54 protein-coding genes (1 of these 54 cut by a window edge) are annotated in these 57397 nt (G+C 68.3%); 13 read left to right on the top strand and 41 right to left on the bottom strand.

All coding sequences use genetic code 11. The features are described 5' to 3' along the window. The 7 genes from E3T28_RS09545 to E3T28_RS09515 all read right to left on the bottom strand — a co-directional run. Window positions 1-638: the 5' portion of an ABC transporter ATP-binding protein gene (locus tag E3T28_RS09545; protein WP_134430214.1), read on the bottom strand. 481 nt of this gene lie to the left of the window's left edge; 638 of the gene's 1119 nt are visible here — the first part of the coding sequence; it begins with the start codon at window positions 636-638; the stop codon falls past the left edge of the window. A 466-nt stretch (window positions 639-1104) separates the two neighbouring features. Beyond that, the gene (locus E3T28_RS09540; RefSeq protein ID WP_134430211.1) at window positions 1105-2223 is read right to left on the bottom strand and encodes a VIT1/CCC1 transporter family protein; all 1119 of its coding nucleotides are present in this window, start codon (window positions 2221-2223) and stop codon (window positions 1105-1107) included. A gap of 5 nt (window positions 2224-2228) precedes the next feature. Next, on the bottom strand, window positions 2229-2537 hold the full coding sequence (locus E3T28_RS09535) for a hypothetical protein (RefSeq protein WP_134430208.1): 309 nt from the start codon (window positions 2535-2537) through the stop codon (window positions 2229-2231). A 5-nt stretch (window positions 2538-2542) separates the two neighbouring features. Beyond that, the gene (gene gatB, locus E3T28_RS09530; RefSeq protein WP_134430205.1) at window positions 2543-4048 is read right to left on the bottom strand and encodes an Asp-tRNA(Asn)/Glu-tRNA(Gln) amidotransferase subunit GatB; all 1506 of its coding nucleotides are present in this window, start codon (window positions 4046-4048) and stop codon (window positions 2543-2545) included. Then, window positions 4048-5610 (bottom strand): Asp-tRNA(Asn)/Glu-tRNA(Gln) amidotransferase subunit GatA, encoded by a 1563-nt coding sequence (gene gatA, locus E3T28_RS09525; protein WP_134430202.1) that lies wholly within the window; start codon window positions 5608-5610, stop codon window positions 4048-4050. Before gatA ends, gatB begins: the two co-directional genes overlap by 1 nt. Window positions 5611-5613: 3 nt before the next feature. After that, window positions 5614-5910: an Asp-tRNA(Asn)/Glu-tRNA(Gln) amidotransferase subunit GatC gene (gatC, locus tag E3T28_RS09520; RefSeq protein WP_166786979.1), complete on the bottom strand. Its 297-nt coding sequence runs from the start codon at window positions 5908-5910 to the stop codon at window positions 5614-5616. Window positions 5911-5948: 38 nt separating this feature from the next. After that, on the bottom strand, window positions 5949-7313 hold the full coding sequence (locus E3T28_RS09515) for an alpha/beta hydrolase (protein ID WP_166786978.1): 1365 nt from the start codon (window positions 7311-7313) through the stop codon (window positions 5949-5951). A 262-nt stretch (window positions 7314-7575) separates the two neighbouring features. Here E3T28_RS09515 and E3T28_RS09510 point away from each other — a divergent pair, with 262 nt between their 5' ends. Both E3T28_RS09510 and E3T28_RS09505 read left to right on the top strand, forming a co-directional pair. Then, a complete protein-coding gene (locus tag E3T28_RS09510; RefSeq protein WP_134430196.1) occupies window positions 7576-8121 on the top strand; it encodes a PadR family transcriptional regulator in 546 nt (181 codons plus the stop codon). Then, window positions 8118-8894: an alpha/beta fold hydrolase gene (locus tag E3T28_RS09505; RefSeq protein WP_134430193.1), complete on the top strand. Its 777-nt coding sequence runs from the start codon at window positions 8118-8120 to the stop codon at window positions 8892-8894. The genes E3T28_RS09510 and E3T28_RS09505 overlap by 4 nt, the downstream gene beginning before the upstream one ends. A 2-nt stretch (window positions 8895-8896) precedes the next feature. Here the strand turns inward: E3T28_RS09505 and ligA are convergent, their stop codons facing one another. From ligA to E3T28_RS09480, 5 genes are all read right to left on the bottom strand, one after another. Next, window positions 8897-11218, bottom strand: a complete 2322-nt coding sequence (ligA, locus tag E3T28_RS09500; protein WP_134430190.1) for an NAD-dependent DNA ligase LigA — start codon at window positions 11216-11218, stop codon at window positions 8897-8899. Next, the gene (gene mnmA, locus E3T28_RS09495; RefSeq protein WP_241979264.1) at window positions 11211-12383 is read right to left on the bottom strand and encodes a tRNA 2-thiouridine(34) synthase MnmA; all 1173 of its coding nucleotides are present in this window, start codon (window positions 12381-12383) and stop codon (window positions 11211-11213) included. Before mnmA ends, ligA begins: the two co-directional genes overlap by 8 nt. Before the next feature lie 137 nt (window positions 12384-12520). Next, window positions 12521-12760, bottom strand: coding sequence for a hypothetical protein (locus tag E3T28_RS09490; RefSeq protein ID WP_134430185.1), 240 nt, complete (start codon window positions 12758-12760; stop codon window positions 12521-12523). Beyond that, window positions 12760-13065 (bottom strand): ArsR/SmtB family transcription factor, encoded by a 306-nt coding sequence (locus E3T28_RS09485; RefSeq protein ID WP_134430182.1) that lies wholly within the window; start codon window positions 13063-13065, stop codon window positions 12760-12762. The genes E3T28_RS09490 and E3T28_RS09485 overlap by 1 nt, the downstream gene beginning before the upstream one ends. A gap of 201 nt (window positions 13066-13266) precedes the next feature. Beyond that, window positions 13267-14451: a cysteine desulfurase family protein gene (locus E3T28_RS09480; RefSeq protein WP_134430179.1), complete on the bottom strand. Its 1185-nt coding sequence runs from the start codon at window positions 14449-14451 to the stop codon at window positions 13267-13269. 94 nt (window positions 14452-14545) lie between these two features. Between E3T28_RS09480 and glgX the strand changes: the two genes are divergently transcribed. Both glgX and ybaK read left to right on the top strand, forming a co-directional pair. After that, on the top strand, window positions 14546-16588 hold the full coding sequence (gene glgX / locus E3T28_RS09475; protein ID WP_134430176.1) for a glycogen debranching protein GlgX: 2043 nt from the start codon (window positions 14546-14548) through the stop codon (window positions 16586-16588). Between the two features lie 31 nt (window positions 16589-16619). Further along, entirely contained in the window at window positions 16620-17114 is a 495-nt protein-coding gene (ybaK, locus tag E3T28_RS09470; protein ID WP_134430173.1) for a Cys-tRNA(Pro) deacylase, read from the top strand. A gap of 78 nt (window positions 17115-17192) precedes the next feature. Here the strand turns inward: ybaK and glgP are convergent, their stop codons facing one another. Then, window positions 17193-19766, bottom strand: coding sequence for an alpha-glucan family phosphorylase (gene glgP / locus E3T28_RS09465; RefSeq protein WP_134430170.1), 2574 nt, complete (start codon window positions 19764-19766; stop codon window positions 17193-17195). Between the two features lie 80 nt (window positions 19767-19846). Between glgP and E3T28_RS09460 the strand changes: the two genes are divergently transcribed. Together E3T28_RS09460 and glgB are read left to right on the top strand one after the other, a co-directional pair. Beyond that, window positions 19847-21922, top strand: a complete 2076-nt coding sequence (locus E3T28_RS09460) for a maltotransferase domain-containing protein (protein WP_174844007.1) — start codon at window positions 19847-19849, stop codon at window positions 21920-21922. Then, entirely contained in the window at window positions 21919-24294 is a 2376-nt protein-coding gene (gene glgB / locus E3T28_RS09455) for a 1,4-alpha-glucan branching protein GlgB (protein WP_134430167.1), read from the top strand. Before E3T28_RS09460 ends, glgB begins: the two co-directional genes overlap by 4 nt. Window positions 24295-24535: 241 nt before the next feature. Here glgB and E3T28_RS09450 read toward each other — a convergent pair whose 3' ends face one another. Beyond that, entirely contained in the window at window positions 24536-25516 is a 981-nt protein-coding gene (locus E3T28_RS09450) for a tetratricopeptide repeat protein (RefSeq protein ID WP_134430164.1), read from the bottom strand. Beyond that, window positions 25513-27291, bottom strand: a complete 1779-nt coding sequence (locus tag E3T28_RS09445) for a DUF8094 domain-containing protein (RefSeq protein ID WP_241979263.1) — start codon at window positions 27289-27291, stop codon at window positions 25513-25515. The genes E3T28_RS09450 and E3T28_RS09445 overlap by 4 nt, the downstream gene beginning before the upstream one ends. Before the next feature lie 251 nt (window positions 27292-27542). Here E3T28_RS09445 and E3T28_RS09440 point away from each other — a divergent pair, with 251 nt between their 5' ends. Both E3T28_RS09440 and E3T28_RS09435 read left to right on the top strand, forming a co-directional pair. Beyond that, on the top strand, window positions 27543-29174 hold the full coding sequence (locus tag E3T28_RS09440) for a DivIVA domain-containing protein (RefSeq protein ID WP_134430158.1): 1632 nt from the start codon (window positions 27543-27545) through the stop codon (window positions 29172-29174). A 20-nt stretch (window positions 29175-29194) separates the two neighbouring features. Continuing rightward, window positions 29195-30244 (top strand): AI-2E family transporter, encoded by a 1050-nt coding sequence (locus tag E3T28_RS09435; protein ID WP_134430155.1) that lies wholly within the window; start codon window positions 29195-29197, stop codon window positions 30242-30244. Here E3T28_RS09435 and E3T28_RS09430 read toward each other — a convergent pair. The 9 genes from E3T28_RS09430 to rpsB form a co-directional block, all read right to left on the bottom strand. Further along, window positions 30241-30969 carry an alpha/beta hydrolase gene (locus E3T28_RS09430; protein ID WP_174776838.1) on the bottom strand — a complete coding sequence of 243 codons (729 nt, stop codon included), beginning with the start codon at window positions 30967-30969 and terminating at the stop codon, window positions 30241-30243. The genes E3T28_RS09435 and E3T28_RS09430 overlap by 4 nt on opposite strands. Before the next feature lie 29 nt (window positions 30970-30998). Beyond that, a complete protein-coding gene (locus E3T28_RS09425) occupies window positions 30999-31295 on the bottom strand; it encodes a hypothetical protein (protein WP_134430152.1) in 297 nt (98 codons plus the stop codon). A 39-nt stretch (window positions 31296-31334) separates the two neighbouring features. Next, window positions 31335-31943: an aggregation-promoting factor C-terminal-like domain-containing protein gene (locus tag E3T28_RS17355; RefSeq protein ID WP_241979262.1), complete on the bottom strand. Its 609-nt coding sequence runs from the start codon at window positions 31941-31943 to the stop codon at window positions 31335-31337. Between the two features lie 141 nt (window positions 31944-32084). Continuing rightward, entirely contained in the window at window positions 32085-32630 is a 546-nt protein-coding gene (locus E3T28_RS09415; protein WP_134430149.1) for a DivIVA domain-containing protein, read from the bottom strand. Between the two features lie 46 nt (window positions 32631-32676). Then, window positions 32677-33672, bottom strand: a complete 996-nt coding sequence (locus E3T28_RS09410; protein ID WP_241979261.1) for a phosphatidate cytidylyltransferase — start codon at window positions 33670-33672, stop codon at window positions 32677-32679. A gap of 15 nt (window positions 33673-33687) precedes the next feature. Continuing rightward, the gene (gene frr, locus E3T28_RS09405; RefSeq protein WP_134430146.1) at window positions 33688-34242 is read right to left on the bottom strand and encodes a ribosome recycling factor; all 555 of its coding nucleotides are present in this window, start codon (window positions 34240-34242) and stop codon (window positions 33688-33690) included. 31 nt (window positions 34243-34273) lie between these two features. After that, a complete protein-coding gene (gene pyrH, locus E3T28_RS09400; protein ID WP_134430143.1) occupies window positions 34274-34990 on the bottom strand; it encodes a UMP kinase in 717 nt (238 codons plus the stop codon). 249 nt (window positions 34991-35239) lie between these two features. Then, complete coding sequence (gene tsf / locus E3T28_RS09395; RefSeq protein WP_134430140.1) at window positions 35240-36067, bottom strand: translation elongation factor Ts; 828 nt, start codon at window positions 36065-36067, stop codon at window positions 35240-35242. 9 nt (window positions 36068-36076) lie between these two features. Continuing rightward, window positions 36077-37000, bottom strand: a complete 924-nt coding sequence (rpsB, locus tag E3T28_RS09390; RefSeq protein WP_134430137.1) for a 30S ribosomal protein S2 — start codon at window positions 36998-37000, stop codon at window positions 36077-36079. 323 nt (window positions 37001-37323) lie between these two features. Here rpsB and E3T28_RS09385 point away from each other — a divergent pair, with 323 nt between their 5' ends. Beyond that, window positions 37324-37965, top strand: a complete 642-nt coding sequence (locus tag E3T28_RS09385; RefSeq protein ID WP_134430134.1) for a M23 family metallopeptidase — start codon at window positions 37324-37326, stop codon at window positions 37963-37965. A 54-nt stretch (window positions 37966-38019) separates the two neighbouring features. On the opposite strand, the gene E3T28_RS09380 is transcribed toward E3T28_RS09385, so the two are convergent. Both E3T28_RS09380 and E3T28_RS09375 read right to left on the bottom strand, forming a co-directional pair. Continuing rightward, window positions 38020-39057: a tyrosine recombinase XerC gene (locus E3T28_RS09380; protein WP_134430131.1), complete on the bottom strand. Its 1038-nt coding sequence runs from the start codon at window positions 39055-39057 to the stop codon at window positions 38020-38022. 5 nt (window positions 39058-39062) lie between these two features. Then, window positions 39063-39962: a phosphodiesterase gene (locus E3T28_RS09375; RefSeq protein WP_134430128.1), complete on the bottom strand. Its 900-nt coding sequence runs from the start codon at window positions 39960-39962 to the stop codon at window positions 39063-39065. A 230-nt stretch (window positions 39963-40192) separates the two neighbouring features. Between E3T28_RS09375 and E3T28_RS09370 the strand changes: the two genes are divergently transcribed. Beyond that, window positions 40193-40699, top strand: coding sequence for a hypothetical protein (locus E3T28_RS09370; RefSeq protein WP_134430125.1), 507 nt, complete (start codon window positions 40193-40195; stop codon window positions 40697-40699). Between the two features lie 111 nt (window positions 40700-40810). Next, window positions 40811-42829, top strand: coding sequence for a hypothetical protein (locus E3T28_RS09365; RefSeq protein ID WP_134430122.1), 2019 nt, complete (start codon window positions 40811-40813; stop codon window positions 42827-42829). Window positions 42830-42908: 79 nt separating this feature from the next. Here E3T28_RS09365 and dprA read toward each other — a convergent pair whose 3' ends face one another. Continuing rightward, entirely contained in the window at window positions 42909-44168 is a 1260-nt protein-coding gene (dprA, locus tag E3T28_RS09360) for a DNA-processing protein DprA (RefSeq protein WP_134430120.1), read from the bottom strand. Window positions 44169-44491: 323 nt separating this feature from the next. Here dprA and E3T28_RS09355 point away from each other — a divergent pair, with 323 nt between their 5' ends. Then, a complete protein-coding gene (locus tag E3T28_RS09355; RefSeq protein WP_134430117.1) occupies window positions 44492-44767 on the top strand; it encodes a hypothetical protein in 276 nt (91 codons plus the stop codon). A gap of 640 nt (window positions 44768-45407) precedes the next feature. Here the strand turns inward: E3T28_RS09355 and E3T28_RS16860 are convergent. From E3T28_RS16860 to E3T28_RS09295, 13 genes are all read right to left on the bottom strand, one after another. Beyond that, on the bottom strand, window positions 45408-45581 hold the full coding sequence (locus E3T28_RS16860) for a hypothetical protein (protein WP_166786977.1): 174 nt from the start codon (window positions 45579-45581) through the stop codon (window positions 45408-45410). A gap of 21 nt (window positions 45582-45602) precedes the next feature. Beyond that, a complete protein-coding gene (locus tag E3T28_RS09350) occupies window positions 45603-46199 on the bottom strand; it encodes a hypothetical protein (protein ID WP_134430114.1) in 597 nt (198 codons plus the stop codon). After that, window positions 46199-46411 (bottom strand): hypothetical protein, encoded by a 213-nt coding sequence (locus E3T28_RS09345; protein ID WP_134430111.1) that lies wholly within the window; start codon window positions 46409-46411, stop codon window positions 46199-46201. The genes E3T28_RS09350 and E3T28_RS09345 overlap by 1 nt, the downstream gene beginning before the upstream one ends. Further along, window positions 46408-46758 carry a hypothetical protein gene (locus E3T28_RS09340; RefSeq protein WP_134430108.1) on the bottom strand — a complete coding sequence of 117 codons (351 nt, stop codon included), beginning with the start codon at window positions 46756-46758 and terminating at the stop codon, window positions 46408-46410. Before E3T28_RS09340 ends, E3T28_RS09345 begins: the two co-directional genes overlap by 4 nt. Further along, window positions 46758-47378 carry a hypothetical protein gene (locus E3T28_RS09335; RefSeq protein ID WP_134430105.1) on the bottom strand — a complete coding sequence of 207 codons (621 nt, stop codon included), beginning with the start codon at window positions 47376-47378 and terminating at the stop codon, window positions 46758-46760. Before E3T28_RS09335 ends, E3T28_RS09340 begins: the two co-directional genes overlap by 1 nt. Window positions 47379-47472: 94 nt before the next feature. Continuing rightward, entirely contained in the window at window positions 47473-49053 is a 1581-nt protein-coding gene (locus E3T28_RS09330; RefSeq protein WP_134430102.1) for an AAA family ATPase, read from the bottom strand. Continuing rightward, a complete protein-coding gene (locus E3T28_RS09325) occupies window positions 49050-49427 on the bottom strand; it encodes a hypothetical protein (protein ID WP_134430100.1) in 378 nt (125 codons plus the stop codon). Before E3T28_RS09325 ends, E3T28_RS09330 begins: the two co-directional genes overlap by 4 nt. Continuing rightward, window positions 49424-49636 carry a hypothetical protein gene (locus E3T28_RS09320; RefSeq protein WP_134430097.1) on the bottom strand — a complete coding sequence of 71 codons (213 nt, stop codon included), beginning with the start codon at window positions 49634-49636 and terminating at the stop codon, window positions 49424-49426. Before E3T28_RS09320 ends, E3T28_RS09325 begins: the two co-directional genes overlap by 4 nt. A gap of 932 nt (window positions 49637-50568) precedes the next feature. After that, a complete protein-coding gene (locus E3T28_RS09315; protein WP_134430094.1) occupies window positions 50569-52095 on the bottom strand; it encodes a recombinase family protein in 1527 nt (508 codons plus the stop codon). 18 nt (window positions 52096-52113) lie between these two features. Beyond that, window positions 52114-53568 carry a YifB family Mg chelatase-like AAA ATPase gene (locus tag E3T28_RS09310; RefSeq protein ID WP_134430091.1) on the bottom strand — a complete coding sequence of 485 codons (1455 nt, stop codon included), beginning with the start codon at window positions 53566-53568 and terminating at the stop codon, window positions 52114-52116. Then, the gene (locus E3T28_RS09305; protein WP_370260162.1) at window positions 53568-53930 is read right to left on the bottom strand and encodes a YraN family protein; all 363 of its coding nucleotides are present in this window, start codon (window positions 53928-53930) and stop codon (window positions 53568-53570) included. The genes E3T28_RS09310 and E3T28_RS09305 overlap by 1 nt, the downstream gene beginning before the upstream one ends. Window positions 53931-54474: 544 nt before the next feature. Next, window positions 54475-55179 (bottom strand): SGNH/GDSL hydrolase family protein, encoded by a 705-nt coding sequence (locus E3T28_RS09300; RefSeq protein ID WP_134430086.1) that lies wholly within the window; start codon window positions 55177-55179, stop codon window positions 54475-54477. 58 nt (window positions 55180-55237) lie between these two features. Then, on the bottom strand, window positions 55238-56392 hold the full coding sequence (locus E3T28_RS09295) for a dipeptidase (RefSeq protein ID WP_241979260.1): 1155 nt from the start codon (window positions 56390-56392) through the stop codon (window positions 55238-55240). Between the two features lie 116 nt (window positions 56393-56508). Between E3T28_RS09295 and E3T28_RS09290 the strand changes: the two genes are divergently transcribed. Continuing rightward, complete coding sequence (locus tag E3T28_RS09290; RefSeq protein ID WP_134430083.1) at window positions 56509-57333, top strand: metal-dependent hydrolase; 825 nt, start codon at window positions 56509-56511, stop codon at window positions 57331-57333. Here E3T28_RS09290 and E3T28_RS09285 read toward each other — a convergent pair. Next, a partial coding sequence (locus tag E3T28_RS09285) for an integrase core domain-containing protein (protein ID WP_166786907.1) occupies window positions 57289-57397 on the bottom strand: 109 nt, incomplete at its 5' end. The genes E3T28_RS09290 and E3T28_RS09285 overlap by 45 nt on opposite strands.

The following is a 57397-nucleotide window of genomic DNA, read 5'->3' as shown; positions in this document are numbered from 1 at the left end:
TTGAAGACCGCGATGCGGTCGCTCAGGGTGAGCGCCTCCTCCTGGTCGTGCGTGACGAAGATGAAGGTGATGCCCAGTTCGCGCTGCAACTCCTTGAGTTCGACCTGCATCTGCTCCCGGAGCTTGAGGTCGAGGGCGCCGAGCGGTTCGTCGAGGAGCAGCACCTTGGGCCGCACGACGGTGGCGCGGGCCAGGGCGACCCGCTGGCGCTGACCGCCGGACAGCTGGCCGGGTTTGCGGTCACCGAAACCTCCGAGGCGCACGGTCTCGAGGGCCTGCCGGGCCTGGGCGTGGCGTTGGCGCCTGGGGACGCCCCGCACGCGCAGCCCGTAGGCCACATTGTCGAGCACGCTCATATGGGGGAAGAGGGCGTAGTCCTGGAACACCGTGTTCACGTCACGGTCGAAGGGGGCGCGGTCGGTGACGTCTTCCCCGAGCAGCGACACCGTGCCGGCCGTGGGCTGCTCGAATCCGGCGATGAGGCGCAGCACGGTGGTCTTGCCGGAACCGGACGGCCCGAGCATAGAAAAGAACTCCCCCTCGGCGATGTCGAGGTCGATGCCGTCGACGGCATTCGCGGTGCCGCCGAAACTCTTCGTCAATCCGGTCAACCGGATCGCGGGGCGGTCAGCGGTCATGACGACTCCTTGCTCGGACAGGGCTGGGCGGCTTTCGGGGCTACGCCGAGACATTATGGACCCGTCGGCCATTTCTCTCAGTTTCGGTCTGGTCTCGGTGGTCGAGCCGCCCCGGTGGTCGAGCCTGTCGAGACCCGGTGCGCCGACGTCCGGATGTTCGCCGGCATCCGTCACGGTCGCAGTCGCTGCCTGCGGTAGATTTTCGCGACACGCCGCTTCGGCGGGCGCCGCGAACGGCGTTTCCGGAAAAGCTCCTCATTTACGTGACGACGGATGCTGCCGGACGGCACATTCACGTGGACCTCACCGACCGGGCGCACGTTCATCAGCGAGGCGGCCACAATCATCCGTGCACCGGGGAGTCGCCGGAATCGAAGCGGATTGTTCGATCGCTGGCCTCGGATGATGCCGCGCCGTTCTGAGCGGTTTCGACCGGCTCAACCACCGGGGCTGCTCGGAAGCCGCGTTAGGCGATCGACGTTCCGAAGAGGAGGCCCAGCAGGTAGGTGACGCCGGCGGCGCCGAACCCGATGATGAGCTGACGGATGGCGCGGCGCCAGGGCGGCCCGCCCGACAGTAGACCGACGATGGCACCGGTGGCCAGCAGGGCGAGCCCCACGAGCGCGGCGGCCACGATGACCGCGGTGATCCCGTCGAGCCCGAACAGGTAGGGCAGCACCGGCAGGATCGCCCCGGACGCGAAGAAGCAGAAACTCGACGTGGCTGCCCCGATACCCGTGCCGATGGCTTCGTGCTCGTCGACCGCCGGCGACAGGCCGCCGGTCTTCTTGACCTCGACGGGACCGGTGGCGATGGCCACCGTGCGCAGAACTTCGCGGGCGTGGATTTCGGCCTTCTCCGGCGACATCCCCTGCGCGCGATAGACCAGGGTCAACTCGTTCGCGGCCAGATCGAGGTGGGACAGTACGCTCCGGGACGCCGGATTCGGCGTCGACGCCTCGAGCAGCTCACGCTGGGACCGCACCGAGACGTACTCGCCGGCACCCATCGAGAGCGCTCCGGCGAGGAGCCCGGCGATACCGGTGAAGAGGATCGTGGCGGCGGGCACTCCCGTGGCGCCGATGCCCAGCACCAGGGCCAGGTTGCTGACGAGACCGTCGTTGATCCCGAAGACAGCGGCCCGGAACGTTCCGGCCAGCCGGTGCCGGCCACGAGCGGCCAGCCCGCGCACGACCTCCTCGTGGATACGCTCGTCGGCGGCCATGGTGTCGGTGGCGTCGGCATCGCCGTCATACGGTGAGCGGGCCTCGGCACGCTGGGCGAGGGCCAACACGAACACCGAACCGAACCGGCGGGCCAGGAACCCCAGAAAGCGGGTGCGGATGGCGCCTCGGAGCGGCGCTCCAACCTGGTCGCCCAGCAGATGCCGCCAGTGTTCCTCGTGCCGCCCCTCGGCATCGGCCAGAGCCAGCAGGATCTCGCGTTCCTCGCCGGAACGGCGCCGGGCCAGATCGCGGTACACGTTCGCTTCGGCCCGTTCGTCCGCAAGATACCGTCGCCAGCGACGAATGTCCCGCGCAGTCGCCGGACGATCCGGCTCCGGCTCCCGCTCCTCCTGTTCCACGGCGGCTACGCCTCGGGGGCCGCTTCGAGCGAGCTCTGCGCCACTCGAGCCGATGCGTGCGGACCGGAACCGTCGAGACCGTAGAAGGGTTCGTCGAACTCCACGACCCACACGGTTTCCCGGCCGGTTACGGGGGCGTACAGAGCCGCGCCCTGGAGTTCGCCGGCAGCCACGATCACGCCGCTCGGGTCCTCGGCGGTGGCATCCGGATACCGCTCCCGGTCCAGGCGCACCACAACCTGCGCCCCCACGCCGAGGGCGCCCGGGTTGGGACCGGACTGCCCGTCGGCGGCAGGCTCACGCTTGTTCCGCAATCCCACTACTCGGCCGCTCCGGCACGCTCGAGCACGAGCTCGCGCACGCGGGCGGCATCCGCCTGTCCGCGCATGGCCTTCATGACGGCACCGATCACGGCGCCGGCCGCCTGGACCTTGCCGTCCCGGATCTTCGCCAGGACGTCGGGCTGGGCAGCCAGAGCCTCGTCGATGGCCGCGATGAGCGCGCCGTCGTCCGATACGACCGCGAGACCGCGGGACTCGACGACCTCGATTGGGGTGCCCTCGCCGCCGATGACGCCCTCGAGCACCTGACGGGCCAGACGGTCGGTCAGCGTGCCGGCCACGACGAGTTCGATCAGCGCGGCGACCTGCACCGGCTGAACGAGCGAGTCCGCGGAGACTCCGGAGACGTTCGCGAGGCGGGCGACCTCACCGGTCCACCACTTGCGGGCGGCCTGGGGCGCTGCACCGGCCGCGATGGTGGCCTCGACGGCGTCCAAGAGGTCGGAGTTGACGACATCCTGGAATTCGAGATCAGCGAAGCCCCAGTCGGCTTGGAGTCGCTTGCGGCGGGCGGCCGGAGGCTCCGGCAGGGTGGCGCGAAGCTCCTCCACCCATTCCCGCGACGGGGCCACGGGAACGAGGTCGGGTTCCGGGAAGTACCGGTAGTCGTCGGCGTCGGACTTGGGCCGGCCGGCCGAGGTGATGCCGGTGTCCTCGTGCCAGTGCCGGGTCTCCTGGGTGATGGTTCCGCCGGCGTGCAACAGGGCCGCCTGACGCTGGATCTCGTAGCGCACGGCGCGTTCGACCGAACGCAGCGAGTTCACATTCTTGGTCTCGGTGCGCGTGCCGAGCACGTTCGAACCGCGCGGGCGAAGCGACACGTTCGCGTCACAACGCACGTTGCCCTCTTCCATCCGGGCGTTGGAGACGCCGAGCGCCTTCACGATCTCGCGGATGGCGGCGACGTAGGTGCGGCCGATCTCGGGCGAGTCGGCCTCGCCGCCCTCGATCATCTGGGTGACGATCTCGACCAGCGGCACGCCACCGCGGTTGTAATCGACCAGCGAGTAGTCGGCACCCTGGATGCGACCGGTCGCCCCACCCACATGGGTGAGCTTGCCGGCGTCATCCTCCATGTGTGCGCGCTCGATGTCGACCGTGACCAGGCGGCCGCTTTCGAGCTCGATCGTGAGCTGACCGTTGAACGCGATCGGCTCGTCATACTGTGAGGTCTGGAAGTTCTTCGCCGTGTCCGGGTAGAAGTAGTTCTTCCGAGCGAATCGCGAGTGCTCCGCGATCTCACAGCCGAGGGCGAGCCCCAAACGGATGCTCGACTCAATGGCCTTCGCATTCACCTGGGGCAGCCCGCCGGGCAGTCCCAGGCAGGTCGGGCAGGTGTTGGTGTTGGCACCCTGGCCGAATTCGTTTGCACAACCGCAGAACATCTTGGTCTTGGTGTTGAGCTCCACGTGCACCTCGAAGCCGAGCACCGGCTCGAACAGCTCCAGGGCCTTGTCGTAATCCATCAGTTCGGCCTTCTTCATCAGACGGCTCCCTCTGTGCTCGTTGACGCTGTGCCGGCAGACATTGCTTTCGGCGCCAGTTCCGGCGCCTGGCTGAGGAGGGTGCGCCCCCAGGAGGCTTCCAGCAGTGCCTCGACGGCGGCTCCGAAGCTGTAGAGGCGGGCGTCCATTTTCGCGGGCGCCATGATCTGTAAGCCGACCGGCAGGCCGTCTTCGGGGGCGAGGCCCATCGGCAGGCTCATGCCGGGAATTCCGGCCAGGTTGGCCGGGATCGTGGTGACGTCGTTGAGGTACATCGCCATCGGGTCGGCCATCTTCTCGCCGAACTTGAAGGCCGTGGTAGGCGCACTCGGCGATACCAGCACGTCGACCTTCGCGAAGGCCGCTTCGAAGTCGCGCTGGATCAGGGTGCGCACCTTCTGCGCGCTGCCGTAGTAGGCGTCGTAGTAGCCGGCGCTGAGGGCGTAGGTGCCGAGGATGATGCGGCGCTTGACCTCGGGACCGAAGCCCGCGTCCCGCGTGGCCGCCATGACCCGTTCGCTGGTCAGCGGGCCGTCTTCCGGGTTGACCCGGATGCCGAAGCGCACCGAGTCGAAGCGCGCCAGGTTGCTCGACGCCTCGGCCGGCAGGATCAGGTAGTAGGCCGCGATCGCATACTCGAAGTTGGGGGCGGAGACCTCGACGATCTCGGCGCCCGCCGCGGCGAGAAGCGCGAGGGTCTCGGTGAAGCGCTGAGAGACGCCGGACTGGAATCCGTCGCCGTTCAGCTCTGTGACCACGCCGACCCGCACTCCCTTGAGTGCCCCGTCGGCGAGGCCGGCGCGGGCGGCGGCGGCCATCGACGGCCAGGTGTCCGTCAGCGACGTCGAGTCGAGCGGGTCGTGCCCGCCGATCACATCGTGCAGCAGGGCGGCGTCGAGCACCGTGCGGGTGACCGGGCCGACCTGGTCGAGAGAGGATGCGAGAGCGATCGACCCGTAGCGGGACACACCGCCGTAGGTGGGCTTGACGCCGACGGAACCGGTGACGGCGGCCGGCTGGCGGATCGAGCCGCCGGTGTCGCTGCCGAGTGCGAGCGGCGCCTCGAAGGAGCTGACCGCGGCCGCAGAGCCGCCGCCCGAGCCGCCGGGGATCCGGTCGAAGTCCCACGGGTTGTGCGTCGGGCCGTAGGCGGAGAACTCGGTCGACGAGCCCATCGCGAACTCGTCCATGTTGGTCTTGCCGAGGGGAATCAGCCCGGCGTCCCGCACGCGCCGGACCACGGTGGCGTCGTACGGGGGGATCCAGCCCTCCAGGATCTTGGAACCGGCGGTCGAGGGCATGTCGATGGTTGCGAGCACGTCCTTGATGGCGATCGGCACCCCGGCGAGCGGCCCGAGCACCTCACCGGCGGCACGCCGGGCGTCGATGCGGGCGGCGGCGGCGAGCGCGGCCTCGCCGGCCACGTGCAGGAACGCGTGCACCCCGGTGTCGATGGCGTCGATGCGGTCCAGGTGGGCCTGGGTCACCTCGACGGAGCTGACGGACCGATCGGACAGCAGACCCGAGAGGTCGGCGGCGGACAGCTTGATCACATTGGCCATGGGTTACTCCTCGTCCAGGATTGCGGGCACGCGGAACTTGTCGCCGTCCCGGTCTGGAGCCCCGGAGAGCGCCTGTTCTACCGTGAGCGAGGGGACAACCGTGTCGGCACGGAAGACATTGGTCAGCGGCATCGGGTGGCTCGTCGCCGGCACATCCGGCGTGGCCACTTCGGCTACCTTCGCGACCGAGTCAACGATCTGGCCGAGTTCGGTCGTGAGGCGGGTGATCTCCTCCGCGCTGAGGTCGATCCGGGCAAGGTTGGCCAAATGGGCAACCTGCTCGGCCGTGATTTCAGACATGTTGCTCCGTACGATCGTCGGGGGTGGATTCCCCAATTCTATTCGGAGCCGTCGGTGACAAGATCCGCGTTGCCGGTTCCGATCAGCGCCATGTTGTGCAGGGACTCACTGCCCACGTCGAAATAGGCGTTATGGCCGACCGATCCATGCAGCCAGGAGCCGGTGACCCGGTCGTGCCCGCCGGACACGCCGAGGGTGTTCGCGCCATAGGACTCCGTACCGGGATCGCTGCCGAAGAACGCGCTGTTCACGGTCGGGTCCCAGTCGGCACTGCCCACATAGACCTTCCCCGGCGCGACGCTCAGGCGGTCGACGGACTGCACCTGGCTGCCCGGTGAACCCACCAGTACCAGGGCGTCCACGCCGAACGTCCCGCGGGCCAGCGCCGTGAGCGCCACAGTCGAGCCGTACGAGTGGGCGAGGACGGAGACGAAGGGCCGACGCGTGCCCCGGTCGGCCTCGATGCCCAGCGCCGACTGCTCCAGGAAGTCGGCGCCGACCTCGGCCAGGCCCGTCCCGCCGACGTTGAACACGTTGGGCGCCTCGTAGCCGATCCAGGCGATCGTGGCGACGCCGGCGGCACGGATGTCGCCGGTCAAGCCCCGCCCGCCGGGCGCCTGCTCGCGCAGCACCGCGGTCTGCTCCGCGTACACGGCATTGGCGGTGTCGGTCCAGTTGGCGATCTGCTGTTCCACCGCGTAGTTCATGCCGGGCACCAGATAGGTGACGAAATCGGCGGTGTCGGGGTTGCCGAGGGCGATCGCGGCCCGCCCGCCGCCGGTGCGGTCCAGGAGGATCAGGGAACGGCGAGGCGCGCCGTCGGGGGTGCGCAGGGCCGCCTTGACCTGGTTCAAAACGGCGAGTTCCCGGGTGAGCAGCGTGCGCTCGTTGTCGTCGGTCGCGCCGGCCAGCCGCTCCGTGACGTCGGCGAGGCTCTGCGTGAGGTAGCGGGCGTTGGCACGGCCCCGCTCCCGGAAGGGGATACCCTCCAGGTTGCCGACGAGCCTGGGTGCGGCCGCCAGCATCGACGACCGCTCGTCGGCGCCGAGTTCGGTCCACAGACCGGCCACCGCGGAGGCTGCGGGCGGACTCGTGAGCAGGGCGTCGACCTGGGCGGGGGCCTGTTCCACGAACGCCGCCATCTCCGCCCCGGAGAGGCTGGACAGTCCGGCCAGCAGGCTCGCTCCGGTCATCCCCCGCACGGATTCAGCGGTCGCGACCGTGGCAGTCCTTGGGACGGATGCGATGGGTTGCGCGGACACGGTCGAGTCGCCGGCTGCGGGAACCCCGACCGAGGTGCCCGTACGCGCCGTCAGGTTCAGCCACAGCGGTTCGGCCGCGGCTGGTTCGGCGCCTCGGTTCGGCACCGGCTGGCCCTGGACGGTGTTGCTGAGAGCGTGCACTCCAATGGTCTCGCTGACCCCATTGAGAGCCAGCGAGAACGTTAGAACCGCCGCTTCTAACAGCAAACCTGGGCACGTCCCCTCACGAACACCGAGCAGCACATCGACACGAGCCTGGAAGACAAGCATCGCGTATCCAGACTACTGAAACGGATGGCGCGGCCGTGCCCCCATAGCGGGTCTGCATGACCCCCCGATCAAGGGCCAAATGCACACATTCTCATACTTGCTAAGTCCTGTATAGGTGTGCTCCTATATAGGTATGTCGCTGAAAATCGCCCTCCTGGGCATTCTGGATCTCGCACCGATGACGGGCTACGACCTCAAGAAGAGCATTGAGGCATCCGTCGCCCACTTCTGGTCGGCCGACCAGTCCCAGATCTACCGCACCCTCGCGGTTCTGGTCTCTGACGGACTTGCCGAGGTCGAGGTCGTTCCGCAGCAGGGACGCCCCGACCGGCGCGAGCACCACATCACCCCGGCCGGCCGTGGGGCCCTGAATGACTGGCTGCGTTCGCCGCTGGAGCCCGAGACGCCGCACGACGCGTTTCTGATGCGACTGTTCTTCGTCGGCACTCTGGGGGTTCCGGCCACTCGGGCGCTGCTGCGGACCCGGCGCAACCAGGCCACGGCATTGCTGGCTGCGCTGCGCGGCGTGGCGGAGCAGGAGCAGTCCCCCCGTGAGCCCGACGACCGCGCCCCGGACGACCTCGGACGCCGGCTGCGCTTCGCGACACTGCGGAACGGAATCCTCCATGCCGAAGCCGAACTGGCGTGGCTGGTCGAGACGAAGGAGGCCCTCGGATGAGCCAGGTCCACTACCCCTTGGAGCACGGTGCGGACGCCACGGGGACCGACACGATCCTGTTCCTGCACGGCGGCAACGTTGCCTCCTGGTCCTGGCAGGCTCAGGTGGAGGGCATGCCCGGCCGGCATCTGCTGACCCCGGATCTGCCCGGATTCGGCGACCGGTCCGGGGAGGACTGGCTCTCCCTCGGGCAGGCCGCCGACGATGTGGCCGGCATCATCGCCGCGCATGCACGCGGCGGCCGGGCACACCTGGTGGGGCTGTCCCTGGGCGGCCTGGTGGCCACGCACGTCATGGCCCGGCACCCAGGGCTGCTGCGCTCGTGCCTGGTGTCCGGCGTTCCACTCACCGGCGTGCACGGTACGGTGCGGTTCCTGAACACACTGCAACTGCCGCTCTGGAACCGCCCCTGGTATTGGCGGGCCCAGGCGAAGGCCTTCGGCCTGCCCGCCGACGCGGTCGACCTGTTCGTGGAGCACGGCCTGAGCCTGCGCGCCGACAATGCCCGGCGCATGTTCGCCGACGTGAATCGCGGCGGCGCCCCGGAAGGCCTCGGCAACTATCACGGCCCTCTACTGGCGGTCGCGGGCGAGCGGGAATCCCGGATCGTGCGAGACAGCTTTCCCCTCCTGGTCACCCATCTGCCACAGACGCGTACCTGGATCGCGCCCGGCATGCACCACGTCTGGAGCATCGAGAATGTGGAGCTGTTCACCCGGATGGTGCTCGGCTGGGTGGACGCGTCGGAGGTCCCGGCCCGGGATCCCGGTTGACGTCAGGCCGGGTCGGTGTCCGTGTCGGTGTCGGCTATTGCTGGTTGCGGTTCGACGACCGCGGCATCGGCATCGTCCGACGACTCGGCTAGTGCATCCGGGCCCTCGGTGACGAGCAGGCGGAACTGGGCGGCGTCGAGGACGCGCAGGCCGAGCGCCTCGGCTTTGGCCAGTTTCGACCCGGCGCCCGGACCGGCGGCGACGAAGTCGGTGTTCTTGGACACGCTCGAGGCGGATTTGCCACCGGCGGAGATGATCGCCTCCTGCGCCTCTTCGCGGGTGTAGCCCTCGATCGAGCCCGTGGCCACGACCGTCAGCCCGGCCAGCACTCCCCCGGCTGCTGCGGCGGCTCCCGGACCGAGGTGCCCCGGGGTCGTGAACTGGACACCGGCACGCATCCACTGCTCGACGATGCCCTGGTGCCAGTCCACCTCGAACCAGCCGATGACGGCGTCGGCGATGATGCCGCCCACCCCGTCGACCTCGGCCAGATCCTCCCGGGAGGCAGCGCGGATCAGGTCGAGGGACCCGAAGTGGCCGGCCAGGGCGCGCGCGGCCACCGGCCCGACGTGACGGATGTTGAGGGCCACCAGAAGCCGCCAGAGCGGCTTGGTCTTCGCCGACTCGATCTCGCGCAGGAGCTTCAGCGCACTCGACGACGGCTGCGGGCCCTGAGTGCCCTGCTTCTTCTCGGCGGCCGTGGGGTTGCGCCGGAACGGCGTGCGCAGCCGCACGGAGCCGTCGTCCTCCTCCTTGGCCAGCCCGGTCTCGGCATCCCGCACGATGACCTCGATCGGCAGCAGGTCGCCGAGCGTGAGGTCGAACAGCCCGGCCTCGGTGGGCAGGGGCGGCTCCGCCGGTCGGGTGGGCTGGGTGAGCGCGGCCGCGGCCACCTCACCGAGCACCTCGATGTCGAGGGCGCCGCGGGAACCGATGTGCTCGACCCGACCGCGCACCTGGGCCGGGCAGCTGCGGGCGTTCGGACAGCGCAGATCGATGTCGCCCTCCTTGGCCGGAGCGAGCGGTGTGCCGCACTCCGGGCAGTTCGCCGGCATGACGAAGACACGTTCGGTGCCGTCGCGCAGCTCGAGCACCGGGCCGAGCACCTCGGGGATGACGTCCCCGGCCTTGCGCAGCACGACGGTGTCGCCGATCAGGATGCCCTTGGCCTTGACGACGTCCTGGTTGTGCAGGGTGGCCTGGCGCACCTCGGAGCCGGCGACCCGCACCTTGTCCATCACGGCGAACGGGGTGGCGCGGCCGGTGCGGCCGACGCTGACGACGATGTCGAGAAGCCGGGTGTTGACCTGCTCCGGTGGGTACTTGTAGGCGATCGCCCAGCGCGGCGCGCGGCTGGTGGCACCGAGTTCGGCGTGCAGGGCCAGCTCGTCGACCTTGATCACGATGCCGTCGATCTCGTGGTCCACGCTCGCCCGGTGCGCCCCGTAGTACGCGATGAACTCCGCTGCCGGGGTCGCGGATGGCTCCACCCGGTAGTAGCTGCTGGTGGGTAGACCCCAGCCCTGCAACAGCTCGTAGACGTCGGATTGGGACGCGACCGGCGGGGTCGCCCACGCGCCGATGCCGTGCACCAGCATCCGGAGGCGGCCGAGCCGGGCGCGCATCAGGCGGAGTGGTTCAGCGGCCTTGCCCTCGGCCTTCTGGCGCAGGGAGCCGGCCGCCGCGTTGCGGGGGTTCGCGAAGACGCGTTCGCCGGCCGCGACCTGGGCGGCGTTGAGGTCGAGGAAGGCGGCAACCGGGAAGAACACCTCGCCGCGCACCTCCATCAGGGCCGGGTGCCCGGTGCCCGCCAGCTGTCTCGGGATACCCGGCACCCAGGCGACGTTCTCGCTGACGTCCTCGCCGACCACCCCGTCGCCACGCGTGGCGGCGCTGACCAGCACCCCGTGCTCGTATCGGAGGTTGATCGCGAGCCCGTCGATCTTGAGCTCGCAGAGGTAGCGCACGGGCCGCCCGGCGTCGCGTTCGACCTTCGCCGCCCAGATCCCGAAGTCCTCGATCGAGAACACGTTGTCGAGGCTGAGCATGCGCTCGGCGTGCTGGACCGGATCGAACAGGCTGGTCTCGGCGCGGCCGCCCACGGTCTGGGTGGGGCTGTCCTGGCTGGCCAGTTCCGGGAATTCCCGCTCGAGCTCGGCCAACCGGCGCACCAGCTCGTCGTACTCCGTGTCGGAGATGACGACCTCGTTGCGGTCGTAGTAGGCGTCACGGGCCTCGAGGATGCGCCGGGTCAGGTCTGCGACCTCGGCCGCGGCGGCGTGCAGGGCCGCGTCTGCCTCGGAATCGGCCGCCGGACTACGCATCGACGGCGCCGGCATCGACGGCGGCGAGGACGCTCTCGACGGCACTGACCGTGCGGTCGATCGTGCACTGGCCGAGCACGCGGGTGCCGACGTAGACGACGGCGGTCTGCCCGGGAGCGACGCCGGTGAGCGGCTCGGACGGGATGATGACGAGTTCAGTGGTGGCGCCGGTCCCGTGGCTCGCGCTGGTCTCGGTGGACGAGGCGGCCCTGAGCGGAACCACCTGGGCAACGGCGGGAACCGGGTCGGCGTGGGCGCGGATCTGCACATCGCAGTCGAAGGCGATCTCCGGGTACGCCGGGGCGACGCCGCACCAGGTGAACGTCGTTCCGGCGATCTCCTTGATCGCCAGCGCCTCCTTCGGCCCGACGACGACCGTGTTGGAGATCGGGCGCACCTCGAGCACGAACCGCGGCTTGCCGTCGGCGGCTGGGGTGCCGATCTGCAGCCCCTTGCGCTGTCCCACGGTGAACGCGGCCGCTCCTTCGTGCGTGCCGAGGGTGTTGCCGTCCCGGTCCAGGATGGCGCCGGTCGCCGGCGGCACGCGCTCGGCCAGCCAGCCGCGGGTGTCACCGTCGGGGATGAAGCAGATGTCGTAGGAGTCGGGCTTGTTCGCGACCGAGAAGCCGCGCTCGGCGGCCTCGGCGCGCACCTCGGCCTTGGAGGGCGTCGCGCCGAGCGGGAACATCGAGTGGGCCAGCTGCTCCTGGGTGAGCACGCCCAGCACATAGGACTGGTCCTTGGCCCAGGCGCTGGCGCGGTGCAGTTCGCGGTTGCCGTCGGCATCCGTCTCGATCGTGGCGTAGTGGCCGGTGGCGACGGCGTCGAAGCCTAGGTCGAGGGCCTTTTCAAGCAGGGCTGCGAACTTGATCCGCTCGTTGCAGCGCATGCAGGGGTTCGGGGTGCGGCCGGCGGCGTATTCGGCGATGAAGTCGTCGACCACGTCGAGCTTGAAACGCTCGGAGAAGTCCCAGACGTAATACGGGATGCCGATGATGTTGGCGGCCCGCTGGGCATCCATCGAATCTTCGACGGTGCAGCAGCCGCGGCTGCCGGTGCGCAGGGTGCCGGGCATCCGGCTCAGGGCCAGGTGCACCCCGACCACCTCGTGCCCCGCCTCGACCATGCGGGCTGCGGCGACGGCGGAGTCCACCCCACCGCTCATTGCTGCCAAAACCTTCACCTGACGAGTGTNGCCCCCGCGCAGCCCCCGCGCAGCCCCCGCGCAACGGAACGATGGGCCGGGACGAGCGACGACGGATGCCCACGGCACCAGCCAAGGCCGGGGTCACGGGATATCGGTCAGGGGATATCGGTCAGGGTTCGCTCGATCGAGGCGAGGCGGAGCTCCAGCAGGGCGAGTCGGTCCAGCACGGCCTGATTGCTCGCGGTGCTCTGCTCGACAAGGCCGCGCAGGTCCGCCGCTCCGGCGAACTCCGTCTGCTTTTCGCGCGAGCGCAGCACGGCCGCCACGATGCTCGATGTGACTCCGGCGATGATGCCGACAATGGCGATCCAGGCGAACCAGGGAATGTTGTCCATCAGTGTGTGCTTTCTGTATCTGCTGCGACCGCCGCAACGATGCGTGCGACGTTGGTGGTGACCTCGAACGGAACGACCTCGAAAAATTTCAGGGCCTTGCCGTCGTCGGAGAGTTCGAGGTGCCCGGTCACGTAACCGGCCGATTCGAGTCGTTGCAGGTGCATGTACAACAGTGCCCGGGACATCCCCAGCCGACGGGCGAGCTCACTCACATGGAGGGACTCTGCCGCCAGCAGGGCGATAATGCGGAACCGGTGCGGGTTGGCGAGGGCGGACAGCCGGGCGATCTCCTCGTCAAGCGTCATCGTGCCCCCGCTCCCCTCGACATCCGTTTACCTGTAAGAAATACTTTACACGTGTAGGTCCATGGCGTCCAGCACCACCACGTCAGCCGCGCGGCAGCTGAGCCGCTGCGCTCGTGGCGTGCCAGGCGCGCAGCGGCGCGGCACCCGCGCCGCGGGTGAGAAACGACAACGTGCAGCAGAGCGCGGATGCCGCGGCGCGGCTCAGCGCCCCGGCACCCGGTCGGCCAGGCCGGCCCGCTCCGCCCGGGCATGGGCGGCCGGGAGAGCTGCGAGCAACGCGTCGACGTCGGCCTCGATGTTGGTGCGGCCGAGGGTGATCCGCAGGGCGCCGCGCGCCTCCACTTCACTGCGGCCCATGGCGCGCAGCACGTGCGAGGGCTCGGGCACACCCGCCTGGCAGGCTGAGCCGGTAGACACCGAGATGCCGGCCACGTCGAGCAGGAATAGGAGCGAGTCGCCCTCGCACCCCGGGAAGCTGAAATGCGCGGTGCCGGGCAGGTGGTTCCGCGGGTCCGGGTCGCCGTTCACCACGACGGACGGCACGGCCGCGCGGGTGCCCGAGACGAGCCGCTCGCGCAGCGCCGTGACCCGCAGGTTCTCCGCCGGCAGGTCGTGCAGGGCGTTCGCGGCGACAGCGAACGCCACGGCCGCCGCGACGTCCTGGGTGCCGCTGCGCACCTGGCGCTGCTGCCCGCCGCCGTGCAGCAGCGGCTCGATCGTGGCCCGGCGCGAGAGCGCGAGCGCCCCGATGCCCACCGGGCCGCCGATCTTGTGCGCCGAGACGCTCAGCGCGGCCACGCCGGCCCGGCTGAGGGCGTGGAAGTCGATCGGCACGTGCCCGTACGCCGCCACCGCGTCGACGTGCACGGGGATACCGTGCTCTGCGGCGAGCGCGGCGACCTCGGCGACCGGCTGCAGGGTGCCCACCTCGTTGTTGGCGCTGAGCAGCGTGACCAGGGCGATGTCGTCGGGGTTCGCGGCGATGGATTGGGCGACCGCGGCGAGGTCGATCCGGCCGAGGGAGTCCAGCGGCAGCCACTCGACCACGGCGCCCTCGTGGCGTTCGAGCCATTCGACGGTGTCCATGGTGGCGTGGTGCTCGCCGCCGGGAACGAGGATACGGGGGCGCGGCTGCCTGGCCCAGAACAGCCCCTTGATGCCGAGATTGATCGCCTCGGTGCCCCCGCCGGTGAAGACCACCTCGATCGGGTCGCAGCCGAGGCTGGCGGCGACGTGCTCGCGGGCCTCCTCGAGCATCCGTTTCGCGTTCTGTCCTTGGCTGTGAACGGATGCGGGGTTGCCCACCACACCCATCATGCGAACGTAGGCGTCGATGGCCTCAGGCAGCATAGGGGTGGTTGCCGCATGGTCCAGATAGATCGCCATCTCGCTCCGTCCGCGCATGCTCGAGCGCCGAGGGTCTCACCGGAGGGTCTCCCGGTGGTAAAACTCAGCTTCTGTACTCATTACTCTAGAACGCATGACCCCGCCTGATCCCCTGCGCAGCCTCGGCGTGCGAGTCACGACCCACGGCGGCGAACTCCGCGTGTGGTCGGAGACCGCCGATGCTATCGACCTGTGCATCTTCGACGCCACCGACCCCAACTGGATCATCAAGACCGTGCCCATGGTCAAGGATGAGCACGGCGTTTGGTCCGGACGTTCCCGCACCCTCTCCCCCGGACGCCGCTACGGCATCCGCGTCTCCGGACCCACCGCGCCCCGCAACTCCTTCCACCCCGAGAAAACACTGATCGAGCCCTATTCGCGCGGACTCGTGCGGGTCGGCCCCGACCAGTGGCAGTCCTCCGTGGTCGACGACGAATTCGACTGGGCCGGATCGGTCAAACCGAAGATCGCCCTGGACCACGCGGTGATCTACGAGGCCCATGTGCGCGGCCTGACCAACCTCAGCCCCTCGGTGCCGGCGAAACTCCGCGGCACCTACGCGGGCCTCGCCCACGAGTCGACCATCGACTATCTGAAAAACCTCGGAGTGACCAGTGTCGAACTACTCCCGGTGCAGGCGTTCGTGTCCGAGCAGCGTCTGATCAAGCAGGGGCTGAGCAATTATTGGGGTTACAACACTTTCAACTTCTTCTCTCCGCACGCCGACTACGCCACCCAGGCGTCGCAGGCCGCCGGGCCCGAGGCCGTGCTGCGGGAGTTCAAGGGCATGGTCAAGCTGCTGCACGAGGCCGGCCTCGAGGTCATCCTCGACGTGGTCTACAACCACACCGCAGAGGAGGGTCCGAACGGCCCGGTCAGCAGCCTGCGCGGCATCGACAACGCCGCCTACTACCGGCAGAACAGCGCCGGCGGGTACATCGACGTCACGGGGTGCGGCAACACGCTGAACGTGTCCCATGACGTTCCCCGCCGCCTGGTGCTCGACTCGCTTCGCTACTGGGCGAACGAGGTGCAGATCGACGGCTTCCGCTTCGACCTGGCGGCCACGCTCGCCCGAGACGAGAACGTCGAGTTCCAGGCGAACAGCCGGCTGCTCGCGGAGATCCAGGCCGACCCGGAACTGTCCCAGGTGAAGTTGATCGCCGAGCCCTGGGACATCGGGATGGGCGGCTGGCAGACCGGCAACTTCCCCTCCGAGTGGACCGAGTGGAACGACCGCTACCGCGACCGCATGCGCTCCTTCTGGCTGACCGACCTGGCGGCGGCCCGCGACGGGCACGCCGGCAGTGGGATCGGGCGCTTCGCTACCCGTCTCGCCGGTTCCGCGAACACCTTCTCCCGGGAGCGCGGGCCCCTCGCCTCGCTCAACTTCATCACGGCCCACGACGGTTTCACCATGGCCGACCTGACCTCGTACAACGTCAAGCACAACGTCGGCAACGGGGAGTCGAACCGGGACGGCACCGACTCCAACAACTCGTTCAACCATGGCGCGGAGGGCCCGACCCGGGACCGAGCCATCCTGACCGCCCGGCGGAAGGCCATGCGCAACCTGCTCGCAACCCTGCTGTTGTCGGCCGGTGTGCCGATGATCACCGCGGGTGACGAATTCGGTCGCAGCCAGCGCGGTAACAACAACGCCTACTGCCACGACAGCGAGCTCACCTGGTTGAACTGGGACCTCGACGACTGGCAGGAGGACCTGCACCGGGTGACCCGGCGCCTCCTTCAACTGCGGCGCGAGAACCCGGCGCTCCGGCCGGTGCGATTCGGACGCCCCGGCGAGAAGACCCTCAGCGCCAGCGAGATGGACTGGTACAACGTGGAGGGCCGGTCCATGTCCGAGGACGACTGGCACTCCTCCAAGGAGCGCACGCTGCAGTATCTGGCGGCGAGCACCCCGGAGCACGAGGAGTTCAACCGCATCCTGCTGATCGTGCAGGGCCGTGAGGAAGAGGTGACGGTTACGCTGCCTGTGCACACGGGCGTCACGTCGTACTCGTTGCTCTGGGATTCCAGCCACGACGACCTGAGCGAAGCGGTCATCGAGCACGCCCCCGGCGACCAGTTCCTGGTTCCGGCCGCGTCGATGCAGCTGCTTCGGGCGAACTGAGCGTGGGCACCCGAATTGTGGGCCGCTGACCGTGGCCAAGCGGGTGGAGGGCAGCGTCGGAACCCCGGCGACGGTGGCGCTGGTGCGTGCCGGCATCCCCTTCACCCCGCACGCCTACGTGCACGATGCGTCATCGTCGAGTTTCGGTCTGGAAGCGGCGGAGAAGCTCGACGTCGATGCCGGCCGGGTGTTCAAGACCCTGTTGACGGATGTCGACGGCCGGCTGGTCGTCGGCGTCGTGCCGGTCACAGGCCAGCTCGACCTTAAGGCGCTGGCCGCCGCCGTCGGCGCGAAGAGGGCCGTGATGGCCGACCCGTCGCTCGCCGAGCGCAAGACCGGCTACGTGGTCGGCGGCATCAGCCCGATCGGGCAGAAGAGCACGCTCACGACCGTGGTCGATGAGACCGCCCTGGCCTTCGACACCGTCTTCGTCTCCGGCGGTCGCCGCGGCTTCGACATCGAACTGACGCCGGCCGACCTGGCCCGGGCGACCCGCGCGGTCTTCGCGGCGATCGCCCGCCCATAACCGCCCGCAACCGCCCGCAACTACACGAAGAAGCACCTCCGTCGAAACGAAGGTGCTTTCTCGTGCTGCCGGGCAGCGCTAACCGGCGACGGCGATCAGCCCCATCTCAGCGGGACTCACCAGGAGTTCGTTGCGCGGCACAACCCGCACCGAGTAGCCGAAGGCGCCGCCACGGTCGAGTTCGATCGTGCCGGTGAAGAGCGTCGGCGCACCGGTATCCGTCACGCCCGCCGCGGCCGGTTCCGTCGCCAGCGGCAAGGTGCTGACATCGGTCAGATCGTCGTTGAGGAGGCTCTTGCCGTAGACCACCTCGACCGTGACGTCCTCGGGCGCCAGACCGTTCAACTGGACGTGGGCGCGCAGGTGCAGCTCATCGCCGACCTGCGGCACCGGGGCGACGCCGCCCGATTCGACGTGGGCCACGGCGACGCCGGGCCACGCCGCGACGATCCGCCCCTTCCAGATGGCCAGTTCCCTGGCGGCCCGGTAATTGTTCGCGGACAGACGGGCCTCGGCCGTGCCGGCGGGCCGGTACAGCTCCTGCACGTACTGACGCACCATCCGACCGGCGTTCAATTCCGGTGAGAGCTTTGCGAGGGTCTGCCGGATCGAGGACACCCAGCGTTCGGGCACTCCGTCGGCATTGCGGTCGTAGAACTTTGGTGCGACCTGGTGCTCGATCAGCTCGTACAGCGCGTCGGCCTCGAGCCGGTCACGTTCGGCCGCGTCACCGGCGGCATCTGCGGTGGGGATCGCCCAGCCGTTGTTGCCGTCGTAGTATTCCGGCCACCAACCGTCGAGGATCGACAGGTTGAGGGCGCCGTTCAGGGCCGCCTTCATGCCGGAGGTGCCGCAGGCCTCGAGCGGGCGCAGCGGGTTGTTCAGCCACACATCCGTGCCTGGGTACATCAGCTGCGCCATTCCGATGTTGTAGTCGGGCAGGAACGCGATCTTGGTGCGCAGCGCCGGGTCGGCCGCGAACTGCACGATGCGCTGGATGAGACGCTTGCCCTCCTCGTCGGCCGGGTGCGACTTGCCCGCGATCACGATCTGGATCGGGTGCTCCGAGTGCAGCAACAGGGCGCGCAGCCGCTCGGGGTCGTGCAGCATCAGCGTCAGGCGCTTGTAGGTCGGCACGCGACGGGCGAACCCGATCGTGAGCACGTTCGGGTCGAAGACCCGCCCGATCCAGGAGGGCACGATGCCGCCCGGGTTCTGGACCTCCCAGGCCGCGGCGATCCGTCGGCGGGCGTCCTCGACGAACTGTAGGCGCATCTGCCCGCGCACCTGCCAGAGGTCCATGTCGGACACGGCAGGCGACGCCCAGTCCGCCTCGGAGGTGTCGCTGGTGCCCAGGCGGCTCTGCGCGAGGGCGAGGAGGGCCGGGTCGGTCCAGGTCGGGGCGTGCACGCCGTTCGTGATCGAGGCGATCGGCACGTCATCGGCGTCGAAGCCCGGCCACAGGCCCTTGAACATCACCCGGCTGACCTGACCGTGCAGCTTCGAGACGCCGTTGGCGCGCTGTCCCAGTCGCAGGCCCATCAGGGCCATGTTGAAGACATCCGGGTTGCCGTCCTCGAAGTTCTCAGCGCCGAGGGCGAGGAGGTCGTCGACGGCCACTCCCGGAAGCAGGTCGGTCTCGAAGTAGCGCCGCACCAGGCTGCGCTCGAACCGGTCGATACCGGCGGCGACCGGCGTGTGGGTCGTGAACACCGTTCCGGCCCGGGCCACCTGCAACGCCTCCGAGAAGCTGAGCCCCTCGCCGATCAGGCTGGAGATGCGCTCGAGACCGAGGAAGCCGGCGTGACCCTCGTTGGTGTGGAACACCTCAGGGTCGGCCTGACCGTTGAGGCTGCTCCACTTCTTCACGGCGCGCGCGCCGCCGATGCCGAGCAGGAGCTCCTGCAACAGGCGGTGCTCGCCACCCCCGCCGTAGAGACGGTCGGTGACCAGGCGCAGGTCGTCCGTGTTCTCCGGGATGTCGGTGTCGAGCAGCAACAGCCGGATGCGACCGACTTTCGCCTGCCAGACCCGCGCGTGCAGGGTGCGGTCGTCGGGAAGTGCGAGGGATACCTGCACGGGCGAGCCGTCTGCCCGGCGGAGCACCGACAGCGGCAGACCGTCCGGGTCGAGCAGGGGGTAGCTCTCCAGCTGCCAGCCGTCGGGCGAGATGGCCTGGCTGAAGTAGCCGGCGCGATAGAACAGACCGACGCCGACCAGAGGCACGCCGAGGTCCGAGGCACTCTTCAGATGGTCTCCGGCGAGGATGCCGAGGCCGCCAGAATACTGCGGAAGCGCGGCGGCGATGCCGAACTCCGGGGAGAAATAGGCGATGGATGCCGGCTTGTCGCCCTCGAGCGCCTGGTACCAGCGGGGCTTCTCGAGGTATTCGCGCAGTTCGTCACGGGTGGCGTTCGCCCACGTCACGAAATCGTCGTCCCGGGAGAGGGCTTCGAGGCGGGCCGTGTCGACGGCTCCCAGCAACGCGACCGGGTCGGTACCGCCCTCTCGCCACAATTCGGGGGCGATGTGCTCGAACAACTGACGAGTCGGCTCATGCCAGGACCAGCGCAGGTTGCCGGCAAGCTCGTCGAGCGCGGCGAGCGACTCGGGCAGCACGGTTCGGACTGTAAATTTGCGGATCGCTTTCACAACTTCAGCCTAGGGCCGTGACGTGTCGCACAGGTTAACTGAGGCAGCATCGCACCCCCAATTCGCGCTACGGTCAGTAGGTGGCTAAGACAGTAATACGCACAGGCGCGGCTCCTGAAACCCCCGGCGCGGTTCAGGAACTCCAGACGACAGTTCCGGCAGAACCCCGGATCGGCCGTATCCCGATCCTTGATCTGTCCCCTCAACTGAACGACAACCTCTGGCCGGCGAAGGCGTTCGTGGGCGAGGCGGTTCCGTTCGCCGCGACCGCGTTCCGGGAGGGTCACGACCTCATCGGCGTCATGCTGCTGCTGACCGCACCGGATGGAACCGAGTCGCAACATCCGATGTCCTTGAAGTCCGCGGGCACCGACCGTTGGGAGACGCTCGTCACCCTCGGCGCCCAGGGCCGCTGGACCTATCGCGTTCGCGCCTATGCCGACGACTGGGCCACCTGGTTGCACAATGCCTCGGTGAAGATCCCGGCGGAGGTCGACGTGGAGCTGATGTTCCTGATCGGCTCGGAGCTCTTGAAGCGCGAGAGCGCCGACACGACCCGGCCACTCCCCGAGCGCCGGGCGTTCACCACGGCCGCGAAGACCCTCGTCGACCCTGCCAAGTCCGTCGCGGCCCGGTTCGCCGTGCTGAGCAGCCCGAAGCTGGCCGCCGCGGCGGCCGTGCGACCGATGGCCGGGCTCGACTCGGTCTCGGAGGCCCGCACCGTGCTGGTCGAGCGCACCCGGGCCGGCGTCGGCTCCTGGTACGAGTTCTTCCCGCGGTCGGAGGGCGCCGTGAAGCGCGGCGACGGCTCCTGGCAGAGCGGCACCTTCCGCACCGCCGTCGACCGGCTTCCCGCGGTGGCCGCGATGGGCTTCAACGTGCTCTACCTTCCGCCGATACACCCGATCGGCCTGGCCTACCGCAAGGGCCCCAACAACACGCTCAACGCCGGACCGAACGACCCGGGCTCACCGTGGGCGATCGGCTCGGCGGACGGCGGCCACGACGCCATCCACCCGGGCCTCGGCACCGTCGCCGACTTCCAGGCCTTCCTTGCGGCCGCTCGCGAGAACGGCATCGAGGTCGCCCTCGACCTGGCCCTGCAGGCGTCGCCCGACCACCCCTGGGTCACCGAGCACCCCGAATGGTTCACCACGCTGCCCGACGGTTCCATCGCCTACGCGGAGAACCCGCCGAAGAAGTACCAGGACATCTACCCGGTCAACTTCGACAACGACCCTCTGGGCATCCGCGCCGAAGTGCTCCGGATCGTGCGGTACTGGATCGGCGTCGGCGTCAACATCTTCCGGGTCGACAACCCGCACACGAAGCCGCTCGATTTCTGGGAATGGCTGATCTTCGAGATCAACGCCGAGTTCCCGGATGTCTTCTTCCTCGCCGAGGCTTTCACCCGCCCGGCCCTGCTGCAGGGTCTGGGCAAGGTGGGGTTCCAGCAGTCCTACACGTACTTCACCTGGCGCAACACGAAGGAGGAGCTGTCCGAATTCTTCGACGGGCTCGCCCACGAGACCGCCGACTTCCTCCGGCCGAATCTGTTCGTGAACACGCCCGACATCCTCTCCGAGTACCTGCAGTTCGGCGGCCCCGCGGCGTTCAAGATCCGGGCGGCCCTCGCGGCCACGGCGGCGCCGACCTGGGGCGTCTACACCGGCTTCGACCTGTTCGAGAGCGTTGCCCGGCCCGGCGCCGAGGAGAACATCGACAACGAGAAATACCAGTACCGGCCACGTGATTTCGCGGCCGCCGAGGCTGCCGGCACGTCCCTGGCGCCCTACCTCACCCTCCTCAACCGCATCCGCGCCGAGCACCCGGCGCTCGGGCAACTGCGCAACCTCCATCTGCACGAGAGCGAGGACGAGGGGATCCTCGTCTACAGCAAGTTCCTCGACGCACCGTTCACGGGCACCGGACGCTCGGACGCACTGATCATCGTCGCCAACGTCGACCCGCATTCCGTGCGCCAGACCCTTGTGCACCTCGACCTGCCCCGGTTCGGTCTCCCCCATGGTTCCTCCTTCGAGGTCGAGGACCTGATCACCGGCGCCATCTGGAACTGGTCGGCCGACAACTTCGTGCGCCTCGACGCATTCACCGAACCGGTGCACATCCTGCACGTGAAGGGACCAGCTCAATGAAGAACGCGCAGGGAAGTTCGGCGGCCAAGAAGTCCGTAGACAAGAAGCCCACCGACAATAAGCCCCTGGACAAGAAGCCCACCGACAATAAGCCCCTGGACAAGAAGGCCGCAGCCAAGGCGGCCGGCTCCAAGAAGGCGTCCGCGTCGGTGCCGGTGGAACCGACGCCCCACGCCGCGAAGTCGGGCCTGCCGGTCATCGCCGACCACGTGCTCCAGGCCGTCTCCACCGGCAGCTACTACAACCCGCACGAGGTCCTGGGCCAGCACCTGATCGAGCAAACCGGCACCGCAGACCCGCTCACCGTCATCCGTGCCCTCCGTCCGTTCGCGACCGAGGTCTTCGCCGTGCTTCCGACCGGCGAGCAGGTGGAGTTGGCGCACCTGGGCCACGGCATCTGGCAGGGTGTGAACACGCTCGGCGTTCAGGACTACGTGCTGGAGGCCCGGTACAGCGACGCTCCCACCTGGATCGTCGACGACCCCTACCGCTACCTGCCCACCCTCGGCGAGCTCGACCTGCACCTCCTCGGCGAGGGCCGCCACGAACGCCTGTGGGATGTCCTCGGCGCCCACTACCGGCCGAACGCGGGCCCGCTCGGCGACCGCGAGGGAACCTCCTTCGCCGTGTGGGCTCCGCACGCCCAGGCCGTCCGCGTGATCGGCGACTTCAACTCCTGGACCGGCACGCTGCACGCCATGCGCAACATGGGCAGCACCGGGGTCTGGGAGCTGTTCGTGCCCGGTCTGACCGCCGGCTCCAACTACAAGTTCGAGCTGCTGACCCAGGCAGGCGAGTTCGTGCGCAAGGCCGACCCGATGGCCCGCTATACCGAGATCCCGCCCAAGACCGCCTCCATCATCGGTGAGACCAACTACGAGTGGGCGGATGCCGGCTGGCTCACCGACCGTTCGGCCACGGACCCTCACAACCGGGCGATGAGCATCTACGAGATGCACGTCGGCTCCTGGCGTCCGGGCCTCAGCTACCGAGACCTCGCCGACCAGCTGATCGACTACCTGGACGAGCTGGCGTACACGCACGTGGAGTTCATGCCGCTCACCGAGCATCCGTTCGGCGGCTCGTGGGGCTACCAGGTAACGGGCTACTACGCGCCGACGAGCCGATTCGGCCACCCCGACGACCTGCGCTACCTGATCGACCGGCTGCACCAGGCCGGCATCGGCGTGCTGATGGACTGGGTGCCGGGGCACTTCCCGAAGGACGACTTCGCTCTGGCCCGTTTCGACGGCGAAGCGCTGTACGAGCACCCGGACCCCCGCCGCGGCGAGCAGATGGACTGGGGCACCTACGTCTTCGACTTCGGCCAGAAGCAGGTGCGCAACTTCCTGGTCGCGAACGCCCTCTACTGGCTCGAGGAGTTCCACATCGACGGGCTGCGGGTCGATGCCGTCGCCTCGATGCTCTACCTGGACTACTCCCGCGAGGACGGCCAGTGGCAGCCGAACGTGCACGGCGGCAACGAGAACCTCGAGGCGATCAGCCTGCTGCAGGAGATCACGGCCACCGCCTACAAGCGCAATCCCGGAGCGGTCATGATCGCCGAGGAATCCACCAACTGGGGTGGGGTGACGGCGCAGACCAGCGTCGGCGGCCTCGGCTTCGGCTTCAAGTGGAACATGGGCTGGATGCACGACACGCTGGAATACATGGCGGTCGACCCGATGTACCGGGCGCACCACCACAACCAGATCACGTTCTCGTTCGTCTATGCGTTCAGCGAGAACTTCCTCCTGCCGATCAGCCACGACGAGGTCGTGCACGGCAAGGGATCGCTGGTCGCGAAGATGCCCGGTGACTCCTGGCAGCAGCTCGCGAACGTGCGCGCCTACCTCGCCTTCATGTGGGCGCACCCCGGCAAGCAGCTCCTGTTCATGGGCCAGGAATTCGGGCAGCGCTCCGAGTGGAGCGAGGCGCGCGGCCTGGACTGGTGGACCCTCGACCAGCCGGCTCACCGCGGCCTGTTCACGCTCGTCGGCCAGCTGAACCGGGTGTACCGATCGAACCCGAGCCTCTGGGCCCAGGACAACGACCCGAGCGGCTTCGAGCTGCTCGACGGCGACGCGGCCGCCGAGAACGTGGTCTCATTCCTCCGTTGGGACACCGACGGCAACCCGATCGCCTGTCTGTTCAACTTCTCCGGGGCACCGCACAACGGCTACCAGGTCGGCCTGCCGTTCGCGGGGGTGTGGGAGGAGATCCTGAACACGGATGCCGAGGACTTCGGAGGCTCCGGAGTCGGAAACCTGGGCGCCGTGACCGCGGTCGACGTGCCGTGGGCCGGACGCCCGGCATCCGCCGTGGTGACACTGCCCCCGCTGGCCGGTCTCTGGCTGCGCCTGCGTCGCTAAGGGCCAGTACCCGCGCTCACGACAGCGCACGAATGGCCCCCTCGACGTTGCCGAGGGGGCCATTCGTGCGTTGGAGACGCGTGGGCGCAAGCGACCGCGCCCGAACGACCGCCACGAAACGACCGCTCCGAAACGACCGCTCCGAACGAATTCGACGGAGATTTTGCCGAAAGTGCCCCTGAATACAACGAAAGAGCGGTCTCAGCCCACAATCTCCGTCGAATTCGTTCGACGTCGCGCGCTAGTAGAGCAGCGCAGTGAGCCGGGATCGGGTGGGTGGCACTCGGGGGTCCTCCTGGCCGATGACCTCGAACATCTCCAGGATGCGTTCGCGGATCAGGTTGCGGCCGGCCGGGTCCTGCGCGGGGAAGAGGCCGAGCAGCCGATCGAAGGCATCCTCGATGTGGCCGCCGGAGAGATCGAGGTCGGCGACCGCGAGCTGCGCCTGCAGATCATCGGGAGCAGCCGCGGCCGCGGAACGGATCTCGGCCATGGTCTTGCCGTGCAACCGGGCCAGGAGGCTCACCTGAGCCAGGCCGGCGACGGCCATCTGGTCCCGAGGGTCTCGGGCCAGTGCGGTCTTGTACAGGGCGATCGCCGCGTCGTAGTCCCCGCGCTCGATGGCGTCGTAGGCCTCCTGGTGCAGCGGCGGGAGCTCGGGTTCGACGGGGACCGTCCCCTCAGCCGCGGCCTCGCCTGCGGCGGCCTCCGCCGGAACAGCCATGGCGGTGACGCCGTGCTGCGCAGCGAGCTCGAAGACGCGGTGCAGGACCTCGCGTACCTGGCCCTCGGGCAGTGCGCCGCTGAACAGCTGCACCGGCTGACCGCCGATGACGGCGGCCACGGTCGGGATCGACTGTGCCTGGAAGGCCTGAGTGAGCTGGGGGTTCGAGTCCACGTCGACCTTGGCCAGCACGAACTGGCCGTCGTACTCCAGGACGAGCTTCTCCAGGATCGGGGTGAGCTGCTTGCACGGCTCACACCATTCGGCCCAGAGGTCGACGATGACCGGAACGCTCATCGAGAGTTCCAGGATCTCGCCGAAATTCGCATCCGTGCCCTCGAGCACGAGGCTGGGCACCGCGACCGGGCCCGCTGCGGGCGCGCCCGGCTCACCGGCCACCACGGGTGCACCCGCGGCCGGCGCCGCCGGTCGGTTCACCAGTGAGGACAGGTCGACGGCTCCGCGCAGGTTCATGCCGGACGGGGGGACAACACTCATGGAAGCTCCGATGATGAGATCAGACCCTGGGAGAAGCCAAGGAGGACTATTTTTTCGTTCGAACCGGCGGCCGGAACGTGGAACAGGAGCTGGTCGCCGTAGGTGCTGGTGATGCCCTTGGCCGTAGCGGTGATGCCGGAGAGTGCCTTGCTGGCCCCCTCGGGACTTACGGTCGCGCCGGCATCCACCGGTTTGACCGTCTCGGTCTCGGTCAGGCTGACGGCGACGATACTGCCGGAGTCGTTGGTCGCCAATGCAACGGTTGGCCCGGTGCCGGCGGCCGCGCCGAATTCGATCGAGGCTGTCGTGGGCAAGCCCTCCTTGCGGGAGTTCTTCAGCTCGGTGACCTGGGTGCGGAAGCTGTCGCCCTCCGCCTCGAACAGGCCGAAGGAGGGACTGGCCTCCCCCAGCTGGAGCACGTCGGCGTAGGCGGCGGCCACCTGGTCGGGCGAGAGCAGCAGGAAAGTCGAGTCGGGCGCGATAATCGGGGCGCCGATGGTCGCCGGCGCCACCTTGGGCACGGTCGCGGCCGCCTCGAGCTGGATCATGTACTCCACCAGGTAGTCCGCCCGCGGGGACTCCTGACGCAACACAAGGGCCGTCGGTGCGGTGGCGGTATCGGCCTCGTCCTGCAGGACCGTCATGACGACCCGAGGCCAGGTGGAGGACTGCTGCGGCAGGGTGAGTCGGAGGGGCGACGTCGGCAGCGGCGGCAGGGCTGCGATCGCCGGGTCGACGCCGCGGATCTTGTAATTCGCGAGCCGCTTCTCCAGCGCGGGGCCGGTGAACCGGGTGGCGAGGGCTTCCGCATTCAGGTTCGCATCGGCATCCACGGTCAGTGTGGCGATCCCGGTCACGATGCGTTCGAGCTGCGGCACCGTGACGGCCGGCGGCGGCACGTCCTGGGCCGGAGCCTCGGTGCCGGTCGGGGTCGGCGTCGCGCTGACGGCAGCCTCGGGAGTGGACGCGGCCGGCCAGAAATCGGCCGAGCAGCCGCTGAGCACGAGGCCGCTGACCAGGATCACGGGCACGGCGACCATGGACCGGGTGACGGATTTGCCCGAACCGTTGATCTGGCTCGCCTTGATCGACTTGGGGCGGGGCACGCGCGGGAGCTGGGGCATCCGGGGCCCGCGCGGCAGGTTACGGCGGGGGCCGCGGGAGCGGCGCAGGTGCAGAAGTGCCAGGAGGTAGATGATCAGGCCGATCAGGCCGACGGCGGCACCGCCGACAATTAACGGGCCTGCCCAGGGCGTCGAGTTGTCGGTGGGCCACGACAGGCTGACCTCTGTGGGGGCAGCGGCCGTTCCGTCGGACGCCACGATCAGGGAGATGCCGTCGGGCACTTTGAGAGTGGTGGTCAGGGTGGTCTCCGCCGTGAACTCCTGAAGCCACAGGTCGGAGCCCGCGGGGTTGGTGACCGTCTCCGGCGCGTCCGCGGGGTCGGCCTCGGCAGCCGATTCGGCCTCGGCAACCGGCTCGACGAGCTTGCTGCTGAGGGCGACCGCATCCTTGGCTTTTCGGATGTCGACGTACGGTTCGTCTCCGAGCCACGCCTTCACATCGTCGGTACGACCGTAGGCCAGGAAAATCGTGTCGGAGCCGCTGACGGTGATCGTCTGGCTTCCCGGCACTGCGTTGAGCGCGCTGGACTCGACCACCGCGAAGCGGGCATCCTCGACGGAGGTGCTGAGGCTCACCGAGGCCGGCTCGAGAAAAATGGTCCGCTGAGCGATGCCGAGCACAATCATCCCGGCAGCTATTACGAATGCCACTATGGCAAGAACAAAACGCACGTCAACCCTCCTGTGTCGCCGGCCGCTCATCGCGCACGCGGACGCACTGGGCCCGGGTACGGGCCCGATCAGCAACAGACAGGACTTCCCACGATACCGGCTGCCCCTGAGAGGCACCTAATAACCCCTCATGTCGGGGCGCGTCAGTGCCTTCACAACAGACTAAAATTGCAGACGCTCCCCTCGGCAGACCGTAACCGGGGGTCAGAGCCCCATTTTGAGGAGACAGCGTGGCGAACGACGAAGCAGACTTCACCCAGGTATTCCGCGGTTACGACCGTGACGAAGTCGACAAGACCATTCAGGGGCTGCGCCGGGACCTGATTCAGGCGAACACCCAAGGCACCGAGGCGAAGAAGGAGATCAAGCGCCTCAACACGCAGATCGACGATCTGAACGCGGAGATCGAAGAGGTGGGCAGTCCCACCTTCTCCGGCCTCGGCACCAAACTCGAGAACACCCTGCGTGTGGCGGAGGAGCAGTCGACAAGGGTGATCGCCCAGGCCGACATCGACGCCGAGCGGCTGCGCGCCTCCGCGGCCAGCGAAGTGCAGACACTGCTGCGCGAGGGCAAGGAGCACGCCGAACGGATGCTGTCCGATGCCACGGTGAAGGCGGGCCGCATCCAGGGCGACGCCGTCGCCGAAGCCGACGACCTGCTCGCCCGGGCCCATGAGGACTCCACCACCCTCACCCAGGACGCCGTGCATGAAGCGGCCGCCATCCGCGGCGCAGTGGCCACCGAGGCCGCCGAGTTGCGCGCCACCGTGAAGCGGGAAGTCGCCGCGATCCGATCGGAAGCGGAGCGCGAGGCCGCCGAGGTACGCGTGGTGGCCCAGCGAGAGGCCACCGAGGCCCGCGAGGTGGCAGCCGGGCTCACCAGCGAGACCGAGCTGACTCGCGCCGAGGTCGCCCATGAACTTGACCAGCAGCGCGCCGACCTGGCCCGGGAAACGGAACAGGCCCGCATCGACCTCGCCGCCGAAACCGAGCAGCACCGCATCGACCTGGCCCGGCAGACCGAACGGGACCGCATCGAACTGGCCCACGAGACCGAGCAGGCGCGCAACCTCCTCGCGATCGAGATCGACCAGGCCCGCACCGACCTCGAACGGGAGATCGAGCAGGGCCAGGCCGACCTGGCCATTGAGAGCGAGCAGGCCCAAACCGACCTGGCCAGGGACCTGGAGCGCCAGCGCGCCGACCTCAGCCGCGAGATCGACAAGGCGCGCGTCGACCTCGCCGCCGAGATCGAGCAGTCGCACGCCGATCACGGTCGCGTCAATGAGCAGACCCGCGCCGACTTCACCGCTGAGAGCGAGCAACTGCGCATCGACCTCGACAACCACCTGACGGCCGCCCGCAAGCGGGGTGAGCACGAGGCCGCCAAGCTCAAGCGCGAGATCGATCAGGCCCGGGCGGACTTCGACGTCGAGTTGAAGGCCCGTCGGGACGAAGCGGAGCAGGGCCAGTTGCAGCGCCACCAGGAGGCGGTGGCGCAGACGCAGAAGTTCGTCACGGATGCCACGAAGCAGCTCGCCGAGACGAAGCAGCGCACGGTCGAACTGCGTGCCCTGAACGACCAGCTGGACGCATCCGCCCGGGACGAGGTCAGGGCGGCGAAGAAGGTGGCCGAGGAGTCGGCAGAACGCCTCGTGCGGGACGCCGAGACCCGGGCCGCGGCGCTGGTGACGGACGCCGAACTGCGCACGCGCGTGCTCGTGGCCGACGCCGAGGAGCGCCTGTCCCAGATTAGGATTGAACGCGACGCCGTGGCCGGCTACTTCGAGAGCCTGCGCGGCCTGCTCACGCAGGCGGAGAAGGTCGCCGCCAGCGGCGACGACTCCGACGTCGAGCACTGACACGAGCCGTGGGGAAATAAGTGAAGATTCAGAATGCCTTTCGCGTCGGATTGATCGGCACCCTCGGCGTCGGTGTCGGCCTGCTCATCATCACGTCGGTGATCACGCTGCAGACGATCATCACCTACATCGGTGCTGCGCTGTTCCTCGCCCTCGGGCTCGACCCAGCAGTGTGCTGGTTGGAGAAGAAAAGGTTCCCCCGCTGGGCCGCCATGCTCACCGTGCTGGTTGCCGTGATCGGCGTGCTGACCGGCGTGATCTTCGCCGTCGTGCCGATCATCGTCGACCAGGTCTCCAAGCTCTCCAAGGCCGTGCCGGACCTGATCAAGTCCATCAACACCTCCACGTTCCTCGCCGACGTGCAGAAGCAGTTCCCGGCCCTCCCACTGTCGAAGATCACCGAATCGATCACCGAGTTCATCGGCGGCAACATCTCCAACATCACGGGCACCATCATCCAGTCGGGCCTGGCGATCGTCAGCGGTCTCTTCGGCGCACTGATCATCCTGATCCTGACGCTGTACTTCACGGCGTCGCTGAACGGCATGAAGCAGGCCATGTACCAGCTGGTACCGGCGTCCAAGCGGGCCCGGTTCGCCGATCTCAGCGAGCAGATCACGACATCCGTCGGCCGCTTCGTGATCGGCCAGGGTGCCCTTGCACTCTGCAACGGCGTGCTCAGCTTCATCTTCCTGTCGATCATCGGAGCACCCTTCCCGGCGCTCCTCGCGCTGATCGCGTTCCTGTTCTCGCTGATCCCCCTCGTGGGCACGATCACCGGGTCGATCATCATCGTGCTGACTTGCCTGATCCCCGGGATCGGCAGCACGACGTTCACGGCGCTGGTAGCCGCGATCTATTACCTGATCTATATGCAGGTGGAGGCCTACCTGCTCAGCCCGAACATCATGAACCGGGCCGTCGCCGTTCCCGGCGCCGTTGTAGTGGTGGCCGCCCTCGCGGGTGGCAACCTGCTCGGCATTCTCGGCGCGCTGATCGCCATCCCGGTCGCCGCGGCGACCATCACGATCATCAAGCAGGTCGTGATTCCCCGCCAGAACGAGCTCTAGTTCGAAGCGGCCCACCTCGTGGGCAACGGCGCGGCGGCAGGATTGACCACGGCCACGATCTCGTCGAGCACGCGGCGGGTGGCACTCTCCCCCACCCACAGGTGCTTCCCGCCCTCCACGGCGATGAACCGGGTGTCCGGCACACTCGCGAAGCGCTGCCGGGCCTCCGCGGGGCGCAGGTAGTCGTCGAGCTCGGGGATGACGGCCACCAGCTTCGCGTTTCGGCCGGCCCAGGCCGCGAGTTCCGCGTCCGACGCCCGGTGCAACGGCGGCGAGAGCAGAATGGCGCCGCGAATCGAGTGCTCGAGACCGTACTTGATCGCGAGCTCGGTGCCGAACGACCAGCCCAGCAGCCAGGGATCAGGCAGACCGCGCTCGGCGACGAAGGCCATCGCGGCGGCGACATCGAGGCGCTCGTCGACGCCCTCGCCGAAGCTTCCGCCGCTCGTGCCCCGCGGTGAGGCCGTGCCTCGGGTGTTGAAGCGCAGTACCGCCAGATCGGCGAGGGCAGGCAGCCGCCCGGCTGCCTTGCGCAAGATGTGCGAGTCCATGAAGCCGCCGTGAGTGGGCAGCGGATGCAGGGTCACCAGCGTGGCCACCGGCGCCCGGTCCACGGGCGTGGCGAGTTCGCCGACCAGGGTCAGACCGTCCGCCGTGTGCAGCTCGATCTGCTCACGCACGGCCGGCAGTTCGATGCCGCCACGAATCTCGACGCTCGACGTCACGGTTTCTCCTTTGATGCCACGCAGGGCGGCTACTTGATCTTCCAGCAGTGCGAGTGCCAATGGCGCCGCGCGGCGAGGTCGGATGCCTCACCCATGACGCCGTCGCCGCGCCAGGCGACCACGTGGGCGGTGCCCGGAGAGACCTCACGGTGGCAGCCGGGGCACACATACGCTTTCACGGCCTGCGGCCCCGGTACGGGTTGCACGGTCCAGAGGCCGTCGCGGCGGGCCTCCGTGCGTCGCCAGCCGGCGCGCATCCGTTCGATGCCCTCGTCATCAGAACCCGGTCCGGGCTTGCGGCCACGGGGTCGGTTGCGGCGAGCCATTGGGCCAGTCTACGTGCGGGTCTGGCGGACCGCGGCGCGCTAGTACCAGCCGACGTCGCCGGAGTGGGCCCAGGCGCCGCACGGGGTGCCGTAGCGACCGGAGATGTAGCCGAGGCCCCACTGGATCTGGGTGGCGGGGTTGGTCTGCCAATCGTCTCCGGCGGACGCCATCTTGGAACCCGGCAGAGACTGCGGGATTCCGTAGGCGCCGCTCGAGCGGTTCTCCGCATTGACGCGCCAGCCGGATTCCTTGTGCCAGAGCGACACCAGGCAGTTGAACTGGTCGTCGCCCCAGCCGCGAGCGGCCACGGCGTCCGCCGCGATCGCCTGGGCCGAACCGGGGTCGGGGATGGCCGCCGACGGAGCCGAGCTCGACGAGGACTTGGACGCGACGGGAGCCGCGACGGGAATCGGAACGGGTTTGGGCTTCTCGGTGACGGTGAAGCTGTCGCGCGTGAAGGTGTTCGAAGCTGCCGCGGTAACCTGGATCTCTTGGGCTTCCTGACCGTTGAACCGGTCGCCGGCCACCTGAAAGTAGGGTGAAGCCGTGGCTCCGGAATACGGGTCGACAACCGTGACGAGCACGAACGCCGCTGCGGCGGTGAAGGCGAAGAGGGAAACGCGCCCTCGGGCGCGAGACCTACTCATTCTGACCTTGACGGGCCTGCTGGCGTGTTCGGACGGAATGATGTTCAAATGTCTACCCACGATTTGTTGAGCTTATCGGAAATCCGACATAACAGCCAGATAACGACACGGATCGATCGACGGCAGGATTCGTCGCACGATTCAGCGGACGGCCAGGATCACGTCGACGACGCTGTCCAGCACGACGTCGACCTGTGATTCCCGGTAGCCGCCACGCTGAGGCCGGAACACGGCGCACCGCACCTCTTCCACCGTGACGGGGAATCCGTCTTCGAAGTAACGCACGAGCTTCTGGGCGAACCGGTCGACATCCGTTCGCCTGTAACCGACGCTGAGAACGCTCACCCGGTGGAAGCGGTGGCCGTCCCGACGGCTGAGCCGGTTGACGAGCACCTGAGCGAGATCGTGCACCTCGGCCAGCCAAGCCTCGCTTCCCTGGGTCTGCGCCGCACGGTCCCGGTCGCGGGTCGCGAAGGCGTCTTCCAAACGCTCGAGGGCCGCATCCACGTGCGCGGGCGAGTAGCCGGCCTTGTGCATGCTGAACGCGGTATGACGGATGTCCGCGGCCGTCAACCCGACACTGTCATCGGTGGCGTCATAGGCCTTTCGGGCGACGGTGAGGAACTCCTCGACTTGCGGGACGCTGTAGCCGAGCGTCTTCTTGCCGGTTCGAGGGAAGGTGGTCACTGGAACATTCTGCCTCACAGCCGCCCGACTGACGAAACCGAGGTCGCTAGGTGAAGATCAGGTAGAGGGCATACGCGGCTGCGGCGGACGGCAGAATCGAGTCCAGCCGGTCCAGGAGGCCGCCGTGTCCCGGAAGCCAGGAGCTCATGTCCTTGATGCCGAGGTCGCGCTTGATCAGGGATTCGGCCAGGTCTCCGAAGGTGGCGCTGAACAGGATGACCACACCGAAGATAAGACCGAACCACCAGGGCTGGTCGAGCATGAACACGGCGAGCAGCACGCCGATTCCGAGGCAGGCAACGCCGGCTCCGGCGAACCCCTCCCAGGTCTTCTTCGGGCTGATCGAGGGGACCATGCGGTGCTTGCCGAAGCTGAGGCCGGCGGCATACGCTGCGGTGTCGGCGGAGATGACCAGCAGGAGGAAGGCCAGCGTCCACCACTGCCCGTCGGGCTGGGCGACCAGGAGCACCGAGAAGCTGCCGAGGAAGACGACATAGGACTGGATCAGGAAGCCGCCGCCGATGTCGCGGAGCACGACCCTGACGGGGGCACGGTGGTCGCGCCAAGCGAGGAGGACAAGTCGCCACAGGGCGATCAGCGCGATGCCGCCGAGCGTGGCTAGCCATTGGCCGGCCGCACCAAGGTAGAAAGCCGCGGGGACGACGCCCACCGATGCCAGCACGACCGGCACGCGCGGCACGTTGCGTCCGGCGAGGCGAAGCGCTTGGGCGAGTTCGAAGGCCGTGAAGCCCACGAACGCGATCGCGCAGACCATGAACAGGTCTTTGATGAAGATGAGACTGAAGAACATGAACAGGCCCAGTGCGAGCCCAATCAGGGTGGCCAGGATCAGGTTGCGCCCGGTGCGCGCCTGGATGCGTTCCTGGGTCGCGTCCAACTGCGCCCGGGTAGCCAGCATCTGACGTTCGAGATCGGCCTTCTTCGATTGCATCTGGGCCTTGAACTCGGCGCGGCTGACGCCGTGCTCACGCTTGGCGCGCAGGCCTTCGCGTTCCCCGGAATCACCTGATTCGTCCGTCATGAGGCTGGATCGTCCTTAGATCTCGAGGAGTTCGGCTTCTTTGCGCTTGAGGGCATCGTCGATAGCATCCACGTGGGCCTTGGTGATGTGTTCGAGTTCCTTCTCCCCGCGGGCCACGTCGTCGTCACCCACTTCGCTCTTGAGCGCGTCGAGGTCGTCCTTGGCCTTCCGGCGCAGATTGCGCACCGACACCTTGGCGTCTTCGGCCTTGGTGCGAACGATCTTGACGTACTCCTTGCGGCGGTCTGCCGTCAGCTCGGGCAGCGTGGCCCGGATGACGTTGCCGTCGTTGCCGAGGTTGGCGCCCAGGTTCGGGGTGTCCCGGATGGCCTGCTCGATGTCGCGCAGGGCACCCTTGTCGTACGGGCCGATCAGGAGCGTGCGAGCTTCCTGGTTTTGCAGGGAGGCCAGCTGTTCCAACGGCGTCGGCGTGCCGTAGTAGTTCACCAGGATCTTGGCGAACATCTGCGGGTTCGCCCGACCGGTTCGCACGGTCGCGAAGTCGTCTTTGGCGGCTTCGACGGCCTTGTGCATGCGGGCGGTGGCGTCGGACAGGACATCCGTGATCACGATGACTCCTTCTTCGGTGGCGTTGACAAGCTTAGTTGGAGACGAGGGTTCCCAGATCGGCGCCGAGAATGGCGGCCGTCACGTTGCCGTGCGGGGCCATGCCGAACACCTGCATGGGCATCCCGTTGTCCATGCAGAGACTGAAGGCCGTCGAGTCGACGACCTTCAGGCCGCGCTGCAGGGCCTCCTGGTAGGTGATGCGGTCGATCCTGTGCGCGTCCGGGTTGGTGCGCGGGTCGTCGGAGTAGACGCCGTCGACGCCGTTCTTGGCGACGAGCACGATCTCCGCGTCGATTTCCAGGGCACGCTGGGCCGCGACCGTGTCGGTGGAGAAGTAGGGAAGACCGGCACCGGCACCGAAGATGACGACCCGGCCCTTTTCGAGGTGACGTTCCGCGCGGCGCGGGATATACGGCTCGGCGACCTGGGTCATCGCGATCGCGGACTGCACCCGCGTCTCGGCGCCGGCCTGCTCCAGAAAGTCCTGCAGGGCGAGGGCGTTCATGACTGTGCCGAGCATTCCCATGTAATCGGCGCGCCCGCGGTCCATTCCGCGCTGCGAGAGCTCGGCGCCGCGGAAGAAGTTGCCGCCGCCGACGACGATCGCGATCTCGACCTGCTTGGCCGCCTCGGCGATCTCGCGCGCGAGGGCGCTGATGACATCCGGATTGACGCCGAGGCTGCCTGCCCCGAATGCTTCGCCGGAAAGTTTGAGGAGGACCCTGCGCTTCTTGACCGTGTCTGACATGCTGTGCGCTTCTTTCGTTGTGCTGCTCTGTGCCGTGCGGTGTGCTGTGCGGGGGCCGTACGGTGTGCTGTGTGCTGTGCTGTGCGCCGTGCTGTGCTGTGCGCTGTGCTGTGCTGTGCTGTGCTGTGAGTCCAGGCCGCGTTCCGGCTGCGTTCTAAAACTACTGGGTGGGCCGGTGGGTGCCCACACACAGAAGGAGACCGGATTGCGACTGCAACCCGATCTCCTTCACTGTGATCAAACGACCGGTTACGCGCCGACCTTGAATCGGGCGAAGCCCGAGACGGTCAGTCCCGCGTCGGCCAGGACCTTGCTGACGGACAGTTTGTTGTCCTTGGCGTAATCCTGCTCGAGGAGTGCGACCTGCTTGAAGTACGCGGTGACGCGACCCTCGACGATCTTGGGCAGTGCCGCTTCCGGCTTGCCCTCGTTCTTCGAGATCTCGGTGACGATCCGGCGCTCGGACTCGACGAGGTCGGCGGGAACGTCCTCGCGGGCGAGGTATTCGGGGTTCGCGAAGGAGATGTGCTGGGCCACGCTGCGCGCGGTCTCGGCATCCTCACCGGTGTAACCCAGAACAACGCCGACCTGCGGGGGCAGGTCCTTGCTGGTCTTGTGCAGGTAGATCGCGAATTTCTCACCCGTGACGGATGCGACGCGGCGGAGTTCGAACTTCTCGCCGATGATTGCGGCTTCGCCATCGATGAGCTGGCCGACGGTCTGGCCGTCGACCGGAGCGGCCAGTCCTTCCCCGACCGTGGTGGCGCCGGCAGCGGCGACCGCGTCGAGGACCTTGTCGGCCAGTGCGACGAACTTGTCACCCTTGGCGACGAAGTCGGTCTCGCAGGCCAGCTCGATCAGGGTGGCGGTGTTGCCGATTTCCTTGGCGGCGACGAGTCCCTCGGAGGTGGAACGGTCGGCGCGCTTGGCGTTGCCCTTGGCACCCTTCATCCGGAGGAGTTCGACGGCCTTTTCCATGTCGCCTTCGGCTTCAACGAGGGCGTTCTTGGTGTCGACCATGCCGGTACCGAGGCGCTCGCGCAGCGCTTTGACGTCTGCGAGGCTGATGCTTGCCATGCTTGGTCCTTACTTGGTTTCTTCGGCGGGAGCGTCGGCGGCAACAACGGTTGCGGCTTCTTCTTCTGCGGCGGGAGCTACGACGACGGGGGCTTCGACGACGGGGGCTTCGACGGCGACCGGCTCGGCGGTCGCTTCAGACGCGGCGACGGTCTCGTCAGCTGCCGGAGCAGTCTCGGCCGGAGCGGCCAGGAGTTCGGCTTCCCACGCGGCGAGGGGCTCGATTTCGGCCTCCGGCTTGGCGTGACGCTGAATGAGGCCCTCGGCTGCGGCGTCCGCGATGATGCGGGTCAGCAAGCCGACGGAGCGGATGGCGTCGTCGTTGCCCGGGATCGGGTACTGGACGTCGTCCGGGTCGCAGTTGGTGTCGAGGATCGCGATGACGGGGATGCCGAGCTTGCGCGCTTCGTCAATGGCGAGGTGCTCCTTGTTGGTGTCCACAACCCACAGCGCCGACGGCGTCTTCGTGAGGTTGCGGATTCCGCCGAGGCTCTTGTGAAGCTTGACGAGCTCGCGCTTCTTGATGAGCATTTCCTTCTTCGTGAAACCGCTCTTGGCGGTGTCTTCGAAGTCGAGCTCTTCGAGCTCCTTCATGCGGGCCAGACGCTTGGACACGGTCTGGAAGTTGGTGAGGAGGCCACCGAGCCAGCGCTGGTTGACGTAGGGCTGGCCCACGCGGATCGCCTGTTCGGCGATCGATTCCTGCGCCTGCTTCTTCGTTCCGACAAAGAGGATGGTGCCGCCGTGGGCAACCGTCTCCTTGACGAAGTCATAGGCCTTGTCGACGAATCCGAGCGACTGCTGCAGGTCGATGATGTAGATGCCGGACCGCTCGGTGAAGATGAAGCGCTTCATCTTCGGGTTCCAACGGCGGGTCTGGTGCCCGAAGTGCACGCCGCTGTCGAGCAGCTGACGAATGGTTACGACGGCCATGAGCCGTTCTCCTTGTCCGGCGCGCGCTGCGAAGCAGACGAACGCCAATCGGTTTGTGTCGTGATCGGATGACCACTACTCCTGGTGCCCGGCACAGACCCGCCCAGCTTCTGAAGGAAGCGAGGACCGAGTGGCTCTGGAGGCCGAGTGGGCACGCGTAGTCAGCGCATAAAGCGCTGCTTCGAAGAGTTTAGCACCCCCGGGAGGTGCCACATGCGCGCCGGTGGGTGGGGGCATCCCTCCCCAGGCGAGGTGGTGCGGGACTCGGTCACGGATGCCGCCCCCGTCGGTTTCGAGCGGGGCGGATGCCGCACGGTGGTGGCATGAACGTCTTCCGACTGGTCCTCGCGGCCGCGCTGCCGCCGCTCGTGTTCCTGTCCGCCGTTCCCAATGACGCGACCGCTGCGGCGCCTGGTTCAAGCGCAGCCGTGTCTGTGATTGCGTCCGTGGGCCCGGTGGACCCGGTGGGCCCGGTGGGCCCGGTGGGCCCGGTGGGCCCGGCGCCCCGCGCGGCGCCGACCGCGAAGACGGACACGGCCGGCACCTGGCTCTGGCCACTGCCACCGCCGCATCCGGTGCTCCGGGGTTTCCAGGCGCCAGCCACTCTGTATGCGCCGGGGCATCGGGGTCTGGACCTCTCGGCCGAGGCCGGCCGGGAGGTGGTTGCCCCGGCCGACGGTGTCGTCTCGTTCGCCGGGGTCGTGGGCGATCGCCCTGTGGTCTCGATCGAGCATGCCGACGGCCTGGTGTCCAGCCTCGAGCCGGTGTCGGCCGGCGTCACGGTCGGCGACCATGTCACGGCGGGGCAACCCGTCGGCCAGGTGGGCGACGGCGGGCACTGCGCGGGGCGCTGCCTGCATCTGGGCGCCCGGCTGAACGGTGGCTATGTGTCGCCACTGTTGTACCTGGCCGGGATTCCTCGCGCGGTGCTGCTGCCGGCCCTGCTGCTGAGGGCAGATGACTGAGGGGAGATAGCTGAGATGCCTGTGCCCGTGTGTGCGGAGCCGGTTGCTCCGGGGTCAGGCGCGCGGGTGCGCGGTGCGGTAGCTCTGCTTGAGGCGCTCGGCCGAGACATGAGTGTAGATCTGGGTGGTGCCCAGGCTGGAGTGTCCGAGCAACTCCTGCACGGCCCGGAGGTCGGCTCCACCGTCGAGCAGGTGGGTGGCCGCTGTGTGGCGGAGGGCGTGCGGACCGGCCGGCCCATTGCCGGGCACATCGGCCAGCAGTGCGGCGACCAGCCGGTAGACCGCCCGAACACCGAGGCGCTGCCGGCGCGCACCGAGGAACAACGCGCTCACCGGCGCGGCGGTGTTCTCGACAGCCGGCTTCACGGTGAGTACAGGGCTCGCGGCGGTCGCGACGTTTGTGGTCGGCCGTGCTGCCTTGGCCAGGACCGGGCGGCCCCGCTCGAGATAGTCGAGGATCGCGTGCTGGGCAGGCACACCGAAGGGAACCACGCGTTCCTTGGCCCCCTTGCCGGTGACCCGCACCGTGAGTCGATGCAGGTCGACGTCGGCTGGGTCGAGGCCGACCAGCTCGGAGACCCGCAGCCCCGACGCATAGAGCAGTTCGACGATCGCGAGGTCGCGAAGCGCCGCCGGTTCGTTGTCGGCGGCCCGGAGTTCCAGGTGGGTGAGCAGCTCCTGCATCTGGGTGTGGTTGATCACGCGCGGCAGCGGCCGGCCAGGTTTCGGCGAGCGCAGCCGCACCGCGGGGTCGGCCGCGCTGCCGCCGGTGCGTGCCAGCCAGGCCGTGAAGCTGCGGGCCGAGGCCGACCGGCGTGCAATGGTCGCCCGGGCCAGTCCGGCCTGGGTTCCGATCCACAACCAGTCGCGGAGCAGGTCCAGGCTGAGCCCGCTCGTGTCGGCGACGCCGCGGCTCTCGGCGAAGGAGACCAGCCCGGACAGGTCGGTGCGGTACGCGCGCACGGTGTGAACGGAGAAGCCGCGCTCAACGGCCAGATAGACCACGAAATCGTCGACGTAGGCATCGAGGAGGTGCGCCTGCCCGGACTCCGGTGCCTCCGGGGGAACGTGAACCGAGCCAGGGATGGTCATCGCGGTCACACCTGCCGCGAGAAGGCTTCGGTGCGCTCCTCGGGCGTGAGCACCTCCATTCGGGAAAGGAAGGCAGCGTCGAAACCGGTCACCGCCGGAAACTCGCCGAGAGCCACGTGCGAGTGCACGACCTGGTCGTCGTACACGTGCACGAGGTTGATCGACTGCCCACCCTGCAGGCCGCTGAGGCTCCCCCGCGCCGCGGTCGGATCGATCGTGTAGCAGGTGGCGGCGGCCACCGACACCGGGATACCCGCGAAGAGACCGGTCGTCGCGTAGTGCAGGTGCCCGCCCAGGATCGCCCGGATGTCGCTGCCGGCCACCACCTCGGCCAGTCGTGCCTGCCGTCGTAGCTCGAGGATGGCCATCAGCGGCAGCATCGTGGGCACGGGCGGGTGGTGCAGGGCGAGCAGGGAGCCGTGCGGAGCAGGCTCGCTGAGCACCTCGGCCAGCCACGCCAGCTGCGCGTCGGACAGATCGCCATGGTGGTAACCCGGAACGCTGGTGTCCAGCGCGATGATGCGCACTCCCCCGACGTCGAAAACCCGGTCGACCGGGGCGGTCGATCCCTCCTCCCGGAGCAGCTCGGTGCGGAAGGCCTCGCGTTTATCGTGGTTTCCCATCACCCAGATGACGGGGGCACCCATCCGTTCGGCAGCGGCCTCGACGATGTCGCGCACCCGGCGATACGCATCGGCCTCACCGCGGTCCGCGATGTCACCGGTGAAGACCAGCGCGTCGGGCCGGAGACCGGACCGCTCCAGCTGTGCCATCGCCCGGTACACCGTGGTGTCGGTGTCGATCGAGCCGTAGAGCGCCCGACCGCCGCCGAGGAAGTGGGTGTCGCTGATGTGCGCAATGAGGTGGGTGGCGGGCGGGTACTGGCCCAGTTGCACGGCTGACATGGCGCACCTTTCGTCGGTGCCGCCCAGACTACGGCCTGCCCCTGACGCGGGCCTCCCGCCTTGCGAATCCAGCCTTCGGCAGGGGTGGCGTGCGCCCTTCAGTGGGGGTGCCCGCGGCCCCGTCTGGGGGCTCGTCTGGCCTAACGGCTCACGCGGGTCCGCCCTAGTTTCTACCACGTGTTCTCACCCATGAGGACTGTCGAGACCCGAAATCGATTGAAGGGCATCACATGAACAAGAAGACCACGCCTGTGGCCACCGCCGGCACCGTCAAGCAGCGGCGAGTCAGGAGCATCGCGCTCGTCGCGACCGCCATGCTTCTGGTCGGCAGCGGTGGAGCGTACGCGTACTGGTCGACGACCGGGTCCGGCTCCGGCAAGGCAACCAACGGCCCGTCCAATGGCTCGCTGGTCCTGATCGCTCATCTGGCCGACGGTCTGACCCCTGGCGCCTCCGTCCCGGTGACGTACTCCGCGACGAACGCAGGCACGTCCAGCCTCCGCGTCGGGACTATCGCGCAGACCGGCACCACCAATGCCCCGGGGTGTGACTTCGCCGACAACTTCACCATCGCTTCGACGGTCTCCTCCAACACGCGAGTGATGGGCACCCCGGCCAACCAGACCGCCGTCAACGAGACCGTTGCGGGAACCTCGACGCTCATGTTCCTCGACACGGCCGAGAACCAGGACGCCTGCAAGGGCGCCATCGTCACGCTGGACCTCACCTCCAACTAGCCGATCTCATGCGGGCGGGCTCTCTCCAAGCCCGCCCGCAGATGCGATTTCCCGTTCGCGTATGCAGGTTCTTGTTTATCCCCGCTCGTTCGACAGCTGTGAGAGGTTGACGTGATTTCCCTCCGTCCTCGACGTTCCCCGTCCGGAAACACCCGCCTCTCGTTCTTCGGCCTGACCGTCACCGCTACCCTCACCGCTCTGCTCGTGTCCGTCTCCGTCACCGGCGCAGCCTCTGCTTACTACACCACCCCCGGAACAGGTTCCGGCTCGTCCGCACTGGGCACACTGCTGCCGCCCACAGACCTACTCGTTCCCGCAACGAGCGCCGGCACCGTGAGTCTGAGTTGGACGGCATCCGTCGGCACGCCCGCGCCGACCGGCTATTACGCCACCCGCATCGAAACCGGCACCGGTACAACCGCTCCAGCCTGCGGCTCCGGCCCGACCTCCACGGTCGTTACGGCTTCCTGCACCGACCTCGATATTCTGACCGGCGACTACACCTACACGGTCACCGCCGTCTACAACGGCTGGACGGCGGCGAGCGCGGCCAGTGGCGGCGTGACTGTCTCGAATCCGACGCAACTGGCGTTCCAGGCGCAGCCGCCCAGCGCGACCAGTGGCACCGCCTTCACCGGCCAGCCCAGCGTCGCCATCCTGAATGCCGAGGGAAGGACCGTGCCGACAAGTACGGAACCGGTGACCCTGACCATCACCGATTCTCCTGCAGGTGCGACGCTCGAGTGTGTGCAGAATCCGGTGGCTGCCGTAGCCGGCATCGCGACCTTCACCGGCTGCCGAATCGACAAGGCGGGCAGCTACACGCTCACCGCCACCGCGAACCGGCTCGCCGCCGCCACGAGCAGCAGCTTCACCATCGAGGCCGGAGCCGCAGACCAACTGTCCTTCACCTCTCAACCGTCCGACGCCACCGGTGGAATCGCATTCGGCACGCAGCCGGTCGTCACGGTGCAGGACGCCTTCGGGAACACGGTCACGACCAGCACGGCCAGCGTCACCGCCACGGCGACGGGCCCGTCACTGACGTGCAGCCCTGCCTCGAACACCGCGTTGGCCAGCGCCGGCATCGCCGCGTTCACCGGTTGCGCGATCGCCAGGGCTGGCACGTACACCCTCACCGCCACGGCGGGCCTGCTCACCACCACCAGCGAGCCCGTCACCGTGGTCGTCGGCGCCCCGGCGACACTCGCCTTCACCACGCAGCCCCTCACCCCCAGTACCGCCGGGGCTGCTCTGTCCGCGACCGTCGCGGTACAGGACGCGGGCGGTAACACGGTCACCGACAGCACCAACCTCGTCACCCTGGGCGTCACCAACGGTTCCACCACGTGCGGCTCGTCCACGCCCACTGCCGGCGCCGCCTCATTCACCGGCTGCACGCTCGACACGGCCGGCACCTACACTCTCTCGGCGACCTCGGCGGGCCTCGCGCCCGCCCAGAGCGCGATCATCACCATCACCGCCGGTGCCGCCACGGCGTTGATCTTCAGCACGAAGCCGGCCAGCGCGACGGGCGGACTGGAATTCGGCACCCAGCCGGTCATCACCGTGCAGGACGCGTTCGGGAACACCGTCACCGGCAGCACCGCGACGGTGACCCTGGGCGTCACCGGGTCCCCCGCCACCGGTGTGCTGATCTTCACGGCGACCTCGGTGGTAGCCGTGGCCGGCGTCGCGACGTTCGGCCACTGCAAGATCGACAGGGCGAACGCCGCGAACAGCTCTTACACGCTGGCAGCGACCTCGCCCGGTCTCATCAGCGTGAGCAGCAACATCACCGTCGCGGTGGGTGTTCCGGCCAAGTTGATCGTCAGCCAGGTGCCCGCCACCCTCAAGAAGGGTTCCCCTTTCTCACCACTGGTCCTGATTCACAATGCCGGTGGAAACACCGTCATCTCCAGCGCAACCGTCGTGCTCTCCTCGGCCACCAGTTCGAATCCACCCGGCTCTCTGACCTGTCCGGCCGTGGGCGGGAAGACTCAGTCGGCCGTGGCCGGGGTCGCCACCTTCTCGAACTGTGAGATAGACAAGGCCGGCACGTATTCCGTGACCGCAACGGGCCTCGGGTTCTCGGCCACCGCCACTGTGGTCATCACGAACAACAATTAGCGTACGGGCAGGCAAAAACAGGTGAGGAGACACCCCGGACCCTTACCCGGCGACGGGCGTATCCGGTGCCCCTTCGCCGCTACCGGCCGCGCACCCAGCCGGTCTCCTTCTCGCGCACCACCCCCTCCAGGTCGAGGGCGCCGAGGGAGCCCTGCACCGCGGCTGTCGACAGACCCGCCCGGCGGGCGATGTCGGGCACGGTGCGCGCCGCCCGCGTGCTCAGGGAGTCGAACACGCGCACCTGCTCACTCGTGCGGCCGCCGAACCCGGCCGTGTCGCCGTTGGCGGGCGGCAGGTCGAGGGTGAGGTTCAGCATCCGTTCGCCCACGAGCTCGGCCATCTCCGCGGCCGTGGTGACGCATACGGCGTCATACTCGCGGATCAGCCGATGGCAACCGGCCGAGGTCGGGCTGGTCACCGGACCCGGCACGGCCCCGAGCGGGCGGCCGAGCGCGGCGGCGTGCCCTGCGGTGTTGAGCGAACCTGAGCGCCAGCCGGCCTCGAGCACGACCGTGGCCGCGCTAGCGGCGGCGATCAACCGGTTGCGTTGGAGGAACCTCCATTTGGTGGGCGCGGCCCCGCAGGGCAGTTCGGAGACGATCGCCCCCACGGTAGCGATGCGGCTCAGCAGTGCGTCGTGGCCGCTCGGGTAGTAGCGGTCCACTCCCCCGGCGAGGAAAGCGACGGTCAGCCCCGAGCTGGCCAGTGCCGCCCGATGAGCCATGCCGTCGATGCCGTAGGCCGCCCCGGACACAATCAGGAAGCCGCGGTCGACGAGCCCGGCGGAGGCCTCCATCGCCACATGCTCGCCGTAACCGGTGGCCGCACGGGCACCCACCAGGGCGATCGAATTGGAGAGTGCGCTCAGAGCCGTCGGGACGCCCCGCCACCACAGCGCGACCGGCGCGTGGACCGCCAGGTCGTCGACGCCCGTCGGCCAGGGCGGATCGGTGGGCACGAGAAGCCCGGTGGACACGCGCGCCGCCTGCTGCAGCGAGCGAATCACCTCGGCCGAGGACAGCCGCGGCCGCCACCGTTGCAGCCCCTGCTCCAGTTGAACCGGCAGGTCGTCGGTCAGCGGCCACCCCGTGGCGGCCAGCGCGGCCGCGAGGCGGGCCCCGGTCCAGAGGTCGAGAACGGCGGTGAGGGCCGGCCCTGCACCAAGCCCCTGCACGAGCAGTCCGGCGGCTCCGTCGCCCGGCTCCGCGATGCCGGTCCACGCGGCGCGCGCGAACAGGTCGGCGGCGGCCGCGGCATCCGTCGGGCCCGGCCCCCAGGATGCCCGCACACCCCCGGTCAGCGCGATCACCGTGGATTCCTCCAGCCCGAACAGCATCATGACGTCATTCCCTTCCGCAGGTACAGGGCCTGCCCAACCTGTTCGATGCCGGGCCGGGAGACACCCTGGAGGTCAGCGATTGACCAAGCCACAAGCTGCACGCTCTAAAGGCGTAACTGGGCAGAAAAAAGCCCCGCTCGCGGCATGCGAGCGGGGCTTCGTTCACTTCTGGCGCGCTAGGCGTGCGGGAATGGCACTCCCGCATCAGTCAGCGATCTCACGAGCCAGTCAAGAAACGCGGCGGACCCGAGGAGGATTGAGATCACCGCTTCAACGCGAACGAGATTGGATGCTGTCTTGTCCTGCCGAAATTTGGCACCTGAGTGCCCAATCTGGACCTCGTCTGTCGTAGCATTGGTGGTAAGAGCCGCCGCGGCACCCTCGGCTTTCCTTCGGAATCTGAACAACTGGTCTCCTCGTACATAGGTGGAACCGGATGGAACGGTGCAATCGAGCTGGAACTCGATGCGGTACTTCTAGATCACGACCTCTCCCTGCCGAAGAAATCGACAGGGAGATTTCGTTTTAAGGTCCTGTCTGAAGTTCACGAAGTGGATTTCAGTTTCATCGCCTACCTCTATGGTATTTGCTGCGTATGACTCAGGGACGGCTTCTTAACCCCTGCAAGCCAACCATTTGAATCCGTAAATAATCGAGGCCCTGTGGATAACACGAGGCGCCTTGAGCGCAGGCTCAACACCCTGGCCCCATGGATCGGGACACCCTTGGCCCGGCAAACGGTCGGGCATTGGTCGGGATTGGTCACGAAAGTGCCCGAAAGGTCATGAAAGTGCCCGAAAAGTCACGAACGATCAGCCCGCGAAGTGCCCATTTCGGCCCTAATTCACGCTCTTGACCGGGCTTTTCCGCTGTGACGGCCCTGTGGATAAGTATTCCGATGCGCGTTCGAGGACCTGTGGATAAGTCGCGAAAAAACTTTCGATCTTTTAGACAAACTCATAACTTTGAGTCTCATGCACCGAGAAAAGAGTCGTCCCGATCAAGACAAGGGTGCATTGAGGACAACGCTGGGCGACGTTGAGCCCGCGCCGAGTCTCGACCGGTTCGGCGTTCATTTCATGGCCGCAAGCCGGACAGGGTGGCCCGATCCAGCCGATTCCATCATCCTCCATGCCCGAAATCTTCCCCCATGCACCGCTTACCCGTCGGAGTTGTCCACAGGCACGACGAAGCCCCCGCCGGATTGCTCCGAGCGGGGGCTGTTTTGGTGAGTCGGGACTACTCGTCGGCGTACTGGATGCGATCCCAGCCGTCGGCCGACGCCTGGATCGATTCGGCCTGGATCTCGCTTACGGTTTTGGATCGCGTCGGCGTCGGCGTTTCGTAGGTTGAGCCACCGGTCATTGCCTTGATCTGGGCGGCCTGGGCCTGGCTGGGTGTGGCGTTCTTCATTGTTGTGCTCCTTGTTCGTGGTTAGTAGTCGTCGTCATCATCGTCGGGGCCGTCCGCGTACGCCTGAAGGATGGTTAGTCGAGGCCGCCGACGGCGTCTCGGGCTGATTGCTCGGCTCGCGACGCCGCCCTGGTCAGGGATGAAGCGGGCACGCTCCGCGTCTCGCGCCTCCTCCTCGTCGCTCGCGGCTGGTGGCGTGGCCTCAACCTCGAAGACGAGGCGCGAGCCGTGGGCGGCGTCTCGACGTTCCTCTTCCCGTTCCTCGTCCAGCCTTGCCATGAGCTTGACCCCATACGCGAAGCGGGCCTCCGAGAGCTCCCGGTCCCGAGGCGTGCGCGCCGCCTCGACGGCGAGCATGTCGCGGTAGCGTTCGTCTCGGGTCATTCGCCGACGGCGTCGGTCGATGACCCTGCCGGTCACGCACTCGCGGAGGTCGTACGCTTCCCACTTGGTCAGCGTCCCCGCGGCTTTCTTCGCCTTGAGCTTGGCAAAAACGATCTTGTCGGCTTCTTTGAATAACGGCGCGGCCGGGTGCTCGCTCATGTCGATCCAATTGTCGGGAGCGATCACGAGGGTCGGTGGACACGGAACCGGTCGGTCGGGGAGCTTGAGTGCCATTAGTGGGGCCTCTCTTCGTTGGGTGTGTCGAGGGCTCGGGAGTAGGCCCCGAGCTCGATGGTGAAGTCGTCGAGGAGCGCGAGGATCTCCCTCGCCCTCCCCGGCAGGCGGCCCGGCTGGTTCGTCTCTCTGAACTGTCGGAGCGATTCGCGGAGGGCCGCGGCGTGGCGAACCGTCGACCGTCGGGCCATGCGTTCGCGAATCGCGCTCATTGGTCGGCCCGTTTCAGCGAGAGCCCGAGGAGCAATGCGCGCTGAGATTCCGCGCGGAGGATGATCCCGTAGAGGGTGGACCGCTCCGACTGCGTCGAGGCCCCTCGAAGGTCGCGGTTCGCGTGAACGAGCACGTTGTCGAGGCGGAGCTCCGATTGCGTCCGGATGGTCGCGGCGTCCTCGCCTACCAAGGATGCGAACACCCTCCCGGCCTCGGCGTGGGCCTTCTCCGGCGAGATCCCGACCTCGGCGGCGATCTCCTCGAACGTCCGGCCGGAGACGCGCAGATCGGCGATCCGGCGCTGTCGCGGGGTGATCTCCTCCGCGTCGGACTTCTTCTTCGCCATTAGCCGAGCTCGCTCTCGCGGATGCCGAGCGCGCGGACGGCGTCCCCGACGCCTTCGATCGCGACCGAGAGAGGGATCGAGCCCGCATGACCCCGGATCGCGTGGCGGCTGGTGTCCCCGAACTCGAACATTTCGAGGAGCCCGGCGGACTCGCTGAGCTCCGCCTCGGCGTCGGCGAGCATCCGGCGTGCCGCGACGAGCTTCAGCCGGGCGTTCTGTGCCTTCGGCTTCGCCGCGGCCTTGAGCGCCGCTTCGTTGCTGAGAACGAGCGCCCGGAACGTGCTCACGGCGTCCATCTGGCGGGCCTTCGCGCCCTCGATGCGGGCGTCGAGGAGCTCGACGGCATGCTCGGCGGCGTGGACGGCCGTGATCGACTCCGAGAGGGTGCTCGGCTTGCCGAGGGCGTCGCGCTTGCCCTGGTCGTCGCGGGCCGCCTTTGCCTGGACGACGGCATCGAAGGTCGGCTTCGTCTCGCGCTGGAGGCTCTGAAGGTGGTCTACGGCCTCCTCAAGAGCGACGATCCCGGCCTCGACAACCTTCACGCCGCATTCGCGGGGAAAGTTGATGACGTAGCCGACTCGGCCTTCGTTGGAACGGTTGGAGAATTTGAGCAATGACATGAGATGCCTTTCGATTGGTTAGCTAGTTGGTGTTTCGATTGCTGGCCTTGCGCCGCGCCGGATCACGCGGGTCGAGAGCTTGCTCGTTTTCAGGTCATGGGATCGCCCTCCCGTCGATGTCCGCGAGGCTGAGGTCGGTCGCGCTCGGGACATAGACGCGCTTATAGCGGTCGGAGCCGTTCGCGGTCTTTCCATCCGCCGCGATCCTGGCGCTCTTGATAAGCGAGTTGATCGCGTTGGTAACGGTTGCGTAACTTTCGTCATGCGACGTCTTCCGCGCTTCGAGAATTTCCGCGCGGGTGACGCCCTCGGCGGCCGTGTGCGCCGGGATCACATGAGAGAAGATCTCCTCCGCCCGGCGTTCCGTCGCAGTCGGCGGCTTACCAGTCCCGAAGAGGGCCTCCGTGCCGCGGGCCATGAGCGCCGCGACAATGCTCGTTGTCGCCTCGTGGGCGACGCCGCGGCGGCTCACCGACTCCGGAATCTCGACGATCCGCTTCCGGATGATCCGGCGCGAGTCCGTCGCTCCGTCTTTCATCTTCTCCAGCGTCAATGCGACGAGATCGCCGTCCTTCTGTGTCGCGAGGACGGCGTCGAGATTGGCCTTCCACGCTCCAGAGCCTCGGCCGTCGACGCCGCCGCCCTTGCCGGGGTGGTGAACGATCAGCGCGGAGGAACTCTCGCGGCCGGAGACGATCAGCCGGGCCGCTCGGAGCGCGTCGGCCATATCTCCGGCGCTGTTTTCCTCCATGCCCTGAGTAAGCGCCGAGAGAGTGTCGAAGATGACGAGCGACGCCTCGACAGAATCGACGAAGCGGCGGAGCCCGGCGACATCGTCCGAAGAGAGGAGGTTGATCGGGCTCGGATAGACGATGAAATTCTGATCGAGGAGGGCGATCTCGGCCGCTTCGAGGTCGCGGTCGACGATGAACGCGCGGCGACGCATCCGGAGGCCGCGCGGACCCTCACCAGCGACGAAGACGACGCGGCGCGGCCCGGCCGTCTCGATCTCACCGAGGAATCGTGCGCCGATCGCGAGCGAGCATCCGGCATCAATGGCGAGCGCGGACTTGAACGAACCTGTCTCGCCTACCAATCCAATGACGGACGCCTCCGGAAAGTAGCCGTCGATCAGATAGGCCGCGTCGGCTATGTCTTCGAGGTCGGCGCCGTAGAGCGCCGCGGAGGCGTTGAATCCGACGCCGGGATTCGCGGCCGACTTCCGGAAAGCGTCGCGGTCGGCGCGGGCCTTCTCGACGAGAAGCTTCTCGCCGTTCTCCGGGTCCGCGACGAAGCGGGCCAGGTCGGCGGGAGTCATGTTCGGGAAGGCCGCCTGGAGACGGGGCAGGATGCCGAAGCCGAGCACGGACTCGGCGAGGTCGGCCTCGACGCTGGCCGAGACTGTCCGCGCCCACGCCGGGAGCTCGCCGATCACGTCGCCGAGGTCGGCGTCGCCGAAACGATCGGCGAGCGCCTTCCGGGCGGCCCTCTCTGCCAGCTTCGCTCGGCGCTTGGGGGTGACGTCCGGGCTCGCGCTCGCCGCCGCCCACAGAGCGGCGGAGACGATCGCCTCGGCCTCGTCGGCGATCTTGCCCTCGGCTGTGGTGCGCGCGTAGAGCTCGTCCTCGATCATCACCCACTCACCGGAGGCGTCGACCGGGGGCGCGGGGGTCATTTCTCCAACTCCACGCGGGCGAGGTCGGCCCGGAGCATGGCGGCGGCTTGGCGGCGCTTCTGGTCGTAAGTGAGGCCGGGAAACTGGCGCTCAACCTCGGGCATGTAACCGCGCAGAACCTCCTCATTGGGGAGGCCGCGCGAGGAGTACCTCTTCCGCTTTGGCGGCTCCTCGATGCCCGCGGCGGCGCGGACGGCGGCGGCTTTCGCCCGCTTGATCGCCATGGCCTTGACACTGGCGGCGGCGGCCTTCTTGGCGCGCTCGGTCCTCCACTCGGGCGACTTCTGCGCGGCGAGCGCGAGAGCGGCGGAGCGTGCGATATCTGAGCGGCGGACGGCCGCGTCGATCTCCGCCTGAGTCGGCTGGGCGCTCACAGCGTCGCCCCGGCGAACGCGGCTCGGATGATCGCGGCCTGCTCGTGGCTGAAAGGGGCCGCGCTGGCGACCGAGGCGGAGGCCGCGCGGTCGAAGCCCATCGAGAGGAGGCGGTGGAACTCGGCGCGGTTATCGTCGCCGATGTCGAAGAAGTCGCCGTCTTCGTCGACCTCGGGGGCCGAGCAGGGGATAAGGGTCTTGGCGGGCAAAGGAGCACCTCAATGAGATTGAGTTGCTCTGTCTGGCCAGAGTCGGGCTGCGGCGAGATTCGCCGTTAGTCAGTCACCGATGCCTGCATCCCTGATCCGAAGACGTGCATCGTTCCTTCGAGGGGCCGACTTTCGCCGACGTTCAAACACTACCGCTAGCAACCGGTTTAACTAGCAACAAGTGGAGGAATTCCTCCGATGTTACGAAACTGTAATTATCCGGAGGCTTGCCTCGGCTTCGGTCTGGAGTTGGTTCGGCGCGGTCGTCGCCGGGGCCGTCGAGGGCCGCTTGCTCGGCGCTGGAGGCGGTCGAAATGGTCCGTCCTGATGTCAAGAAACGGGTTTGACATTGGGGGGCATGTCAAAGGCCATTCTTGACATCAGAACGGGGGTTATCAAACGATGTCAAAGAGGGGCCTTTGACATTTGACAACCCTGTAAATATAGGGGATCTAGGGGGTTTGGACGCTGTCAATGTCAAAGGCCAATTTGACACCCGGCAACCAATGTCAAGACGTTCTCTATCCCTTTAGGGATAGAGGGCTTGATATGCCCCGATCTGACATCAGGGAAACGGGGACGACGGGGAGAGATTGGGAGGCCGATCGAGTGGCCCCCCGCCGGGGCCGTCGCCGGGCGGCGAAATGCAAGCGGCGGGCTCCTCGGGAATCCGGCGGTCTGCGCGCCCGCTCGAAGAGCTCCTCGGAAGGTCGCGGGAGCGCCCCGGATTGGTCAGCGAGAGCCCCACGAGGCCGTCCTCGCCTGGAGCCTCGACACCCGCCGACGGCCTCGTGGACGCCTACGCGCTCAACGACCGCGAGGCGGCGGCCTGGAGCCAGAGGAGTGGCACTAGCCGAGGAGGGGCGCCTCCGCTTGACGCCCGAGTTACGCCCCACGGGTCAACCGTTGCCGATTGGTGCGCGGGGCGTAGCTCAGCGAGGGATCAGGGCGACGCTTCGGCGGGTGTGGTCGCGGCGTCCCTCGTCGTCGGCGGGCGGCCGGGTGCCGCGCCCTGGAGTGGCGAACTCGACCCGGTACAGGGCCGCGACGACGGCGCGCTGCACGTCGACGGAGAGGGCCGCCCACGCCTCCCGGATATTGGCGGCGTGGATCAGCGGCCCAAGCGTGTCGACCTTCCCGGCGTCGGTGAGCCGTGCCGTGAGCTCGGCGGCCTGACCTCGGAGGCGTGCCACCGAAGACCGCGCCTGATCCTTCGTGAGCGTACCGTCGGCGACGAGGTCGGCCACGTTGCCGAGCCGAGCCTGTAGGGCCGTGAGCTCGGCGCTCAGGGCCGCACGATCGGGAGCCTCGTGGTTAGCGAGAAGCTCGACGGCATCCGATCGGGAGAGCCGGGCCATGACCGTATGAGAGACGAGCTCATCGGCGACGTCGGCCTTCCGCGCGAGGTGGTAGCTCGCCGAGCACCGGTAGACGGCGACCTTGTCGCGCGTCGCCCCGGCCTTCATGGGAGCGCCGCACACTCCCCCGCCCTCGACGACAACGGCGCACGTCGCGAGGCCGGAGAGGAGCCAGCGCCGGGGCGCTCCGCTGGTCTTGCGCCGGGAGGGGTCGCGGAGGATCTCGCTCGCCGCGGTCCACGTCTCGACGCCGACGATCGGCTCCCAGCCGCCCGGCGTGAGCGCCGCGAGGTCGTAGCGGTTGGCTCGGTGGCCGGTGGTCCCCATCTCCCGCGGAAGGGCCACGAGAGCGGCGTATCGAGGATTGGTAAGCACTCCGCGCACGGTGTTCTGTCCCCACGCCTTCCCCGTCGTCGTCGTGAGGCCGGATGCGGTCCACGCACGCGCCACGGTCCCGAGCGAAGCGCCCGCGAGGAGGAGGTCGAACCCTCGACGGATCGCGGCGGCCTCCTCGACGATCGGCTCGTGACCGTAGGCCGGGTATTCCGTGCCCCCGGCGCCGAGCCTCGTCGACTGGACGCCCTTCGCGCCCGCTCCGAGAGCAGAGTATCCGAACGCACGCCGACCTGTCGGAGGGAGTCCGAGCTCGCGAGACTGCGCGTTGCTTTCCTTCTGGCGGCGGCCCTTCCGCTCGACCTCCATGCGCGCGACGCTCGACGTAACCCGGAGCATGAGTCGCCCAGTCTCGGTCGAGAGGTCGATCGGCTCGGTCCCCTCGCTGGTCATGAGGTTCACGCCGTATCGCTCGTTGAGGTCGATCCAGTCCTCGATCTCGCGGGGCCGACGCGTCAGCCGGTCAAGGTTCCACGCGATCACGACGTCGAACTTCCGCGCCTTCACGTCGGCGATCATGCGTTGGTAAGCGGGGCGGACCTTCTCAGACGAGGCCGAGACGTTGTTATCGACGTAAATCGCGGCATTGTCGACCGTCCATCCCTTCCCCGTCGCGCGTGCAAGGCAGTTCTCGCGCTGTCGGTCGATCGCGAGCTCGTCGCCTTCGACGGCCTTGGACTGGCGGAGGTAAATCGCTATACGGGGCATATCTGAAGTATGTCTTAGTCATACGCAAGCCACCCGCAGCACGCGGTCGTAGCCGCGCATGGTGATGCCACCGCGCTCGAGCGCACGGTCGAGGATGGCCGTGGCCGCGCCGCCGAGCCGGGCCGCGGGGCCGCGCAGCCAGGGGCCAGGCACGTCGGAGTTGAGCGCCCACGGTGTGCCGGCGAGGCGATGGGCCGCGGCGGCACGTGCCTCTACCACCCGTCCGCGGGCGACCGCGCTGACCAGGCGCGGCGTCTCGGCGGCGAGCCGCAGTTGGGCGGCGGTGATTCGCTGCACCTTCAGCTGGATGTCGATGCGGTCGAGCAGCGGCCCCGAGATGCGCGCCAGGTAGCGGCGCCGGGAACTCGGCGGGCAGGTGCAGTCCAGGTCGGGAGCGCCGTACTGGCCACACGGGCACGGGTTGGCCGCCATCACGAGTTGGAAGCGGGCCGGGAAGTGCGCGACCGCATTGGCGCGGTGGATGCTGATCATCCCGGATTCCAGCGGCTGCCGGAGCGCGTCGAGCACCGCCGACGCGAATTCGGGAGCCTCATCGAGGAAGAGCACCCCGTGCGAGGCGCGCGCGGCGGCACCGGGCCGGATCTGCCCGCTGCCGCCGCCGACCATGGCCGCAGCCGTGACTGTGTGGTGTGGGGCCTCGAGCGGCGGACGGGTGATCAGGGCGTGCCCGACGGCGCGGCCGCTGAGCGACCGCAGGGAACTGACCTCTAGGGAGGCCTCCGGGTCGAGGTCGGGTAGCAGACCCGGCAGCCGGGCCGCCAGCATGGTCTTGCCGGCGCCGGGCGGCCCCACCATGAACACGTGGTGCCCGCCGGCCGCCGCGATCTGCATCGCCAGGATCGCATCGTCATTGCCGATGATGTCGGCCAGGTCGGGTTCGGCCGCTTCTGCCGCGGCGTCACGGGGAACCAGGATGGGGTCGACCGGGATCGGGGCGAGCGTGGCGCCGTGCCAGATGGCGGCGTCCCTCAGGGAGGCGACGCCGATCACCCGCACGCCCGGCACGAGGGACGCTTCCTCCACATTGCCGGCCGGCACCATCACCGTACCGTGGCCGAGCCGGGAGGCCGCGATCACGGCCGGCAGCATGCCCGGCGTCGGCCGCAGCCGCCCGTCGAGGGCCAGCTCGCCGATGTGCACCACCCGGCCAACCGACCCTGCCGAGACCATCTGGTCGGCCCCGAGGCAGGCCAGCGCGATCGCGAGGTCGAAGCCCGATCCGTGCTTCGGCAGCGACGCCGGGGAGAGGTTGACGGTGAGTTTGTTGCGGGTGAGCGGGCAGCCGGAGTTCTTGGCCGCCGCGCGCACGCGCTCGGTCGCCTCCGACAGGGCCGCATCGGGCAGCCCGATCAGGATGATGCCCGGCAGCTGCCCGGAGATGTCCGCCTCCACCTCGACCAGCGCCCCGGTCAGCCCAACGAGGGCCACCGCATGCGTGCGGGCGAGCCCCATCAGAACACCCCCGTCAGGTGCTCGATCACGGGTTCGGTGCCGGGGCGGATGATCACGGCGATCGCATCGACGCGGATGCGCGCGGGCCGGGCATCCGCCTGCTCGCACCAGGCCGCCGCGAGACGACGCAGCCGGCCGAGTTTGGCGACCGTGATGGCCTCGAACGGATGCCCGAAGCGGGTTCCCGAGCGCGTCTTCACCTCGACGAAGACGATCTCTCCCCCGATCTCGGCGACCAGGTCGATCTCACCCTGACCGCAGCGCCAGTTGCGCTCCACCACCCGGTAGCCGGCGTCGGCGAGGAAGACCGCGGCGCACTCCTCGCCCTGCCTGCCCAGTTCGTCTTTGCGTGCCACGAGCACCTCCGCCCCCAGCGTGGCGGGCCGGCACGCCCGGCACTCGCTATGACGGAAGACTGTGCGGTCGGCGCCGCGTCGCCCTTTGGGGAGGACCAGCCCCCCGCCGAGCTCGGCAGTTCCGTCCCACGCGAACCGACGACGGTGCGGGGTGCGACGCAGCTCGCACCCCTCGAACTTTTCGGTTCAGCGCGAAGGAATGGCCCGACCCAGTCTTTCCGCGATCAGGGTCGCCGATTGGGGCGTCCGCGGCCCTTCAGCAGCCCTCGCACCAACGAATTCGACGGAGATTTTGCCGGAATCGACCCCGAATCGGCCGAAAAAGCGGTTCTGAACCAAAATCTCCGTCGAATTGGTTCGACGCCGGGCGCGGTGCCCCGCCTCGGCCGAACCGGCGTCCACGCGGTGCGGCAGGTTCGGCAGTCCGGGAGCGAGGCAGGTACGGCAGTCCGGGAGCGAGGCAGGTACGGCAGTCCGGGAGCGAGGCAGGTACGGCAGTCCGGGAGCGAGGCAACCGATCGCGCGGGATGACCTCCGGGGGGAAGAACGGCTACAGCCCCAGTTTGGCGAGCTCCGCATCCATTCGCCCGGCGAGGGACGCATAGCCGGCGTCGTTGGGGTGGAGGCCGTCGTCGGCCATCCACTCGGGGTGCCCGTCGAGCCAGTGCGAGGCCCCGGGAATGTAGTCGGCGTCTGCGGCGAGCGCGGCCGCCTGCACCCAGCCGATGATCTGGTCCACCGAGTCCGGACGCTCCTCGGTGTACCAGAACGGCTCCACGACGATGAGCCGAGCCTCGGGCAGGGCCACCCGGATCGTCTCGAAGTCGCTGATGATCGCCGCCTCGATCTCGTCGGCGCGGGACGGCATCGAGAAATTGTCGTTGAGCCCCATGGTACTGATCACGATGTCGGGCCGGGCCGCGATGATCTGGTCGACCAGGTCGTCGCCCGCCCGCCGCTGGTTCACGAAGCCGAGGCCGTTGCGGCTCGGGTTGACCTCGGTCCAGCCGCGCTCGGCGGAGACGATGGTCGACCAGCGACTGTCCGTGGCCGTCGCGCCGGTGCCGCGCGTGTAGGAGTCGCCGTAGAAGGCGACCACGGTCTCACCCGGGGCGCGAGCCGCGGAGCCCGGGTCGGCCTCGCCCGGACCACGGCTCAGAACGCCGCCCAGGGCGAGAACGGTGCTGACCGCCGCCCCCGCGAGCAGCACGGCGGCGATCCAAAGGATGACGGCGGGACGTCGGGCGGGAGTCATGACACTGATTCGGAGCGGGTCGACGTCCGGGTTGGTCGCACGCGCGCGCCCGGCATGCTCAGCGCACCAACCGGGGCACCGAGGCACCGGATGCCGCGTGTCCGGCCGCCGCGAACGCGGCATCCGTCTCGCGCAGCACCCGCAGCACGTTGGCGCCGGCCAGGGCGGCGAGGTCGGCGGCCGGCCAGTCGCGCCGGGCCAGCTCACCCAGCAGCGCGGGGTAGCCGTCGACGCCCTCGAGGCCGGCGGGGAACTCGTCGGTGCCGTCGAAGTCGCCGCCGAGGCCGATGTGGTCCACCCCGGCAACGCGGCGGGCGTGCTCGACGTGGTCGGCGACATCCGTCAGCGTCACCACGGGGGCCGGTCCGGTTCGCTCACCCTCGAACCAAGCCGAGTAGTCCTCGGACAGGAACTGGGGCACGAAAGTGAGCATCAGCACCCCACCGTTGGCGGCCAGGCGCCGAAGCACGCCGTCGGGCACATTGCGCGGATGGTCGCTGAGGGCCCGGCAGGAACTGTGGCTGAAGATGACGGGCGAGTCGGAGGCGTCGAGCGCCGCATGCGCGGTGGCCGGGGAGACATGCGAGAGGTCGACCAGCATGCCCAGCCGGTTCAGTTCGCGCACGTAGTCGACGCCGCGGGCCGTGAGACCGCCGTGCTCGGGTGCGTCGGTGCCTGAATCGGCCCAGGACGTGTTGTGCGCGTGAGTGAGGGTGAGGTAGCGCACGCCGAGCCTGGCGAACATGCGCAGCACGGCCGGGGAGTCGTTGAGGCTGTGCCCGCCCTCGGCACCGAGCAGCGAGGCGATGCGCCCGGCCGCGCGGGCGGTCTCCACGTCGGCGGCGCTCCGCGCGATGCCGAAGTCGTCGGGGTAGCGCGCGGCGAGCCGGTAGACCCAATCGATCTGCTCGAGCGTGCCCTGCACGGCGTCGGCGCCGTGGTGGTCGTCGCTCACGTAGACCGACCAGAACTGCGCTCCGACCCGCCCGGCGCGGAGCCGCTTGATGTCGGTGTCGGTGACCAGACCGCCCTCGAGCCCCTCCACGGAGGAGTCCCGGCTCTGCCGGCACTCCCATGCCCAGTCGTTGTGACCGTCGATCAGTGGGACCAGGGTGAGCGCCTGCTCCATCACGACCGACGCCGCGACCGACGCTGCGAAGGATGCGACGGATGCTGCGCCGGGCGCGGGCGCGGACGGAACAGGTGTGTTCATGCCACCACGCTAGTGCCGGCCGGCACGGGCGGGGAACGGAATCCACCTACAGTTGAATCGGCCCAGTCGAGGCTCGGCATGCCCCCGACGGCCTGAACCAGTTAGGACCCCCTCTCATGATGGGTGCACACCATGCCATGACCGGGGCCGCCGCCTGGATCGCCGTCACGGCGACCGCGGGGCACGGTCTCGGGCTCTTCCCCGTGACGCCCGTCGGCACGGTCGCCGGCTCCCTGCTCTGCGCCGGGGCGGCCCTCCTCGCCGACGCCGACCACACCTCGGCCACCGTCTCCCAGTCCGTCCCGTTCCTCGGCCGGCTGGTTACCACGGGGATCTCCCGGGCGTCCGGCGGGCACCGCCACGGCCTGCACAGCCTGCTCGGCCTCGCCTCGGCGTGGCTGCTCGCAAGCGTGATCGGGCTCGTGCTCTGGGAGCCGGTCTGGGCGACGGAGCCCGTGCGCGTCGGCCCGGCCCTGATGAGCGCCGCGGCGATCGCCTTCGCGGCCAAGGTACTGGGCCTCTCGAGGGGGTCGTGGGGGCTGGCGTGGGTGATCGGCTTCGCCGTGGCGGCCTTCATCGCGGTCTTCGCCCCCGAGCAGCAGTCGTGGTTCGTGGTCTGCTTCACGCTGGGCTATGGCGTGCACCTGCTGGGCGACCTGCTCACCACCGGCGGGCTTCCCCTGTTCTGGCCGTGGATCCCGAAACCGCCCAGATGGTGGCGCCGGGTGCCGGTGCTCGAGCAGATGTGGTCGTCGGGCGGCTACTGGTCCGTGCCGGTGCTGGGCAACGCCGGCTCGCTGCGCGAGTGGCTACTGCTCATCCCGGTCACCGCCTATGCGGGCTACGGCCTGCTGTTCGCACTGCTGGAGACGTGGGACGTCAACCTGGAGGCCGTGCTAGCTGTTCTTCCCATTGACGTTGTGAACGCGGTCGATGGGTGATTTGCCGCCGATGCCGGTATGGGGCCTGTGGTGATTGTAGCTATGGATCCAGTCTTGGTATGCG

The sequence above is a fragment of the Cryobacterium sinapicolor genome, assembly GCF_004403465.1.
GTDB lineage: Bacteria > Actinomycetota > Actinomycetes > Actinomycetales > Microbacteriaceae > Cryobacterium > Cryobacterium sinapicolor.
Note: the sequence above shows the minus strand (reverse complement) of the source record. Positions and strands in the feature narration are given on the sequence as shown.

Excerpts from the sequence above, each read along its gene's own strand:
- glgB (WP_134430167.1), top strand. The coding sequence starts at position 21,919 with ATGAAGAACGCGCAGGGAAGTTCGGCGGCCAAGAAGTCCGTAGACAAG.
- ligA (WP_134430190.1), bottom strand. The coding sequence starts at position 11,218 with ATGCGTAGTCCGGCGGCCGATTCCGAGGCAGACGCGGCCCTGCACGCC.
- E3T28_RS09375 (WP_134430128.1), bottom strand. The coding sequence starts at position 39,962 with ATGTCAGCCGTGCAACTGGGCCAGTACCCGCCCGCCACCCACCTCATT.
- rpsB (WP_134430137.1), bottom strand. The coding sequence starts at position 37,000 with ATGGCCGTCGTAACCATTCGTCAGCTGCTCGACAGCGGCGTGCACTTC.
- E3T28_RS09410 (WP_241979261.1), bottom strand. The coding sequence starts at position 33,672 with ATGACGGACGAATCAGGTGATTCCGGGGAACGCGAAGGCCTGCGCGCC.
- E3T28_RS09300 (WP_134430086.1), bottom strand. The coding sequence starts at position 55,179 with ATGACTCCCGCCCGACGTCCCGCCGTCATCCTTTGGATCGCCGCCGTG.
- E3T28_RS09330 (WP_134430102.1), bottom strand. The coding sequence starts at position 49,053 with ATGACCCCCGCGCCCCCGGTCGACGCCTCCGGTGAGTGGGTGATGATC.
- mnmA (WP_241979264.1), bottom strand. The coding sequence starts at position 12,383 with ATGAGCGGTGGGGTGGACTCCGCCGTCGCCGCAGCCCGCATGGTCGAG.
- E3T28_RS17355 (WP_241979262.1), bottom strand. The coding sequence starts at position 31,943 with ATGAGTAGGTCTCGCGCCCGAGGGCGCGTTTCCCTCTTCGCCTTCACC.
- E3T28_RS09380 (WP_134430131.1), bottom strand. The coding sequence starts at position 39,057 with ATGACCATCCCTGGCTCGGTTCACGTTCCCCCGGAGGCACCGGAGTCC.
- E3T28_RS09295 (WP_241979260.1), bottom strand. The coding sequence starts at position 56,392 with ATGAACACACCTGTTCCGTCCGCGCCCGCGCCCGGCGCAGCATCCGTC.
- E3T28_RS09450 (WP_134430164.1), bottom strand. The coding sequence starts at position 25,516 with ATGAGTGTTGTCCCCCCGTCCGGCATGAACCTGCGCGGAGCCGTCGAC.
- E3T28_RS09340 (WP_134430108.1), bottom strand. The coding sequence starts at position 46,758 with ATGGCGAAGAAGAAGTCCGACGCGGAGGAGATCACCCCGCGACAGCGC.
- tsf (WP_134430140.1), bottom strand. The coding sequence starts at position 36,067 with ATGGCAAGCATCAGCCTCGCAGACGTCAAAGCGCTGCGCGAGCGCCTC.
- E3T28_RS09290 (WP_134430083.1), top strand. The coding sequence starts at position 56,509 with ATGATGGGTGCACACCATGCCATGACCGGGGCCGCCGCCTGGATCGCC.
- E3T28_RS09385 (WP_134430134.1), top strand. The coding sequence starts at position 37,324 with ATGAACGTCTTCCGACTGGTCCTCGCGGCCGCGCTGCCGCCGCTCGTG.
- E3T28_RS16860 (WP_166786977.1), bottom strand. The coding sequence starts at position 45,581 with ATGAAGAACGCCACACCCAGCCAGGCCCAGGCCGCCCAGATCAAGGCA.
- gatC (WP_166786979.1), bottom strand. The coding sequence starts at position 5,910 with ATGTCTGAAATCACGGCCGAGCAGGTTGCCCATTTGGCCAACCTTGCC.
- pyrH (WP_134430143.1), bottom strand. The coding sequence starts at position 34,990 with ATGTCAGACACGGTCAAGAAGCGCAGGGTCCTCCTCAAACTTTCCGGC.
- E3T28_RS09345 (WP_134430111.1), bottom strand. The coding sequence starts at position 46,411 with ATGAGCGCGATTCGCGAACGCATGGCCCGACGGTCGACGGTTCGCCAC.
- E3T28_RS09510 (WP_134430196.1), top strand. The coding sequence starts at position 7,576 with ATGTCGCTGAAAATCGCCCTCCTGGGCATTCTGGATCTCGCACCGATG.
- E3T28_RS09505 (WP_134430193.1), top strand. The coding sequence starts at position 8,118 with ATGAGCCAGGTCCACTACCCCTTGGAGCACGGTGCGGACGCCACGGGG.
- E3T28_RS09310 (WP_134430091.1), bottom strand. The coding sequence starts at position 53,568 with ATGGGGCTCGCCCGCACGCATGCGGTGGCCCTCGTTGGGCTGACCGGG.
- E3T28_RS09485 (WP_134430182.1), bottom strand. The coding sequence starts at position 13,065 with ATGACGCTTGACGAGGAGATCGCCCGGCTGTCCGCCCTCGCCAACCCG.
- gatB (WP_134430205.1), bottom strand. The coding sequence starts at position 4,048 with ATGAAGAAGGCCGAACTGATGGATTACGACAAGGCCCTGGAGCTGTTC.
- dprA (WP_134430120.1), bottom strand. The coding sequence starts at position 44,168 with ATGATGCTGTTCGGGCTGGAGGAATCCACGGTGATCGCGCTGACCGGG.
- E3T28_RS09490 (WP_134430185.1), bottom strand. The coding sequence starts at position 12,760 with ATGGACAACATTCCCTGGTTCGCCTGGATCGCCATTGTCGGCATCATC.
- gatA (WP_134430202.1), bottom strand. The coding sequence starts at position 5,610 with ATGGCCAATGTGATCAAGCTGTCCGCCGCCGACCTCTCGGGTCTGCTG.
- E3T28_RS09335 (WP_134430105.1), bottom strand. The coding sequence starts at position 47,378 with ATGTCATTGCTCAAATTCTCCAACCGTTCCAACGAAGGCCGAGTCGGC.
- E3T28_RS09315 (WP_134430094.1), bottom strand. The coding sequence starts at position 52,095 with ATGCCCCGTATAGCGATTTACCTCCGCCAGTCCAAGGCCGTCGAAGGC.
- E3T28_RS09480 (WP_134430179.1), bottom strand. The coding sequence starts at position 14,451 with ATGGCGATCTATCTGGACCATGCGGCAACCACCCCTATGCTGCCTGAG.
- glgX (WP_134430176.1), top strand. The coding sequence starts at position 14,546 with ATGACCCCGCCTGATCCCCTGCGCAGCCTCGGCGTGCGAGTCACGACC.
- E3T28_RS09370 (WP_134430125.1), top strand. The coding sequence starts at position 40,193 with ATGAACAAGAAGACCACGCCTGTGGCCACCGCCGGCACCGTCAAGCAG.
- E3T28_RS09350 (WP_134430114.1), bottom strand. The coding sequence starts at position 46,199 with ATGGCACTCAAGCTCCCCGACCGACCGGTTCCGTGTCCACCGACCCTC.
- E3T28_RS09425 (WP_134430152.1), bottom strand. The coding sequence starts at position 31,295 with ATGGCTCGCCGCAACCGACCCCGTGGCCGCAAGCCCGGACCGGGTTCT.